This window comes from Shewanella subflava (genome assembly GCF_025971955.1).
GTDB classification, from domain to species: domain Bacteria; phylum Pseudomonadota; class Gammaproteobacteria; order Enterobacterales; family Shewanellaceae; genus Shewanella; species Shewanella subflava.
In genome coordinates, this window is sequence record NZ_JAPDMX010000033.1 from 438,135 (window position 1) to 495,805 (window position 57,671).

Consider the following 57,671-nt stretch of genomic DNA (forward strand, 5'->3'; position numbering starts at 1 on the left):
GGTCGCTTAGCTCAGCTGGGAGAGCACCTCCCTTACAAGGAGGGGGTCACTGGTTCGAGCCCAGTAGCGACCACCATAATTTCTACATGCCTTCAAACATTTTCACCCAGTTGTGATTAATTTATTTGCTTTTCATTCTCTGTTATCAACAAAAATATCTACTTGCGCCCTTTTTTCGATGTATAGCCCCCATTTTTGAATATTTATTACAAAAATTGCCATGCATTACCGCAAATGGTTAATGTTATGATCAAATGTTATCAATGTGTGAACTTCCACCCTTAACGCCTTTGCCGCTGTTTCTCTTCTGACCCAACTATCCAACCATTCATACTAAATGAAATAATTTTAATGAATTAAAACAGATAGATAAAACAAACTTATTAGATTGGCACTGACCTTGCTATCTAAGTTGTAACGCCTCTAGGGACCCTGGCTGTATCCCTAATGCATTGTTCAAGTGCAAATAGAGGTAAAACAACAATGAATAAACCAGAAAGGAAGCCTAAATATGTGCCCAGCAATGACAATTAAACCAGTGTGGAAATCAATCAAAGCAACCGCAAAACTCACCGCTATTGCTTCAATGCTAGTTTCAAGCTTTAGTGTGTTTGCTGAACCTGTTGAAATTAAGTTTTCACATGTGGTGGCTGAAAATACCCCAAAAGGACAAATGGCGTTAAAGTTTAAAGAATTAGTGGAACAACGTTTACCCGGCGAGTACACAGTGAGTGTGTTCCCAAGTTCACAATTATTTGGGGACAATAATGAGCTTGCGGCATTACTTTTGAATGATGTACAAATTGTTGCGCCCTCTTTATCGAAGTTCGAACGTTACACCAAAAAACTTCAAGTGTTCGATCTCCCCTTCTTATTTGAAGACATGGCCGCGGTTGATCGTTTTCAACAATCGGAAGAAGGCCAAAAACTCTTAAACTCAATGAACCGCAAAGGCATTGTAGGTTTAGGTTATTTACATAATGGTATGAAGCAATTTTCAGCCCATGCACCACTTTCTACACCTGCGGATGCCAGCGGTAAAAAATTCCGTATCATGGCGTCTGATGTGATTGCGGCACAATTTGATGCAGTAAAAGCGATCCCAGTTAAAAAACCTTTCTCAGAAGTGTTTACCCTTTTACAAACTCGCGCCATTGATGGTCAAGAAAATACTTGGTCAAATATTTATTCAATGAAGTTTTATGAAGTACAAAGCCATATTACTGAAAGTAATCACGGTGTATTAGATTACATGCTAGTCACTTCAAACACTTTTTGGAAAAGCCTACCCAAAGACAAACGTGACATCATTAAAAAATCACTCGATGAAGCTGTGGTATTAGGCAATGAGATTGCAGCGGCTAAAGAAGGTGAAGATAAACAGGCTATTTTAGATTCAAAACGTTCTGAGTTGGTTTCATTAACTGCAGAAGAACGCCAACAATGGGTTAATGCTATGAAGCCAGTGTGGACCAAATTTGAATCTCAAATTGGTAAAGACGTAATTGACGCCGCACAGGCCGCAAACAAGCAATAAGTTCTCTTGGGTTGTTATCAAAAGTAAGTACAGGATAACAACCCTCTTTTCATTAAAATTTAGGAGAACAAAGTGATTTCAAATCTGCTCAATAAATTCGAAGAAGGGTTTTTAAACCTATTGATCTCACTGATGACCTTATTGGTATTTGGCGAAGTTATCGCGCGCTTTTTCTTTAATACTGGTTTTCTGTGGATACAAGAGCTAACCCTAACCCTGTGTGGTTGGTTTGTACTATTTGGCATGTCTTATGGCGTCAAGGTCGGGGCGCACATTGGTGTTGATGCCTTTGTCAGTAAACTTGCACCAGCGCCTAAAAAGTGGGTTGCACTTTTAGCCTGTTCATTATGCGTAATCTATTGCGGTTTATTCCTTAAAGGTAGCTGGGATTATTTAAGCCAAATGTACCAAATTGGACTGCCGATGGAAGATATCGACTTTCCAGCGTTTTTGGTACATCAACTCGATCCTGATTTTGCCTGGGAGGTGCTAAAAATTGATGTTGAAGACGAAGGTGCAGTACCTGTTTGGATGTCTCAAAGCATTTTAATCATCGGTTTTTCGATGTTGACTTGGCGCTTTGTTCAGCTGTTTATCGCAATTTTAACCGGTAAAGCGGATGGCTTTGCCTTGGCTGACGAAGCCAAAGACAGTATGCATTTAATTGATGAAGCAGCACTAGCAAGTGCAATTAATACAACATCAACAGAAAAAGATAAGGACGAAAAATAATGACTATCGCGACCTTATTTATCACACTTCTTGTGTGTATGTTAATTGGTATGCCTATCGCTATTGCGTTAGGGTTTTCAAGTGTGCTAACGATTTTATTGTTTTCGAATGACTCTCTTGCCTCAATTGCATTAAAGCTTTATGAATCCACTTCTGAACATTACACCTTACTGGCGATCCCGTTTTTCATATTATCATCGGCATTTTTGTCAACGGGTGGTGTAGCACGAAGAATTATTGATTTCGCAATGGACAGTGTCGGCCATATTCGCGGTGGTTTAGCCATGGCATCGGTAATGGCCTGTATGCTATTTGCGGCAGTATCTGGCTCGTCACCTGCCACAGTGGCTGCTATTGGCTCAATAGTGATCGTGGGGATGGTGCGCGCCGGTTATCCTGAAAAGTTTGCTGCAGGCGTGATTACCACATCCGGCACCTTAGGCATTTTAATTCCGCCCTCGATTGTGATGCTGGTTTATGCTGCAGCGACCGAAGTTTCGGCGGCTAGAATGTTTATGGCAGGTTTAATTCCAGGCTTAATGATGGGCTGTATTTTGATGCTGGCAATTTACATAGTTGCCAGAATTAAAAACTTACCATCACGTCCCTTCCCCGGAGTTAAAGCCTTATCCATTTCAAGTGCCAAAGCATTAGGGGGTCTTGCTTTAATTATTATCGTGCTGGGTTCGATTTATGGCGGCGTAGCAAGTCCCACTGAAGCGGCAGCTGTCGCTTGTGTGTATGCTTATTTTATTGCGGTATTTGGTTATCGTGATATTGGACCATTGAAACATGTCGCCTGGCGTAATCAGCAGGAATCTATTATTGCTGCTGGCGTGCGTAATATTGTGCAAATGTTATTGGCTGTAATAAAAACGCCTACTGATAAAGAAATTCGCCATGTGGTTCGCGATGGCGCCAAAGTTAGTATTATGCTGTTATTTATTATTGCCAATGCCATGCTGTTTGCCCATGTACTGACTACTGAACGTATTCCACATATCATTGCGGAAACGATTGTCGGTTTTGGTTTACCAGCTTGGGGTTTCTTAATCATAGTTAACTTGTTGTTGCTTGCAGCAGGGAACTTTATGGAGCCCTCAGCGATTTTATTGATTATGGCACCTATTTTGTTTCCTATTGCGACACAATTAGGCATCGACCCAATTCATTTAGGGATAATCATGGTGGTCAACATGGAGATCGGTATGCTAACGCCGCCAGTGGGGCTCAATTTATTTGTTACCGCAGGCATTACAGGCAAAAGTATGGGCTGGGTCATCCAATCTTGTTTACCTTGGTTAGTGTTGTTACTTGGTTTCTTAATGTTAATTACTTATATTCCACAAATATCACTGTTTTTACCTGAATACATTGATAAATTGAATGGTTATTAACTTGATTTATTGAACAAAATAAACGAGCCTTAAATCTGAATATCCGTTGTTAATCGAGTTAACAGCGGATTTTTCTCCTTTGCTTTGTCCCTTTTTTAACGCCCGATTAAGAGTTAATATGGTTATTGCCACCACCAAAATACACTACAAAATTTTATTCAGTATTATCCTTATCGCTGGGCTGCTTCTTACCCTATTTACCAGTCAATGGTATTGGCTTAATAAGGGTAAAAATGCCATATCGACTCAATCTGAAAAACAGATCAACGAACTGGTGTTATTTATTGATCAACAACTGGCTCAATTCGAAATCATTCCAGAAGTAATTGCCAGCAACCCCATTTTACAAGAGGGTTTATTATCCCAAAAAGATCCTCAAAAAATTGCCCAATTAAATGCCTATTTATCTGAACTACAACAAGTAACGGAATCATCAGATATCTATTTGACCGATGCCCTTGGTGTTGCCATTGCAGCCAGTAATTGGCAACAACCTAATACGTTTATCAATCAAGATTATTCATTTCGTCCGTATTTTATTGAGGCTTTATCAGGTCGTGCAGGACGCTACTATGCCGTTGGGACATCATCAGACAAGCGCGGCTTCTATTTTTCTAACCCCGTATTTCACAATGGTATTGTACTAGGTGTCATTGTTGTCAAAGTGGATATTGGCGTAATTGAGCAGCAAAGCACAGGCATTGCCATAGCTGGGCAGTATGAGTTCATGATTAGCGATCCCGATGATATTATCTTTTTATCTAGCATTAGCCATTGGCGTTTTCGTTCTTTGGCGCCCCTGTCACAGGCGAAGCGCTTTGCGTTGAATACATCCAAGCGCTATGCCACGCGCCCGATCAGCGAGTTGGCCATAAAACCACCATATAATCCGTTAGCTAAAGAGGATTTACACACCTATCAAATTACCTCCGCTAACGGCAGTGAGACCTTTCTCGAGAAAAATCAATTGATGCCCAAAGCTAATTGGACACTGCATGTATTAGCACCAATGAAGCCGCTGTATAAGTCGTTACCCACCATTATGTTATTGGCTGCGAGTTTATATCTGTTGCTGGTATTATTTATTCTTTATGCCATTGAACGCCGTAAAAACTTACGCCGAATGCTGCATGCCCATAATCAACTAGAGCAACGAGTTAAAGAGCGCACCCTTGAGCTTGAAAAAGCCAACACGCAGCTAAAAGATACTCAGGATGAATTGATACAAGCCGCGAAGTTAACCGTTATCGGTAGTTTATCTGCCAGTATTAATCATGAGCTGAATCAGCCGTTAGCGGCACTCAGAAGCTATGCACAAAATACCCAGACATTTCTGGGCAGAGATATGTTTGATGATGCCAAAAACAACTTAAAAATCATGATCGAACTCACCGATAGATTGGCAGACATTATTGGTCAATTCAAAAGCTTTACCCGCAAATCACAAGGTAAAGACAATGCAATCGAGATCTATCAAGCTATCGACCAAGCTTTGACCATAGTGCAACCTGAAATAGATAAGCAAGGGGTGAAACTCAGTAAAACATTGCTTAAAGGTCAGTGCCAGATTTGGGGCGACACCGTTAGATTCCAGCAAGTATTGGTTAATATTATCAGTAATGCCATTGTCGCAATGCAACAAAGTCCAGTGAAAAAGCTAAAGATTACAGCAAGCAAAGCCACCAAGAGCAATAAGCTGATCATTAGCATTCAAGATACTGGTCCTGGGGTCAGAGATGGCCAAATGAATAAAATATTTGAACCCTACTTTACTACCAATGAACGACAGGGATTAGGCTTGGGCTTATCTATTTCCCAACGCATTATTGAGTCAATGCAAGGTAAAATAACCGTTGAAAATGACGAACAGGGTGGTGCTATTTTTAAAATTTATTTGCCCATTTATTTATATGAGGATGCCTAAATTTGAGTCCATTAGGTGATATAAACCAACTTCAAGTCATCATTGTTGATGATGAACCCCATATAGGCAGTGTGCTTAGCCAATTATTTAAACTTGAAGGCATAGCCGCTGCATCAACCACGCAGGCTACACAGGTCGCGGAACAAATTCACCGTGATTGGCCTGGCGTGGTATTTTCCGATGTGAATATGCCCCAACTAGATGGACTGTGCCTATTACAGCAATTAATGCAAAAAGATCCTGATTTACCAGTGGTATTGATCACCGGCTTTGGTGATATTGCCATGGCTGTCGAGGCAGTCAAAAAAGGCGCTTACGATTTTCTTGAAAAGCCATTCAACAATGAACATGTGGTTGATGTGGCAAAACGCGCTTTAGAAAAGCGCCAATTAACATTAGAAAACCGCAAATTAAAACAAGAATTAGAATCACATATTGCACCTGGGCCAAGAATATTGGGGCACAGTCCTGGCATAGTAAAAATGCGTAATATCCTCAACCAGGTAATAAACGCCCCTGCCGATATTATGATTGAAGGTGAAACAGGTGCAGGTAAAGAGTTAGTTGCCCGATACCTTCATGATCATAGTCATCGAAGTAAACACAATTTTGTAGCCATTAACTGTGGCGCCATTCCTGAAAACCTTATCGAAAGTGAGCTATTTGGTGCGCAAGCTGGCGCCTATACAGGTAACGATAAAACCCGAATTGGCAAATTTGAATATGCCAACAAGGGAACGTTATTTTTAGATGAAATAGAAAGCACCCCACTCAGTTTGCAAATCAAATTATTAAGGGTATTAGAAGACCGCAAAGTGGAACGTTTAGGCTCCAATCAATCCATTGATCTTGATATTCGCGTTATTGCGGCCACAAAAGTCAATTTACAACAGCTTTGTGAAACCGGTGAATTTCGTCAAGATTTACTCTATCGGCTGAATCTGGTTACAGTGCCTATCCCAGCCTTAAGAGAACGCAGAGAAGATATCCCCTTACTCTTTCTTCATTTTGCTAGGATCGCCTCAACTCGCTATCACAAGGCGCTTATTGCATTGACTCCTGAGCAGCAAGCAATGTTGACATCCCATGATTGGCCGGGAAATGTGCGTGAGTTACGAAATTTGGCCGAACGCTACGTGCTATTAGGTGCTGAAGCGGCTTTTGCAGCGGGTAATATGGACAACCACCCTACCATGCACTCCAACATGTCATTACAACAACGGGTCGACTTTTTTGAACGCTTACTTATCGAAGAGTCATTAAGTTATAACAAAGGCAGTATCAAGCTCACCATGGAGCAACTTGAACTGCCACGTAAAACCTTATACGACAAAATGAAAAAATTCGAAATAGACCGCAAGCAATTTACCGACAATTAACCTCAAATCAAATGGCAATCTTGCTTAGGCCGGCTTTTCTAGCGGCCCTCGGCTCAATAATAAGATGGCTAATGCCAGCATAGCTAACAAGGTTAATGAACCTACCACCACACCTTGCCACAATGAATGCTGCCAAAAAACCATTAAATAAGGACCACCTAACGCCGCGCCTAAGTAATAACAACACAGGTACAACGACGTTGCTTTGGCCCTATGATTCACCGCCCTTATAGCCACAAACGAGTTACAACAGCTGTGGGTCAAGAAAAAACCACTCGCGGTGATCAAAAAACCCAATACAATTGCCCATAAGGTATCAACCAAAGTTAACAATGTTCCAAATACCATCAACAAAAAAGCTGCTTTAAATAGGATTATCGATCCAAAACGTACAATCCACTTAGCCGACAAATATGAGGCAAAAGTACCGCTGAGATAACACAAAAAGATTAACGTGGCATTGAATCGGCTCAGCTCATACGGCAATGCCATTAAATGCAGCTGGATAAAACTAAATTGATTCACCATCATCATAAAAGCCAAACCGCCAATGATGAAGACTAAACTCATTTTACGGTCGGTAATGTGTCCCCAAAAGCCTTGAATGTCTTGTTGTAGCCTTACCAACTTTGCAGGTTTAGCAGATGAGTGCGCCAACTGTGGCTTAATCTCACGACGAGGCAATAGAAAATTCACTATTGCGACCCCAATTAAGGTCACAATGAACACCAATCCCATCGATTGTTGCCACGATAAATGCTGTGACATTAAGCCACCAAATAATCGGCCAAAAATCCCTCCTAAACTGTTCGCAGTAATATAGGTTGCAGCTGCTTTGAGCATAAATTCAGGGGCAAGTTGTTCTTTAAAATAGGCCATAGCAATGGCAGGTACCGCTGCCAATAAGACTCCTTGCAGGAGTCTTACCCATACCAGTGAGTCAAAGTCAGTTGCAAAAATCAGCAATAAATTCGAGCAAGCTAACAACCATAAGCTAATCACAATGGGCTTTAAACGGCCAACTCGGTCAGAAATCACTGCATAAAACAGCAATGAAAAAGCCAAGGTAAAACTGGTCACGGATAACACGAGCGTAGAATGAGCACCCGTAACATCAAAGTGCTCCGCAATCAGTGGCAACATGCCCTGAACCGTATAAAGATTAATGTAAACAACCACAGAGGCAAGACAAAGCGCCCAAATTAATCGGCTTTGTTTGCCTTGTTTAGGAGACAGTCTTTGATGGTCTGATGTTTGCCCGAAATGGTTTTTTGATGCGTCTTTGTGGATCACAAGATAGCCAAAGAATAATGATGACAAAAAAACATTACCATTCGCCATTAAGATAAATCAATGGCGAACTCAGCGGAATGTGAACTGGGTGACTTAATTGGCTTTTTACAAGATTACTTTACTTGTTTCATCAAGACTTCTGTGGTGAATTTATCATTATTAATCACCTCGAATTTATCATAGGTTTGAAAAATCACCTGTTCTTGATAAGTAATCATCGCCACCACACCGTAATCCACATTTTTGTCAATTGCCTCTGCGGGAAAAATAAACTTAAACGGCACAGGCACTCGCGCGATATCAAACGACTTTTGCGAAATGATTGCACCTGGTGTGTTGATGTCGATCACCGCAATGTAAATTTTACTGCCCTGGGGTAAGGCCACTTTTTCCAGGTATCCAGCATATCCGTTCACCACAACCGGCGCATCAGGCACAACCGTCACGCAGCCTGTAAGCAAAATTAATCCTGCCAACATACTGACCCATATACTGTTAAATTTCCTCATACTGCTCAACCTATTCATCCCTTACTGGTAAAAACGTGCAACAACGAAACGGCAAACTAAGGCTTAGTCATTCGTAGCAAGCCTTCTTGGGTTGCCGAAGCCACTAAACGGCCTTGTTGATCAAAAAATTGTCCCTTAACAAAACCCCGTCCGCCACCAGCATTTGGACTCTCGATACTGTATAAAAGCCATTGGCTCATATCAAAACTGCGATGAAACCACATGGAATGGTCGATAGTCGCCATGCGTATACCTGGAGTTAAAAATGATACGCCATGGGGCTGAGCTGCTGTCACTAAAAAGTTAAAATCTGACGCATACGCCAACAGATACTCTTGAATACTATGATCATGCGGAATATCACCATTGGCCCTTATCCACACATGGCGAACCGGCTCTCTGGTCGATGGTGCTAATGGATTAAAAGGGTCTACCAAACGCATTTCAATCGGTGCATCTGCCATGAATTTTTCAAGCATTCTGGCAGGCACTTTATCACGCATGGTCATGGCAAGCTCTTGCTGGTTCATCAAACCTTCAGGTCCAGGAACAACGGGCATTGTTGCTTGATGTTCATAACCTTCTTCATGGGTCTGAAATGAACAGGTCATATAAAAAATTGGCCGACCTTTTTGAATCGCTTTTACCCTTCTGGCACTAAAACTGCCGCCATCACGCATAGTCTCTACATCATAAACAATCGGTAATTTCTCATCACCAGCCCGTAAGAAATAAGAATGCAAGGAGTGCGCGTGGCGATCTTCACTCACGGTTTGTTTTGCTGCGCTTAAAGCCTGCCCCATCACCTGACCACCAAATACATGACCAAAGCCGAGATCTTGGCTCTGCCCTCTAAATAATCCGAGTTCAATTTGCTCTAAGGACAATAATGATAATAAATCGTTTAATACCTGACTCATTTAACACTCTCAGAAACCACATAATGACCATTAAGCCTACCCTAAAATCTTCAGCAAGGGCTAGTGTCTTTTTATCAGGGTTAGTTGTTTAACCCCGTTTTGAATACAAAATTGCTAAATTAGTGATTTGCAGCAAACAATATCAACAGCAGTAGTGAGCATCTTTTGATAAACTATCAAAATGACTAATCTTGTTATTTTGGTGTTTATGCAATCTTGGATTTTGGCGATACGCCCAAGAACACTGCCAGCAGCAATTGGCCCTTTACTTATCGGCAATATGTTGGCAATCGAACTTATGCAATTCAGCTGGTTAATTGCTGTTATTTCAATGCTGTGTGCAATATTACTGCAAATATCGGTTAATCTAGCCAATGACTATTTTGACTATAAAAATGGCATAGATACCGAAGAAAGATTGGGACCTGTTCGTGTTACCCAAAGTGGTATGATTGCCCCCACCTCAGTGCGTAATGCGATGATACTGTGCTTGTTGGCCGCATTGGTGGTTGGCTCATACCTTATTTGGCACGGAGGCTGGCCTATTGCAGTATTAGCTGCCGCTTCAATTTTAGGGGCAATTTGCTACAGTGGCGGCCCTTATCCTCTGGCATCGCATGGATTAGGTGAAGTTGCCGCATTCGTCTTTTTTGGTTTAGTTGCCGTAGTCGGCAGCTATTACTTACAAGCAGGCGACACAACATTAACCGCTTGGTTATTAGGCTGTGCAATTGGTTTTTTCAACGCTGCTATTATGTTGGTGAACAATACACGCGACATCAGCACTGATATCAAAGCAGGCAAAAACACCCTTGCGGTTAGAATTGGTGAACCGCAAGCCAAAGTTCTATACCAAAGCTTTTTATACTTGCCTTTTGGGATCATTATTGCGGGATTTTTATTAGGAGCGCTTGAGGGATGGCCAGTGTTATTAGCCGGTATATCCTTAGTGTTAGCCAGAAAGCTTAGCAGAGATTTTAGGGACAACTCAGGTGAGGCCTTAAACCCAATTCTAGGGAAAACCGCCAAACTGACAATGATATTCAGTGTGTTATTTAGTGCAGGTTTAATCATTAACCTAAATCAGCTGTAAGAAGGCAGGTTTTACGATAAGTCGTTATTCTACAATAGAGAACCTAACGCCGTGACACTGTATTTTAACAAGCTAGAATAAGTAGTGACTGATTACGATTGATATTGACTTTAAACCATAAAAAAGGCTTCGAATAAGAAGCCTTTTTTAATCATCACCCTAAACTACATTTTAACTAAAGTACGTACCTTGGCACTCCAATCTAAATGATACTTCTCACCGGCGGGCATATCTGTACGTTCAAAAGTATGCGCGCCGAAAAAGTCACGCTGACCTTGCAACAGATTTGCAGGTAATGTTTCGCAGCGATAACTATCGTAATAAGCTACGGCAGAACCAATACAGGGAGCCGGTATACCTTGCATCACGGATGCGGCAACCGTTTTACGCCAATTTAATTGTTTCGCCGCCAGCGCACTGCTGAAGCTTTCTGCCATAAGCAAATTAGCCAATTGCGGATTTTCGACGTAGGCTTGAGTAATCGATTGCAAGAACGTGGCGCGAATGATACAACCAGCACGCCAAATTTTGGCGATTTCAGCAAAGTTTAACGTCCAGTTTTGCTCTTTGGCTTCCATCGCCATCAATTGGAACCCCTGGGCATAACAGCACACTTTTGCACAATAAAGCGCATCTTCTAATGAGTTGATAAAGTCTACTTTTTCAGCTTCTGTCAAAGTGGCTTTTTTGGGGCCAGCTAGCGTATTGCTCAGACTGACCCTCAATGACTTTTGTGTACTGACAGCACGTGCATAAACCGCTTCGGCGATAGTGGGGGCTGGACAACCAATCTGTAAACTACTCACAGCAGTCCATAAACCAGTGCCCTTTTGGCCTGCTTTATCTAAAATCATTTCCACTAACGGTTTATCGGTTAATGGATCTTTTTGTTGTAACACTTCTGCGCTGATCCCCATTAAGTAACTGTTTAAGCTACCTTGGTTCCAACCTTTGAAAATATCACCAATTTCATAGGTTGACAGACCCACGCCCTCATGCAGCAATTGATAAGCTTCGCAAATCAGCTGCATGTCGGCATATTCAATACCATTGTGAACCATTTTGACATAATGACCAGATCCTGCCGGACCAATATAAGTGGTACAGGGCTCCCCTTCAGTAACTGGATTTCCGGGTTCAAAGCGCTCAATCGGCAAACCGGTTTTACTGTCCACTTTGGCGGCAATAGCGTTCCAAATCGGCGCAACATATTGCCAAGCTGACTCATCGCCACTTGGCATCAAAGATGGCCCAAAACGTGCTCCGACTTCCCCACCAGAAACGGCAGAACTGAAAAATTTAAACTTACCTTGATAGTGAGCTTCACGTTCTACCGTATCCGTCCACAGGCTATTACCAGTATCGATAACGATATCTTCACTGTTGATACCATTTTCAATCAAGGTGTTACAAATGCCGTCAACGATACTTCCTGCTGGTACAGATAACACAATCACCTTAGGTGATACCAGTTTAGCCAGCATTTCTGAAAGATTATTACAGGCTTGCATTCGGGGGGCTAAGCCAGTTTTACGTTCTTGTTGCTCCTGCGCAAGCGCCGCATTCACTTTCGCGGCATCAAGATCAAAAACAGCAACGTGGTAACCGTTATCAGCAATATTTAAAGCGAGATTTTTGCCCATAACACCAAGGCCAATAACGCCGATGTTTGACAAGTTTGTGTGGTGAGTCATTAGATTTATATTCCACAAGGTCACAGAGATTTATCGCGATTCGCGAACCCATATGGACAAATATTATAGCGATTTTTGTAACTAAATTACCAGTTAAAACCTAGATTCTAGAGTGTATGATACTCAAAATGTGTTTTTATCATTTTCGTATCGCAGGGTTTGAAGGGATATTTTAATAAAAACGTCAATGTTATCAGGTACAAAATTTGTTAGTAGAACTAACATTGACGTTAACATGCATCCAAAAATTTACTCACCTAAGGCTTTAGTTAATGCGTTGGCATAGCCCATTCGAGTTAATGTATTGCGAACAATGTCTAAGGTTTGTGGATCTTCTATGGTTGCGGGTACGGTATATTCTTGGTTGTCAGCAATTTTACGCATCGTCGCCCGTAAAATTTTACCCGAACGCGTTTTAGGTAATTTAGGCACTGCACTCACTAATCTAAATGATGCCACCGGCCCAATTTCTTGCCTGACTAACGCCAGTAGTTGGCGATGCAGCTCTTCATCAGCTAATTCTACGCCGTTTTTAAGCACGACCATACCTAAGGGAACTTGTCCTTTTAGCTTATCCTGAACCCCGATCACAGCGGCTTCTGCCACCGCAGGATGTTGACACAACACCTCTTCAAAGCGTCCGGTTGATAAACGATGCCCCGCGACATTAATAATGTCGTCAATTCGGCTCATGATATACAAATACCCATCTTCATCGATGTAGCCTGCGTCACCCGTGAGGTAATATCCAGGATACATGGATAAATAACTGTCAACATAACGGTCATCATTTTGCCACAAAGTTGTTAAGGTGCCTGGTGGTAAGGGTTGCTTAATCACCACATTGCCGCTTTCATTTGCTGCAACATGCTCTCCCATGGCATCCAACACTTCCACTTGATAACCTGGAACGGGCCTTGCTGGCGATCCTGGCTTAATGGCTATGGGTTCCACCCCCATTAAATTCGATGCTACAGGCCAACCCGTTTCAGTTTGCCACCAATGGTCAATAACCGGTTTACCCAGCATGGTCTGACTCCAATTTAAGGTGTCAGGATCGCAGCGCTCACCGGCTAGAAACATTTGCTTTAAACAAGACAGGTCAAAATCTTTGATTAACTTGCCCTCAGGGTCTTCACGCTTAATGGCACGAATCGCGGTAGGGGCGGTAAAAAAACTTTTGACATTATTGTTAGCAATAATTCGCCAAAACGCAGCGGCATCTGGGGTACCTATGGGTTTACCCTCATACATGATGGTAGTGGAACCCACCAGTAATGGACCATAAACAATATAGGAGTGACCCACCACCCAACCCACATCGGATGCAGCCCAAAAAACATCATCACTGTCGATGCCATAAATATTTTTCATCGACCAGCAAAGGGCCACCGCATGCCCACCATTATCTCGCACAACCCCTTTAGGTTTGCCTGTGGTGCCTGAGGTATAAAGCACATAAAGCGGATCGGTGGCATTCAGTGATACACACTCAGCACTTTGCGCATTTTGCAGTGCCTGTTGCCAATCAATATCCCTTGGCAGGGTTAAATCGGCTTGATATTGGTGTCTTGCTAAAATTAAGCAATGCTCAACCCTGTGAGTGGCTTGATTAAGTGCATCATCTAAAAGTGGCTTATAAGGCACAACACCTGATGGCTCTATGCCACACGAAGCAGACAAGATAAGCTTGGGTTTAGCATCGTTAATGCGGGTTGCCAATTCATTCGCCGCAAAGCCGCCAAATACCACCGAGTGGATAGCGCCTATACGAGCACAAGCTAGCATTGCAAAGGCGGTTTCAGGGATCATTGGCATATAAATAACCACCCGGTCACCTTTTTCAACACCAATTGATTGCATATATCCCGCCAAACGACTCACTTGAGCAAGCAACTCGTTATAGGTAATTTGATACTGATTTTGTGTCACTGGGCTAATATAATTGATGGCGATTCGCTCGCCTCTGCCCGCAGCCACGTGTCGGTCAACAGCGTTATAGCAAGTATTCATCTTGCCGTCGGCAAACCACTGGTAAAATGGCTTATTGGTATCATCTAAGATGTTCTCAGGCTCTTTGTCCCAAGTAATCATCTTTGCTGCATTTGCCCAAAAGGTCGTTGGATCTGCAATTGATTGGTCGTGTAATGACTTTCCTACACCCGTCATGTTATTTCTCCTTTAGCTCTCCCAAGCTGATTATGAGCAGAATTCATTCAATGTCCCTATTAGACAAACGGATAAGCATCTATACTGCCAGCATGTTAAATTGATTCTTCACGATAAGAAGAAACAATAAAGACTAGAAATAAAACCAATAACTATCATATAGATAAACAATTTCAACTCACTCATTGGCAACTCAAATTAACAGTCACCAAAGAGATTTTTATCTGCAAACTTTACCTTTACGTAAACTTCATATATCTTGCAACAAAAGAAACCTATTTGGTGAGATGATGAACGCTACAGTCAGCACCCAATCTACATATTCCATCAGTGATTTATCAAAAGAATTTGATATCACTACCCGCAGCATTCGTTTTTACGAGGATCAGGGCTTAATTAAACCTAAGCGTCGTGGTCAAACTCGCATATACAGCTTAAAGGATCGTGTCAGACTCAAACTGATACTTAGAGGCAAACGCTTAGGATTTTCATTAGCTGAAACTCGTCGGTTATTCGAACTGTACGATGCGGACAAATCAAGCACATCACAATTAAATACCATGCTTGAATTAGTAAGCGATAAGAAGGCGGCGCTTCAGCAACAAATGGATGACATTAAAGTGGTGTTAATGGAGCTCAACTCCGCAGAGCAGCAATGCAAAGCGGCGTTAGAAATGAATAAGGCGTAAACAGGATAGATTGACTCTCATCTCAGGAAATCTTGGTAATTTGGATAACCCGTAAGCACAGCAAAAAGAACCGAATAATCGGACAAGGTGCTTACATCACTGCATTCAAGCAGCATTTAAAGACAAGCAAACGACTCCCAAACGCAACATAGCGTGGAGTCTAAAAATAATAATTCAACAGGACACAAGCCATGAGCGATTTATACAGCAGCCTTAATTTCGGTTTAGGCGAAGATATTGATATGTTACGCGACGCAGTGCGCAGTTTTGCCAGCAACGAAATAGCCCCTATTGCCGCCCAAGTTGACCACGATAATGAGTTTCCTAACCATATGTGGACTCAATTAGGTGAAATGGGATTACTTGGCGTCACCGTCCCTGAAGAGTTTGGCGGTGCAAACATGGGCTATTTGGCCCATGTTGTTGCAATGGAAGAAGTTTCCCGCGCGTCGGCATCCATTGGCCTTAGCTATGGTGCCCATTCAAATCTGTGTGTCAATCAAATCAACCGTAACGGCAATGATGCTCAACGTGCTAAATACTTACCAAAGCTGGTTAGCGGTGAGCATATTGGCGCATTAGCCATGAGTGAACCCAATGCTGGCTCAGATGTAGTATCAATGAAACTGCATGCGCGTAAAGACGGCGACCGCTATATTCTTAACGGTAATAAAATGTGGATCACCAATGGTCCAGATGCGCACACCTATGTGATTTATGCCAAAACAGATTTAAACAAAGGTGCCCACGGGATCACCGCTTTTATCGTAGAACGTGGCTTTAAAGGCTTTAGTCAGGCTCAGAAGCTTGACAAGCTAGGCATGCGCGGCTCAAACACCTGTGAGCTCGTTTTCGAAGATTGTGAAGTTCCTGAAGAAAACATCTTAGGCGGCCTCAATAATGGCGTGAAAGTGTTAATGAGCGGTCTAGACTACGAGCGCGTCGTGTTATCTGGTGGCCCGCTCGGTATTATGGCTGCCTGTATGGACATAGTTGTTCCTTATGTACATGAACGTGTTCAATTTGGAAAATCCATCGGCGAGTTCCAACTTATTCAGGGCAAAATTGCCGACATGTATACCGGAATGAATGCCGCAAGATCCTATGTTTACAACGTAGCAAAATCTTGCGACCGCGGCGAAACCACCCGTAAAGATGCTGCGGGTGCGATTCTGTATAGTGCAGAACTTGCGACCAAAATGGCATTAGATGCGATTCAGTTATTAGGCGGAAACGGCTATGTTAATGAATACGCCACCGGCAGATTATTACGTGATGCCAAGCTATATGAAATTGGTGCTGGCACCTCAGAAATTCGCCGTATGCTTATTGGCCGCGAACTCTTTAACGAATCAAAATAATCGCAATAACACTTGTCTTTTGCTGAATATCATTCGCATAAGACAAGTGAGTTTCTGTTGAGGGGTTCGCTTAATCGGCCTCAGTGCCCTGCCCCTTGATACTCTAATTTGTGCTCAATAAAGGATATTGACATGACGCACCTGAGCAGCAAGATAAATCCTCGTAGCGATGAATTTAAAGCCAAATTTGATGATATGGCTTTGTTAGTCGATGACCTTCAAAAAAAGCTCATAAAAATAGAACAAGGCGGTGGCCCCGTGGCGTGTGAGCGTCATTTATCCCGTGGCAAGTTATTACCCCGCCAGCGAGTAGAAAAACTGCTCGATCCAGGTTCTCCTTTTTTAGAAATCGCTCAATTTGCCGCCTATGAAGTTTATGACGAAGATGTTCCTGCTGCGGGCGTGATTGCCGGTATCGGTCGAGTCAGCGGGGTTGAGTGTATGATCATTGCTAACGATGCGACCGTAAAAGGCGGAACCTACTACCCCATTACTGTCAAAAAGCATCTACGCGCTCAAGACATCGCCAAACGTTGTCATTTACCTTGTATTTACCTGGTCGACTCCGGCGGAGCAAACTTACCCCGTCAGGATGAAGTATTTCCAGACCGCGACCATTTCGGGCGTATCTTCTATAACCAAGCACAAATGTCAGCATTAGGCATTCCGCAAATCGCCGTTGTGATGGGGTTATGTACCGCGGGTGGCGCTTATGTTCCTGCCATGGCGGACGAGTCGATCATAGTTAAAGAACAAGGCACCATCTTTTTAGCTGGGCCGCCGTTAGTGAAAGCCGCAACAGGTGAAGAAGTGTCTGCTGAAGAACTTGGTGGCGCAGAAGTACATACAAAAATTTCCGGCGTTGCTGATCATTTAGCTCAAAATGATGATCATGCTCTTGAGCTTGCTCGACGCGCGGTATCACGTCTCAACCATCAAAAAACCATCGCCAGCGTACTCAGTCCGGTAAAGCCACCTAAATATGATATTCACGAGCTTTACGGCATTGTCGGCACTGACCTTAAAAAACCATTTGATGTAAAAGAAGTGATTGGTCGTATTGTCGACGATTCTGATTTTGATGAATTTAAAGCCAATTATGGCGCCACATTAGTCTGTGGATTTGCCCGTATCCATGGATACCCAGTCGGTATTGTGGCTAATAATGGCATTTTGTTTTCAGAATCAGCCCAAAAAGGGGCACATTTTATTGAGCTGTGCTGCCAACGAAAAATTCCTTTACTGTTTTTGCAAAACATTACCGGCTTTATGGTGGGTAAAAAATACGAACACGAAGGTATTGCCAAGCACGGTGCCAAAATGGTGACCGCAGTATCTTGTGCCACTGTCCCTAAGTTTACTGTCATTATTGGCGGAAGCTACGGCGCAGGTAACTACGGCATGTGTGGCCGGGCATTTGAACCGACCATGATGTGGATGTGGCCCAACGCACGTATTTCAGTGATGGGCGGCGAACAAGCCGCAGGCGTGTTAGCCACAGTACGTCGCGATGGTTTGGCCCGTAAAGGCGTAGAATGGACAGCAGAAGAAGAACAAGCCTTTAGAAAACCGATTGTTGAGCAGTACGATAAAGAAGGTCATCCATACCATGCCAGTGCGCGCTTATGGGACGATGGCATTATTGACCCAGCACAAACTCGTGATGTGGTTGGCCTTGCCTTATCCGCGGCATTAAATGCCCCTATTGAAGACACCAAATTCGGTGTGTTCCGCATGTAATTGCGTTTAATCAATAGGAGCAATAAAAATGATTAAAACTGATTTTCAACACATTCAATGTCAGCTTAATGAGGGCGTGGGTGAGTTAATATTAAATCGTGCAGAAAAGCACAATGCATTTGATGAAGTCATGATCAGTGAAATGATTTGTGCAATCGAAGGGTTTGGAGAATCAGCCGAATGCCAAATGCTTATTCTGCGGGCCAAGGGTAAAAACTTCAGTGCTGGAGCCGACCTTAATTGGATGCGCAAACAAGCCCAAATGGATTTCGAGCAAAATCTCACCGATGCCCATGAACTCGCTAAACTGATGCATGTACTGGATAAATTCCCCAAACCCACCATCGCGCTGGTAAATGGCGCCGCTTTCGGTGGGGCATTAGGGTTAATTTGCTGCTGCGATATTGCCATTGCCAATGAGGCAGCCAGCTTTTGTTTAAGCGAAGTCAAACTTGGCTTAATTCCAGCGGTGATTAGTCCGTATGTTGTTCGCGCAATGGGAAATCGTCAAGCCAGGCGTTACATGTTAACCGCTGAGCGTTTTAGTGCTGAAGCCGCCCTGAAACAGCAGGTTATCCATGTGATTAATAACGATCTAGACGCCGCAGCAGCGCCTTTTATAACCGCCTTTAAAGCCAATAGCCCACAGGGCATGAGATGGGTTAAAACTTTAATATCTAAGCTAGAAGACGGCGTAATTGATGATGCCACACTGGACTATACCAGTGAACAAATTGCGCGCATTCGAGTGTCTGATGAGGGCCAAGAAGGCCTAAATGCCTTTTTCGAAAAACGCTCTCCGGCTTGGCAAGATGCCACGGATCCTAAAGGAGCCAAATAATGATTACCAAATTACTGATTGCCAACCGCGGTGAAATTGCCTGCCGCATTATTAAAACCGCTCAAGCCATGGGCGTACGTACCATAGCGTTATATTCTGATGCGGATAAAGACGCCCGCCATGTCGCAATGGCGGATGAGTCTTTTCACTTAGGTGGCAGTGCACCCGCTGATTCATATTTAAAAGCCGATTTGATCATAGATATCGCCAAACGTTCTGGTGCAGAAGCCATCCACCCTGGATACGGTTTCTTATCGGAAAATGCCGAATTTGCCCGTAAATGTGAACAAAATGGCATTGCATTTGTTGGCCCTGGCAGTGAGGCAATCGATGCCATGGGCAGCAAAAGTGCTGCTAAAGAGATCATGGGCAAAGCCAACGTGCCTTTAGTACCCGGTTATCACGGTGACGATCAAACCGATGCCAACCTTGTAGCGCAAGCTAAACAAGTGGGCTTCCCTTTACTGATAAAAGCCGCATATGGCGGAGGTGGTAAAGGGATGCGCATCGTTGAAAATGACGGTGAGATTTTAGAGGCCATTCGCTCCGCAAGGCGTGAAGCCACTTCATCATTTGGTAATGATAAACTACTCATGGAGCGCTATTTACGTCAACCGCGCCATGTTGAAGTCCAAGTCTTTGCTGACAGCCATGGTAATGCGATTTATCTCTCCGATCGTGATTGTTCTATTCAACGTCGTCATCAAAAAGTGGTTGAAGAAGCGCCAGCTCCTGGTTTATCCGATGAATTACGTATACAAATGGGTGAAGCCGCGGTTGCGGCAGCAAAGGCCATTGATTATGTGGGTGCCGGCACCGTAGAGTTTTTGTTAGATACTGACAACAGTTTCTACTTCATGGAAATGAATACCCGTTTACAAGTAGAACACCCCGTTACCGAAATGGTGACTGGTCAAGACCTGGTCAAATGGCAACTTGTTGTAGCCAGTGGCGGCGAATTACCGTTAAAGCAGGATGAAGTGCGCATTCATGGCCATTCATTTGAAGTTCGCATTTACGCAGAAGACCCACAAAATGAATTTTTACCTGCCAGCGGTAAACTGAACTTTTTACGTGAACCAGAACAAAATCGTCATGTTCGAATTGATTCTGGTATTCGTGAAAATGATGTGATCAGTAATTTTTACGACCCGATGATCGCTAAACTAATTGTTTGGGATGAAACGCGTCCGCGCGCCCTTCAACGCTTAGTGCATGCACTAGAGTCATACCTAATTAGCGGCTTAAAACATAACATTGAATTTTTAGCCAACATTGCCGAACACCCCGCATTTGCTAAAGCCGATTTCTGTACTGACTTTATCGAACGCTATGGCAACACTCTGATAGGTGATGCCAGCAGCGAATCGGACACCGCCATCGCGCTAGCTGGTTTATATCAGGTGTTATTGCGCCAACAACAGGCGCAAGCTAATGCTGTAAACAGCCATGACCCTTATTCTCCTTGGGGCCAAGTCAGTGGGTTTAGACTTAACAGTGCCAGTATTCATCATGTTGCCCTGTTGGATGAAAAGCACGAGTTACAAAACCTATTGATGACCGATCTAGGTGGCGCTTTGCATTTAGGCTTAAACGGTCAAGCATTAAAGCTGGCAGGGCAAATTAAAGATGATGTGTTGTTTGCTGAAATTAATGGTCACAAGAGTAAAGTACCAGTTAGCCGAGATGTTGACGACTTTACCTTATTCTTACCGAGCGGCAGTTATCACTTTACCGCGGTATTAGCGCAAGTCGCTGAAGAAACCGTTAACAGCGCTGACAAATTAAAAGCACCAATGAACGGCACTGTGGTCACCCATTTAGTTGAAGTGGGCGCCCATGTGAAAGCAGGCCAAGGTTTGCTGGTGATGGAAGCGATGAAAATGGAATACACCATAGAAGCACCATTTGACGGGGTCGTAACCGAGTTTTACTTTCAAAGCGGTGAGTTGGTCACCGATGGCGTTCAGCTATTGCATGTGGAAGAAACCTCAGCAGAAGCTGAAAAGGAAGCTAGCGCATGATGCCTAAAAAAGTCAGCATTTTTGAAGTCGGCGCTCGTGACGGCTTACAAAATGAAGTAGCCGTAACAACCCTGGCCAAACTGCAGTTAATTGCTGATTTGGCCGCATCTGGATTAACGCGTATTGAAGCGGGTAGCTTTGTGTCCCCCAAATGGGTGCCGCAAATGGCCGACTCTGCCGATATTTTTACCCAAATGCCTCGCGTCAAAGGGGTAACCTACAGTGCGTTAACCCCAAATCTGAAAGGGTTTGAACTGGCGTTAGCTTCGGGGGCAGATGAAGTGGCAATATTTGGCGCCGCATCAGAAAGCTTCAGTCAAAAAAATATTAACTGCTCAATCGATGAATCTATTGAACGCTTTATCCCATTGATGCAACTAGCAAAACAGCACAATATTCCGGTCAGAGGATATGTATCCTGTGTCCTTGGCTGTCCTTATGAAGGTCATATTGAGGTCAGTGAAGTCGCTCGTGTGTCTGAAATTCTTTACAAAATGGGCTGTTATGAGATTTCACTCGGAGACACCATAGGTGTTGGCACCCCAGTAAATGCCCGTAGAATGGTTGAAGCAGTGGCAAAAGTTGTGCCCGTAGAAAAGCTTGCACTACACTTTCACGACACCTACGGACAAGCATTAGCCAATATTTTTGCTTGCTTAGATATGGGCATTGCCACATTTGATGCCTCTGTTGCGGGATTGGGTGGCTGCCCTTATGCCAAAGGTGCATCAGGTAATTTAGCCACTGAAGATTTAGTTTACATGCTGCATGGCATCGGCATTGAAACTGGGATTGACCTCAATAAGCTGGCGATAGCAGGCAATCATATTAGCCAAATTATCGGCCGCAAAAGTGCCTCAAAAGTGGCTAATGCATTAGGCTGATTTAGGCTGGCAACAAACTGATTTTAAGCTGCTGACTCAAAATGCAATCAGCATCTATTAAACATAAAAACGAGAAAAGGACAGCACAATGGCAGGTTTTAATAAAGTCGTTCACAGCTATGATGAAGCGCTGGCTGGACTAACAGATAACATGACCTTGATGGTCGGTGGTTTCGGTTTATGTGGTATTCCTGAAGGCCTAATCAACCATATGGTTAAATTAGGTGTCACTGGTTTAACCGCTATTTCAAATAACGCTGGGGTGGATGATTTTGGATTGGGCTTATTACTTAAGCAACGTCAAATCTCTACCATGATTGCCTCTTATGTCGGTGAAAACGCGACATTTGAACAACAAATGTTATCTGGCGAATTAAATGTCGTTTTAACCCCCCAAGGCACCTTGGCTGAAAAAATTCGCGCAGGTGGCGCCGGCATTCCGGCTTTCTTTACAGCAACAGGTTATGGCACACCGATCGCCGATGGCAAAGAAACCCGCGAAATCAAAGGCCGTCATTATGTGTTAGAAGAATCACTCACCGCAGACTTTGCCTTAGTGCGAGCCTGGAAAGCTGACACTATGGGCAATTTAGTGTTTCGTAAAACCGCAGCAAACTTTAATCCTATGATGGCAACTGCCGGTAAAATTACCGTGGTAGAAGCCGAAGAAATTGTTCAGCCAGGGGAATTAGACCCAAACCATATTCACACCCCAGGTATTTACGTTGATCGCGTTATCCAAGCAAGCTTTGAAAAGCGCATCGAACAACGCACCGTAAAAGCGGCTAAATAAGGAGAGCAAGCACATGGCTTTATCAAGAGAACAACTTGCTCAACGCGTAGCAAAAGAAATGCAAGACGGCTTTTATGTCAACCTAGGTATTGGTATCCCAACGTTAGTGGCCAACTATATTCCTGAAGGTATGCAGGTCATGCTGCAATCTGAAAATGGTTTGTTGGGTATGGGTGAATTCCCTACAGAAGATGCTATCGACGCTGATTTAATCAATGCTGGCAAACAAACCGTTACCGCCGTTGCCGGTGCATCATTTTTCTCATCGGCAGAAAGCTTTGCCATGATCCGAGGTGGTCATGTTGATTTAACGGTATTGGGTGCCTTTGAAGTTGATGTCAATGGATCAATTGCCTCTTGGATGATCCCTGGCAAACTAATTAAAGGCATGGGCGGTGCAATGGACTTAGTGGCTGGCGCAGATAACATCATTGTCACTATGATGCATGCAGATAAACATGGTAACTCAAAGTTATTACCCTTATGCGAGCTTCCATTAACCGGTTATGGTTGCATCAAAAGAGTGATGACCGACCTCGCCTTTATTGAAATTAAAGACGGCGCATTCCATTTACTTGAGCGCGCCCCTGGTGTCACGGTAGAGGAAATTATCGCTAAAACTGCGGGTAAATTAATTGTACCTGAGCATGTCCCTGAGATGGTTTTTTAATCTCAAATAACAATGCATCACACTGAACTGCGCACTTACCCAAGTGCGCTTTTTATTTGTATCCACAATGGAATGCATTTTTAAGACATCGTATCGATATGATATTTAGTATTACCAAGTATTTAATTTCAACAAAATTAGCATTGTTATATCAAAGAATTGGGTAATGAAGAACGGCATCCTTTCGTGTTAGTTTTTGACTATCAAGATTTAGATGCATATTTAGCGAAGATCTAATGAAGATCTAAAAGGTTGAGCGGGTAACAGATTTGATGTAACTGCAATTAAGTTAATGCAGCCAAATTACGCTTCGACTGCATTTATTACACCCGCGATGACTAGAGCTCTTTTGCTGCATTATCATTAACACTGGTCACCGGAGACGAAATATTTTGTCTATTTTGTGTCAATGCAATTAATTGCTCGGTCAACAAGCTCATACAATAGCCAAGCGCGGCCCCCATAACTAATGGAGGTACAATCGCAGCGATATCTGCATTCATGGCAAAAGTGATACAACACCCTATAAAGGCACCGGGAATAAACGCAAGCCGTTTATGACTAGCTTGCAGGCACATAATTGAGGTCACAATACCTGTTAACGCATAGCTGATAATCGGTGAACCGAAAAAAGTACTGCCGGCAATAATTAACCACCCCCAAAATACACCAGATAAGTTTGTGGTCATGGCCATCAACATGCCTTTAACACCACTTTTGGTTTGGGCGAAAAATGTACTACAGCCTAGAAAACCAATCCAGGTGACTAACTGAAATACATCAGCAACGCCAGCCCATAATGCGGCTAGAAGACCTGCTGAGATGGCAATTTGAAATCGATGCTGCATAAACACCTCTAGATTGATTTATTTTTTAAAACTGATAGTTCTTAATTTAACACGATCAATAAAAAAAATAGGATGTTTAACAGTAAAAAGCGATCTTGCTCGCAAAACTATCCGTAAACTAAAACATAATGGTCTAACAGAAGAGCTTTAGTATCGAGTAGAACCAAAAGAACAAGTGATCATTGTTGTTCAAATGTTCTAAAATCTATTTTGACTTTGCCCAAACAGGAATGAAGCTAAAAAGGAAGCTATGCTTATTATCCCTTCAAATGATGCTTGCTCTCAAACATGGCCGACGCCATGGCACCAAAGTGGTTTCTTCCATCAATATCAACATGATGGTATGAGTCGTCAGATATTCATTAACCATGTCGAAAATAACAAACCTTGCTTGTTATTAATTCACGGATTCCCAACAAGTAGCTACGACTGGAAACCCATGTGGCTGACGTTAGCTAAGCATTTTCATTTAATTACTCTTGATTTACTTGGTTACGGGTTATCTGATAAACCCAGCAATACACGTTACACTTTTAGTTTACAAGCCGACATCATTGAAGATGTATTGAAGCATCAGGGAATTAATGAATTTCATATTCTGGCACATGATTACGGTGATACAGTCGCTCAGGAGCTTTTAGCTCGTCATGGCCAAGCTGACAATAATGGCGACTTTAAAATCAAAAGTACCATTTTGCTCAATGGTGGTTTATTTCCTGAAACCACCCGCCCTATCTTCACCCAAAAAATACTCCTTAGTCCGATTGGATTTTTAGTGGCCAAGCTTTTCTCATTTAAAAAATTTATCGCTAATTTTAATTACATTTGTTATCAAAAAATACCCGTCGCTGATCTTGCGATTCATTGGCAACTTATCCAGCATAATAAGGGCGTAGATGTCATTCACAAAGTCATTCAATATATCCGCGAACGTCAAATAAATCGTCAACGCTGGGTTAATGCATTACAGCAATATTCACAGCCATTGAGATTAATTAATGGTATTTGTGATCCCGTATCAGGCCAAGACACACTCATGAGATTTGAACAGCTTATTGAACAAGCAGACACAATCGCATTACTTGAAACAGGTCATTACCCTCAAATAGAAAACCCACACGCCGTTTTAGTGCATTGCATGAATTTTTGGCGACAACATAAGATGATCAAACCCGTCGATGAATAACAATAAAACGACCTAAAGTAACTTTGGATTTGTTTAGGAAAATATCGGGTTAAATGTTGAATTTTAACCCGTAAAAAAATACTGAGTTTTTACTCAAATTACGTTAATGTAGAAAAGATAACCATAATGTTCAATGAATCGTGTTCCTCGTCACTAAGATGAAAAATACTGCGCGATAAATTGTTCAATAACAAGCATCAACAAGGAACGACCTCTTATGCCTATTTATCAAGCTCCTATTCGTGATTATCAATTCATTCTTTCTGAACTTCTGAACATATACCAGTATCAAGAATTAGCCGGATTTGATGAAGTTGACCCGGAACTCGTTGATGCCATTTTACAAGGCGTAGCCGATTTCACGACCGATATTATGCTGCCCTTAAATGCTGTTGGGGATCATCAGGGCTGTCAATTAGTCGATGGCAAAGTTATTACCCCTGATGGCTTTAAAGACGCTTATAAACAATATGTTGAAAATGGTTGGGCAACACTCACTTGTGATCCTGAATATGGCGGACAAGGCTTACCTGAAGTGGTTGGTACCTTTGCCACTGAGATGAAAACAGCCACAAATATGGCATTTGCGATGTACCCTGGGCTAACACACGGGGCTTATTCAGCAATCCACGTTCATGGTAGTGATGCACTGAAGCAAAAATATCTGGCTAAACTGGTCAGTGGTGAGTGGACTGGCACCATGAACCTAACAGAATCGCATGCCGGTACCGATTTAGCCCTTTTACGCACAAAAGCTAAGCCTTTAGCTAATGATACCTTTGCAATTAGTGGTGAAAAAATCTTTATCTCATCTGGCGACCATGACTTAGCAGAAAACATCATTCACCTTGTACTCGCTCGCCTACCTGATGCCCCTGAAGGCGTAAAAGGCATTTCACTGTTCGCGGTACCTAAGTATTTAGTCAATGCTGATGGTACTCTGGGCGCAGCGAATTCCTTAGCAGCAACAGGTCTTGAGCATAAAATGGGGATTCACGGTAACTCTACCTGTGTGATGTTATTTGACAATGCTGTCGGTGAACTTGTCGGCGCGCCACACCAAGGGTTACGCGCAATGTTCACTATGATGAATCAGGCTCGTTTAGGCGTGGGAATTCAAGGTTTAGGGGTATCTGATATCGCCTATCAAAATGCCTTATTTTATGCCAAAGATCGTGTTCAAGGTCGTGCACTGAGTGGTGTAAAAGAAGCCGATAAAGCCGCAGATCCCATTTTGGTACACGGTGATGTTCGCCGCATGTTACTGTCGCAAAAATCATTTAATGAAGGCACTCGAGCATTAATGGGGCAGCAAGCCTTGTGGCTAGATCAAGCTGAGCGTGAAGCCGACCCAGTTAAAGCAAAACAGGCTTCAGCATTAGCCGCCTTATTCACCCCTATTGTAAAAGGATTTGTCACAGACCAAGGCTTTAAAGCCTGTGTGGATGCGCAACAAGTATACGGCGGCCATGGTTATATCAATGAGTGGGGGATGGAGCAATTTGTTCGAGATATTCGTATTGCCATGATTTATGAAGGCACTAACGGTGTACAAGCACTGGATTTAGTGGGTCGTAAATTACTGGCCGATAAAGGTGCAACCTTACAAGTATGGTCTGAGATGGTGAAGCAATTTATTGGCCTGCACTCAACTAATGAGCAAATGAAACCTTTTATTGCAGGTTTGATGGATGCTGCAGGCGATCTTGAACGCGCAACAGGCTACATAGCCAAACACGCCGCCAACAATCCTGATTTAGTCGGCGCAGCTTCAATGGCTTATATGCAATTATTTGGTATCAGTGCATTAGCCTGGATGTGGGCACGAATTGCAGCCACCGCATTAACGGCGCTAGAAAAAGGCACTGATGAAGCCAGCTTCTATCAAGCAAAACTCAAAACAGCTACATTTTATATGAGTTATTGGGTTAGCCAAACCCGCAGTTTACGCAAACAAATTGAAACCAGTAGTGAGCATATTGTTGCATTTGATGAAGCTGATTTTTAAGCCTTATCACAGTTACAGTTACAGTTACAGTCAATCAGCTTGCAAAAACAGCTTAGGGTAAATACTTGATAAAAAGTAGATTTTAACGATAAGCCTTATTTCACTATCGAAAAATCTACCACAATTATCGAGTATTTTAGCAAGCTAGAATGCACTGTTACTGATTAAGATGGAACTAGGGAGAGTTTACTGGCTAAAGGTTTATAAAAGTCAAGAATCCACCTTCTGAAGAAGGTGGCTTTGATATCACGCCCTAAAAGGGCGCTTTCCTACCGTGCGTTAACAAGACGCCGTAAATATATCCCTATAGGCTCCACTAAATCATCCCTGATTTAGAAGCTTGTACTGCACCATTAGCAAAGCTCTCGTATCACTTGAGTTAATCAGCTATTGAACATACTTTAGGCAAAGCCTAATTGATGATAACCACCTACTGAAGTAGGTGGTTTATGGGCTGAAAACAAAAATGCCGCTGAATTCAGCGGCATTTTTAGCTGACAAACAAAATTAAGCGTATTCGGCCATAAAATCGTCTAGGCTGTCATTCACAATCTCAATTTCATCACCCTCAAATTGAGCAATATGAAATAATGCCTCACCTTCATTAGTAACAGGAATATTACTATTACCAATAATAATGCCGTCTGTTGGCGCGCGCAGTGCAATGCTTTCACCGCCGTGTGGGTTAACAATATAGGCCAAAATATTACCTTTATTAACCCTTTCACCTAGCTTAAGTTTAATGTTTATTAAACCATCAGCTTCGCTGCGAACCCAATAACTTCGGCTAGCGTTGACACTATTACCTTTAATGCGAATACGACCTTTGACCATTTCTAAATGGCGCATCACATTCATCACACCATTGAGACCAGACTTTATCGACATTTCACTAAAACGTAATGCTTCACCAGCTTCATACAAAATACACGGAATACCTTTACTGTTGGCATAACCGCGCATTGAACCACTGACGTTTTTCGATGTCATGATAACCGGCGCACCAAACGCATTTGCCATACCAAACATCACTTCATCATCGGTATCACAACGGATTTGAGGCAAATTATCACGATGAATCGCACCGGTATGTAAATCGATAATATGAGTTGCACGGTCAACCAGCTGATGCGAAACCAGATGGGCTAAACGGCTTGCCAAAGCCCCTTTTGAAGAACCAGGAAAACAACGATTTAAATCACGACGGTCAGGTAAATAACGGGATTGCTGAATAAATCCAAATACGTTAATAATTGGCACAACTAATAGCGTACCAACTAAAGACTTTGCGTTTATTTTACTTAATAAACGTCGACAAATTTCAATGCCATTTAGCTCATCGCCATGAATGGCAGCACACACCAACAAGGTGGGGCCCGCTTTTGTGCCATGGAAAACTTCAACATGAAGCTCCATCGGCGTGTCGTTATAAAGTCTTGCAGCAGGAAGCTTAACGCTTTGTTGCGTGCCAGCTTTAACGCTCACTTCACCTATGGCGAAAGATTCGCGCTTTTTAGCCATTAACCATTACCTTTCGTCTTAGAGCTGTTCTTTTTAAGGTTTTTCTCAATAAATTGAATGATCTTATCCGCAACGTCAATACCCGTTGCTTTTTCAATCCCTTCGAGACCGGGTGATGAGTTAACTTCCATCACTAAAGGACCGTGTTTTGAGCGCAGAATATCAACACCAGCAACGTTCAAACCCATGGTTTTAGCTGCACGAATAGCGGTTGAACGCTCTTCAGGTGTTAACTTCACCACAGATGCGGTGCCGCCACGATGAAGATTAGAACGGAACTCACCTGCAAGCGCTTGGCGCTTCATGGCTGCAATCACTTTGTCACCAATTACAAAGCAACGAATATCTGCACCGCCAGCTTCAGCGATATACTCCTGCACCATGATGTTGGCTTTTAAGCCCATAAAAGCTTCAATAACGGATTCAGCCGCTTTACGGGTTTCAGCTAAAACAACACCAATACCTTGAGTCCCTTCAAGTAACTTGATAACGCAAGGTGCACCACCGACCATGTCTAGCAAGTCAGGCACATCTGCAGGTTTATTTGCAAAACCAGTAACAGGTAAACCAATGTTTTTACGTGACAATAATTGTAATGAACGTAATTTATCGCGTGAGCGAGTGATCGCCACAGATTCATTTAATGGATGCGTCCCCATCATTTCAAATTGACGCAATACGGCTGTGCCGTAAAATGTCACAGAGGCACCAATACGTGGAATAACGGCATCAAATGCTGGTAACTCAGCACCACGAGCATGAATGCTTGGGGCGTTCATGTTGATATTCATGTAACACTTTAATGGATCAATAATTTTAACTGAATGACCACGGGCTTCGGCGGCTTCTTTTAAACGGTTGGTAGAATAAAGGTTCTTATTCCGTGACATAATTGCAATCTGCATTTTACTCTCCAGTGATATAAGATGCTGCTGAATCCACTAAAAATCGCCCTTCCAGTGCTCTACGACCTAACAACATACGAAATTTCATGTTATCTCTATTGGTTAAGGTCAGTTCAATATCGAACTGCTTTCCCCCAATAATAATTGGGGTTTTAATTACATATCTTTTCGTGACATGTCCACCAGAATCGCTGACATTTCGGCGATCAAAAATGGGAAATTCGCAAACAACTTCACGATCAGAATCTTGCTCTGGATGCAACCATACTCGCACCCACTTTTGTTTTTCTTTTTGGAACGGTTTTATTTTAAAAGCATGTAAACAGGACGTTTTTGCTCCTGTATCCACCTTAATTTTGACTTTTTCATTGCCAATTTCAGGAAACGTGCCCCATTCTCTCCAGCCCACTATTTCGAGGGTTTGTTGTGTCATGGTCAGTCCTTAACGTTAATAGGAAATAAAGTCTTACCTTTTTATTCATATAAGCTAATTGCCTAAATTAACAAAATACCTGAGCAATAGCTCAATGGTTAATAATAGCTTGTATTCGCTAATTTCGGCGCAATATACACTGCATTTTCAATAAAATATATTTTTTTAAAATCTATTTTTGCGTTAAGGTATCTTAGACAAATTGTTAACAAATTAACACTTACCACCCTACTACTAACCAGCTAATATTAAAAGAATTAAATACAAGGTTATCTTGATGTTCAGTCCAAAAACTTTTGAATTTTTAACAGAACTCTCTCAAAATAATAACCGCGATTGGTTTAAACAAAACCAACCCCGTTATGAAGCGCTAGTCCGAGGCCCTGCTCTACAGTTTATTGAGGCAATGCAAGGGCCTGTATTGGCCCTTTCACCCCGCTTTACTGCTGTAGCAAAAAAAGTCGGTGGCAGCTTAATGCGCCCCCAACGAGATAGCCGATTTAGTCATAATAAAACGCCCTATAAGACGAATGTAGGTATTCAATTTAGGCACTTTCAGGGCAAAGATGTTCACGCGCCAGGCTTTTATATTCATCTTGCTAACGATGAATGTTTTATCGCTGCGGGTATATGGCATCCAGAATCAAAAAGTCTCAATGCAATCAGACAATGCATTGATGAAAACCCTAACGGCTATCAAAAGGCCGTTCAAATATTAACTCAAGCCGGTTTTAACATGGAGGGAGGCAAACTCATTCGACCGCCAAGGGGATTTGATAAAGATCATCATTTAGTTGAAGAACTAAAACGCAAAGATTTTATCGCTATTAAACCCATTTCTCAGCAGCAAGTTTGCCAGGCTGATTTTGTAGAATATTGTCAAAATGAATTACAACACACCGTGGCTCTGATGGCCTATTTATGTTTTGCCCTTGAATTAGATTACTAAAAGCAACCCTAAGGCAGTCATGCGCATGACTTACCTTGGCCTTTCATCTAGGCTGCATTTGCCCGCATACCATGGGGAACGGGTAAGCCATTAGCATTGATGTTAACAAACACCATTTTATCGATACTGGCGATGGGAGATTGAGTGACTTTGTTACGAACCTTACAACGAATCGTCACTGAACTTTGGCCTAAACTGACACATTCAAAACCAAACTCAAGCATATCGCCAGCTAAGGCTGGAGTCATAAAATTGATTTCAGAAATGAGTTTGGCGACATGACACTGACTTTTCATCTGACAACTGGCAAAAATTGTTGCTTGTTCATTAATCCAAGTCAAAAGCTGTCCACAGCAAAGCGCCTGACTGTTATTTAAATGGATGGGTAAAATAAGATGACGGCTAAGATATTTCATAAAAACCCCTTTAGTTGTTAACAATAAATACTTGTATCACTAAAGGGGTAGCAATGATTGAGCCAATTTTAGTTGCATTATTAATCAATCACTTAATGAGTTGATTATTAAAATTTGCCCCATTAAGGGATTTTGCTTGCACCATTTAACGCCATTGAAAACAAATGATGTCATGAATGGTATTTTTTATCATGGCAGATTATGAGTAAAAACAACCTCTAAAGATCTACCGTCTCTAATAAAACCTGTTTTAAAGATGCTATAAAGGTCGCTATGTCTTGGGAGCTAATATCAGCATGGGTTACTATGCGCAGTTGCTGACTAGGGCTAATCTTAATACCTTTTTGCAATAATGCCTGCGATAAGCGATTAGCATCGATGTGGCTAGCCAATCTCGCAAACACCATATTGGTTTGTACCGCGTTAACATCAACGTCAAATTCGTCCAATTGACATAAGGCTTGTGCAAGCAGTTTGGCATGATGATGATCTTCAGCTAAACGCTCCACCTGTTCCGTTAATGCTAATTTAGCGGCTGCAGCAATAATACCAGCTTGGCGCATACCACCACCTAACATTTTGCGCCACCGAGTAGCCTTAGCAATTAATCGTTCGTCCCCCAATAAAATAGATCCTATTGGTGCACATAAGCCTTTAGATAAGCATATCGACACTGAATCAAAATACTGAGTAATATCTGCAATGGCGATATTTTGAGCCACTGCAGCATTGGCAACGCGGGCACCATCTAAATGTATTTTTAAGCCACGATTAAATGCTAAAGCTTGTGCTTGTGACAAATACGCTTGAGATAACACTTTCCCACCAATGGTATTTTCAAGGCTGAGTAAACGCGTCTGAGCAAAATGTATATCGTCAGGTTTAATGGCCGCTTCAATGTCAGTTAATAAAATACTTCCATCGAGCTGATTATTCAGTGGCTGAGGTTGAATGCTTCCTAACACCGCAGCCCCGCCGCCTTCAAACTTATAATTGTGTGCCTGTTGACCACATAAATACTCGTTACCCCGATCACAATGTGACATTAGCGCTAATAAGTTCGCTTGAGTGCCTGAGCTAACAAACAAGGCGCTATCAAAACCGAACATTTCAGCAGCCATATCCTGCAAATGATTCACCGTAGGATCATCACCATAAACATCATCACCAACGGGCGCATCAGCCATCGCGCGTCGCATTGCCGCCGTTGGTTGAGTAACAGTATCGCTTCTAAAATCAATCATCATTTTTATTATCTAAACAATCTTAATCCATAATCGACAGTGTAACGGATTAAGATTTTACTGCAGCAATTTTTGTTAAAGCCGAGAGCGCCGCATCGTAGTTAGGATGTTGACTCACCTCTTTAACTAATTCTTGGTACTGCAATTGACCATTGGCATCGATGATAAAAATCGCCCGAGCTAACAAACCACGATCCTCAATTAATAAGCCATATTGATCAGCAAAATTCCGCCACACAGAATCTGATAACACTTTTATTTTATCGACACTTTCTGTTTGGCAAAAACGCTTTTGTGCAAAAGGCAGATCGGTACTAATGGTCAGCATCACCACATCAGCACTAAAATTAGCAAACTCAGTATTAAAACGTTTGGTTTGCAGCGCACAAACACCCGTATCTAGACTGGGCACTGCGCTGATTAAAACGGTTTTACCTTTAAAGTCGCTAAGGTACACGGGATTAAATTTATCATCGACTACTTTAAAGTCTGGCGCGGTGGCATTATTGAGCGGTAAGTTACCTTTTAGGGCCACTGCATGCCCCCCCATGGTCACTTCTGCACTCATCGCAGACGACATAAATACGGGTGAAGTCATTAATACTATCGAAAAACCTAGGTTAAACAGTGCGTTTTTAAATGTCATGCTAAGCTCCTAATTTTCTTAAAAATTCAATAAAAAACCAGCCGCAGGCTGGTTTATTGATACGTACTCAATCAATAAATTGATTACTTAGTTGCAGCTAATTCTTTCACATGCAAATCCATTTGTGGGAATGGAATTTCAATCTCAGCGGCATCAAGGGCATTTTTGATTTGCTCTAACACTTCAAAGCGTGCAGGCCAGTAATCACCTGTGCTAACCCATGGACGAACCACAAAGTTAATAGATGAATCCGCTAATTCAGCTAGACCAATGGTATATCCTGGATCTTTTAATACAAAGGCATTGTTATCTAACACGTCTGCAATCACTTTCTTAGTTTTAGCAATATCTGACGCATAACTCACACCTATCACTAAATCGATACGACGCTTTTCAAGCGCTGAATAATTCGTGATAGTGCCATTCATAATCGCTGAGTTAGGTGCAATGATAAGCTTGTTATCACCAGTACGAAGTTTGGTTGAGAAAATAGTAATTTCATCAACAACACCAGCAACACCAGCCGCTTCAACAAAATCGCCTACACGACATGGACGGAATAACACCATCAACACACCTGAAGCGAAGTTAGATAATGAGCCTTGTAAGGCTAAACCAACTGCAAGACCTGCGGCACCAATTACAGCAACAAGCGATGCTGTTTGAACGCCAATTTGGCCCAATGTTGCAATAATAGTGAAGACAAACACAATTGCCCACGCTAAGTTAGCAACAAATGACACTACGGTTTGATCAACTTTACGACTGCTTAATACTTTATCAGTGAGGCGTTTTGCAACACCGGCAAAATATTTACCAATGATAAAAATTACCAAAGCCGCTAATGCTTTAAGACCATAAGCCATAATAAACTCGGGTGCTTGTTGCATTAACCCTTCTAAACCTTCAAGGTTTTCCATTGTTTTACTCCCTTAAATGGCAGATTATTCTGCCGAAATGATAAATTCTACTCGCCTATTGCGTTGACGCCCTTCTGTTGTAGCGTTGTCTGCCGCGGGCTGTTTGTTGCTCATTCCTTTTACAGAAATGTTGTTAGGATTAAAATGATAATCGGTCACTAAAATCTGTTTTACGCTGTTTGCTCGAGCAAGAGATAATTTTTGATTCAATTGATCAGAACCCAAAGAGTCAGCATGGCCAACTAACATCAACTGAACATTATCGCTTTTCTCAGTTAGCCGAAGAATACTGTCTAAAAATGGTCGCTGCGATAACAGTACATCCGCTTTAGCAAATTCAAAATACACAGGTTGAATGGCTTGTTGTAAACATTGCGAGACGCCATTGATGCTTGTTTGCTGCTCACACACATTAACCAATTCTTGTGGGGTTAATGGCAGTTCTTCAATCGCCGATATCTCAACCGGGCTATCGAGTTCAACCTCTTGAACGTCTTCTTCAATTTCAATATCGCTGGGATCTTGGCACCCATTAGCCATGACAACAATGCCTTTGGGGGTGCCAGCACACGCATCTTTTTTATCTGGCACGCCATCCATATCAGTATCGATCCAGCCCAAAGCTGGAGTACTGAGCAAAATAACAGGTAGCAATATTGTATTTAATAAAAAGCGCATATTGTCCTCAATCATGTTGTCTTGATGCGGTTAGGCAACATATTCTGGATAATCATTATTTTGCAGCACTGTCATTACTACACATTTTAACTTTTAGTTACATTTTTGCAATCACGGAACACTTAATTGCTGTCAACAAGTTAAAAGCCAGCGAGTAGTTGCTTAAAATAACGTCATCCAAATTCTATTTATAAAGCCACTCTTTATCGACCAAGTGTGGTTAAACTTGATAATAGCGCAATCATAGTTGTCACAGAGAATACCCTAAGTGGATTTTAAAAGGCACTTTAGCTGAATGTAAAAAGCAGAGCGCTGTTTACATTTTTGTAGCAACCTATGTGTGCCCCATACCCGCACAAACATTGACTTTAGCAGTCTTAAAAGGGTATATAAGGTGGGTTTTTTGATGTTTTAAACAAATAACGCATCGAATAGACACTATTTATTATAAAAATGAACAATAAATAAGCCAAGATTGCCTGGTTAAGTAGCAATTCATTTTTTGAATGGCGCTTTATTTACGATACTCAGGTTAACTTTGCAAATAACTATTCTGTGATGCAACTTGCGTCACAGCCAATCACAAGCTTTAAGGTGGAAAACTTAATGAGTGAAGTAAAAGCACCAGGAACGATGCTTGGGCATCCAAAGGGATTGTTCCTACTGTTTACAACTGAATTATGGGAACGATTCAGTTACTACGCAATGCGCGCTATTTTAGTACTTTATTTGGTTGATAAAGTACAATCTGAAGGGGGCAGTGGTTTAGGTTGGACACAAGCCGATGCGCTTTCTTTATACGGTACGTTTACCGGTCTTGTTTATTTAACACCGCTTATCGGTGGTTGGCTGGCTGATACATACTTAGGACAGCGTAAAGCCATTTACATCGGTGGCGCATTAATGGCCATTGGACAATTTACCCTTGCGGCACCACATAGCTGGTTCCCAGGTTTAGAGACCACCTTATTCTATATTGGTTTAGGGACACTAATTTTTGGTAACGGTTTATTCAAACCCAACATTTCGACCATGGTTGGTGACTTATACGAAGAAGGCGATCACCGTCGTGATGGTGCATTCACAATTTTCTATATGGGTATCAACGTGGGTGCGGCTTTATCGGGCTTCATTGTTGCTTGGGCTTATACCTCTTTTGGTCACAGCACAGTCATTGAGGGTCAAGAAGTATTTGTAAACAACTGGCAGGCCGGTTTCTTCTGTGCTGGTGTTGGTATGGTTGCCTCGTTAATCATTCAGTTTATCTTTGCTCAAAGATTATTGGGTGATATTGGTACCGTTCCGGCGGCAAAGCTTGAAAAAGATAGAAATGCACTTAAGGGTCAAGTTCGAAGTGAGCCTCTAACTAAAATTGAACGTGATCGTATCAAAGTGATCATGGTAATGGGTTTATTTACCATCATTTTCTGGGCTGGTTTCGAGCAAGCCGGCGGTCTAATGAACCTATTCACAAATAACTTTACCGACCGCATGATTGGCGATTGGGAAGTTCCAACGACTTACTTCCAATCTTTGAACGCGATTTTTATTGTTGTTTTTGCTCCGGTAATTGCCTCAGTTTGGATTCGTTTAGGTAAAAATGAACCTAACTCACCGGTTAAATTCGCTTTAGGCCTTGTATTACTGGGTATTGGTTTCCTATTCATGATAGGTGCTGTATTAGAAATGGGCGGCGACGCTTCTGCTAAATCAAGCATGTGGTGGTTAGTTGGAGCCTATTTCTTCCATACTATGGGTGAGCTTTGTTTATCGCCAATTGGTTTATCTATGGTCACTAAGCTTGCTCCACTGCGTATCGCATCGTTAATGATGGGTGCATGGTTCCTGTTTATTGCGATTGCTAATAAAGTAGGTGGTTTAGTGGGTTCATTGATAGGTCATGGCGGCAGTGTTGAAGATCAACTTGCAAATGCAATGTCAATCTTCGCAGGTATTGCCATTACTGCAGCAATCTCTGGTGTTATCTTATACTTCATGGCTGACAAGCTTGTCGATTGGATGCACGGTGCTGAAGGACACAATGACACAGAAGAAGCGGCTTTGACGGAAGAAATTGGCGTAACTGGCGAACATGAAGCCATTAAGCGTTAAGAGTATGCTGTAAGTCTTTAGCCTTATGTTTTAGGCAAATAAAAAACCTCAGAGATTCTCTGAGGTTTTTTTATTGCTTGCTTTATAACTTACTCGTTTTGGCTATCATGAAGTTATAGTCATCACAGTAAATTAGTGTTCAGAAATAGCCTAGGAAAATGCAGCATATCAAGTCAGATTTTTTGATACGACATTACTCTACAATCAAAAAATCTAACGCTGTGATCAGTTAGTTATTACGATTGGTATTCACGATTAACCTATCGTATTTATAGTGAGTAACTTATCTAATTGCACCTGCAATGAAGGATGGTAGCTTGACCTAGCTTGCTGGTAAATCTGTTGTACCTCTTGATGATATCCAGCAACTTGTAACTCTATATACAAAGGTTTAACGAACTTAGCGCGTCCAACTGACATAAGAAAGCCTGATAACGCTTCTAGCACAGGATCAAAATGATTTCGAATGGCAACTCTAAACCAATCACATGCAATCTCTGAATTTTGGCTTAGGGTAAAATTAAAGGTGTCGTCTAAATCCAGTAACTGTTCTTGTGTAATAACTTGCGGCAATTGATTTAAAAAATACTGCCAATGATGTACTCGCCACCCTTTTACATTTAATGAACTTGCTGATTTATGAAGCTCAAAATCAGCTAATGCAAGGTGAACTTTATCTAAACTGTTAGATGTCGGAGGAACAAACCATTCCGGTAACCCTTGGCCGTATACCCACTCATTAAGCTCATTGAGCGACAATTTATCTGCAGACATTGGTAAAACATGTTGTTGCATATAACTCATGAATGTCTCTGTCGTAATCGCTTTAAAAGCAAAATAACTGACATATTCAAACAGGAAGGCATCAAATGCCACACGCCCAAAACGCAATTCTAGTTCATGAACAAACATAGAGGCTTTATCATAAGTAAAGCGATTAAAAGCTAAATTGGGATCTCGCCGTTGCACATTGGCCGGCAATGTTTGCTCAGCCAACTCAGATGAATTCATCTCAGACTCTAACCGAGTGAATTCATTAACCCACTCTAAATCAGCTTGCTCCTTACCATATACCGCTTCAACTATTCGATTAGTAAAATAAGTAGTAAATCCTTCATTGAGCCACAAATCACGCCAGGTCGCGTTACTGACTAAATTACCCGTCCAAGAATGAGCAAGTTCATGGGCAACCGTTGAAACTAAACTTTTATCCCCTGCGATCAATGTAGGTGTCATGAATGCCAACATAGGATTTTCCATGCCCCCAAATGGAAAGCTGGGCGGCAACACTATCATGTCGTAACGCCCCCATGCATAAGGGCCTAATAAAGACTCTGCCACCTTTATCATGGCTTCAGTATCTTCAAACTCTTTAACCGCGCTGGCTAACATTCCTGGCTCAGTATAAATACCACTTCTAGGCCCAGTTGCTTCAAACGCTAAATCACCAACCGCTAATGCGAGTAAATGCGTTGGTATAGGTTTATCCATCGCGAATGTAAACACTCCATTTTCAGGCATTTGCGGATTATTCAATGCACTCATCACTGCCCGCAAGCCGTTATTAATATGAATAACTGCATCAAATGTCACTCGGGCTTTTGGGGTATCTTGCAGTGGGATCCAACTGCGGGCATTAATGGGTTGAGATTGGCTAAACAAATACGGTTTTAATTTACCCAGTGTTTGCTCTGGCGCTAACCACTGCAAACCTTGTGCTTGGGGTGATGTCGCATAATAAACCACAACTTCTCGCATTGATTGATGGATGTTAATAACCAGCTTTTGCCCCAATATCTCATCGACCTCGCTCAGTTTAAACTCAAGCGCGCCCCCGTGTTTATCAGTTACCTTGAAAATGGTTAAATCACGGCAATCTAAGACAAGCTGCTGCACATTTGCATGATTCTTGTTTGAGTCAAATTGAAGTTGTACATGACCGATTAACTGCTTGACGGCAAAATCGACTCTGAGCTCGAGCGTTAAATGAGTCACTTTCAATGAATCAGCATTCGCACTGGAATGGTAATCATGCTGATGATCCCACTGATTATCTACTGTTTTGGTCACGTTAATATCCTTTCGCTAAGCTCAAATTTTATAAAAAGCACATCTGACTATTTGTGATTAAAGATAGCATTTTGAGGGTGATGTTTGTAAGGGAATAGCCGTTTCAATTTGCATAAAATAACTCGGGGGTGTTTATCTGTGTTGATTAATGATGCAGTAGGCTATTTTATGTCAGGCAATCACAAATGAATGCCGTTTAGCCCGCTAAATAAGTGAATTTGCAGGCATGACTGGAGAATAGCCACTGCCCTTCAGATTGAGGCTAAAATGCATTTATCGAACACAATACAATCAACAAACTACATATAAGCCAAGTTACTTAAAATAATTTTAAAACTGGTGAACTTTTACAAAGGCCATCAGTCCTAATATATGAACCGAATTTTTAAGCTAGTTTTTTGAAAGTTTATGTTCATCATCATCCTCCCTTCGATAGTGTTTATACCTATCAAATGAATTGCATATTGCAGTGATAGCAACCTTAACTCGGTTGCTTTTTTTTGCCTGTTATTTGGCTACTTTTAAGGCTAATGAAAAAATATCGATATTTTTGATTTTTTTTACTGCGCAACGGAACTTATGAGAATAAACCGACTCTGACTATATGAACCGAATTTTTAAAGCTACTTTGTTGAAATGTTTTGTTCATCATCATCTCCCCTTCGATAGTGTTTATGCCTATCAAATGAATTGCATATTGCAGTGATAGCAACCTTAACTCGGTTGCTTTTTTTTGCCTGTTATTTGACAGCCTTGAAGGCTCATGAATAAATATCAATTTTTTTAAATTTTTTTACTGCGCAACGGAACTAATTAGCATAAACCGACTCTGACTATATGAACCGAATTTTTAAAGCTACTTTGTTGAAATGTTTTGTTCATCATCATCTCCCTTTCGATAGTGTTTATGCCTATCAAATGAATTGCATATTGCAGTGATAGCAACCTTAACCAGGTTGCTTTTTTTTGCCCGTTATTTGGCCGTTTTTAAGGCTAATGAAAAAATATCGATATTTTTGATTTTTTTACTTCAGTGCGGAACTTATTAATACACACAGACTCTGACTATATGAACCGAATTTTTTAAGCTACTTTGTTGAAATGTTTTGTTCATCATCATTCCCCCAATTCGATAGTGTTTACCCTATCAACATATTGCATATTGCAGTAAGCGCAACCTCAAGTAGGTTGCTTTTTTTTACCCAAATTCGCCCATAAAAAAAGACCTCATTGAGAGGTCTTTTCTGTATCATTCAATTTAGCTTAAAGGCGAATGCCGGCTTTTTCTAAATCTTTTGCAATTACTGAGCTAGGTAATGGTACATAACCATCTTTTTCAACAATTTGCTGACCTTGCTTAGAAAGTATGTAACGAATGAACTCGCGATCCATTGGTGATAAATCTTTATTTGGATGCTTGTTGATATACACATACAGGTAACGAGAAAGTGGGTACGTTCCATTTGCTGCATTTGCAGCAGTGGCTTCAATAAACTTGTCACCTTTCTTCGACACGGCTACCGCTTTAACACCAGCAGTTTTATAACCGATACCAGAGTATCCAATAGCGTTTAAACCTTGTGAAACTGACTGAACGACTGACGCTGAACCTGGTTGTTCGTTTACGTTAGCACGGAAATCACCTTTACAAAGGGCTTTCTCTTTAAAGTATCCGTAAGTACCTGATACTGAGTTACGACCGTATAATTGAACGTCTTTTGCTGCCCAGTTACCGTCTAGGCCTAAATCGCCCCAACGCTCAACTTGTTTGCCACCACATTTATTAGTCGAAGAGAAAATACCATCGATTTGTTCAATGCTTAACCCTTTAATTGGGTTATCTTTATGTACAAATACTGCTAAAGCATCAATGGCTACGCGAATCGCAGTTGGCTGGTAACCGAAGTGTTTTTCAAATGATTCAACTTCGTTTGGCTTCATTTTACGACTCATTGGGCCAAACTGTGAAGTTCCTTCAGTTAATGCTGGAGGCGCTGTTGAAGAGCCTGCTGCTTGAATTTGGATATTTACGTTAGGATAGATATGCTTAAATTCTTCAGCCCATAACGTCATCATATTCGCTAACGTGTCAGAACCAACAGAAGACAAGTTACCAGAAACACCACTTGTTTTTTCATAGACAGGTAACGTTTGATCAATTGCAGCCATTGATGCTGCCGAGAACACACCAGCGGCTGTTAAGGTAATTGCGCCGACAAGTTTTTTCAGTTTCATTGTATTGCTCCAAATTAAGCGTACTAAGTTTTTAAAACGCAGTCAGTATCAACTTCAATGATGACAAGTCTATGACTCTAATGTGACAGTTCGGTGACAGTGGAAGTATTTTTGCTATGTTTCTGACATATTTTTGCCATAGAAACAAAAATGCCGTCAGCAGACGGCATTAGGAGCAATTAAATTTTTCGTTCAAGTAAATGGGTTGGAATAATAAAACTAAAGGTACTGCCTTTACCAAGCTCACTAACGACAGTTAAATCACTGTGATGATGGCTTAAGGCGTGCTTTACAATCGCTAAGCCTAAACCACTGCCTCCGGTTTTACTTGAACGCGCATTATCCACACGATAAAAACGTTCAGTTAAGCGATTAATGTGTTGGGGTGCTATTCCTACACCAGTATCTGTAACCGAAAACTTGGCGCCACTTGCTACACTTTGCCATTTAATGGTGACCTTTCCACCTGGAGAGGTATAGCGAATAGCATTGGAAATTAAATTCGAACACGCACTTCTGAGCTGCAATTCATCACCATGGATATTTAATTCTGACTCACAGAAAAACTCTAGAGTATATTGCTCTGCAGCTAGCGCATGTGCCTCCACTTTTAACTGGCTAAACATATTATGCATATCGATTGTCTTAGATAGATCGACATTCGCCCCTGCTTCAATGCGTGACAAAGCCAGTAATTGTTCCACCATCGACTGCATACGACTGGTTTGTTGCTGCATTAAGTTCAATGGTTTTTGATTGGGTGAGGCTTCATCTTCCATACTCTGCATGATCTCTAAGTAACCTTGCAATACCGTGAGCGGCGTTTTTAGCTCGTGGGAGACATTAGCAACAAAGTCTTTGCGCATGCTTTCTAGTTGATGAATTCGTGTAATATCGCGCGCAATTAATAATAATTGTCTATCGCCATAAGGCATTAAACGAATTTCTAACAAACGTCTTTCAGATACTGGGGAAGGAATTTCTAAGGGCTCAAAATATTTATTTTTACGTAAATAAGCAGAAAAATCTGGATGGCGAATTAAATTATCAATCCTTTGACCATTATCTTGCGGCCATACAAACCCTAGGATCAGCTGGGCAAGTTTATTACACCACAGGATATTATGTTCCGAATCTAACACCACTGCAGCATCAGGCAATGCTTCAGCACCTTGCCTAAACCGCCCAAGTAAAGCGGCTAACTGGCCTACGCGTCGGCGATTTTTACCTTGCAGCCGATAGATGCCATTAAAGATACTTTCCCAACTCCCTCTACCTTGTGGTGGTGTCAGTTTTTTATCTTTCCACAACCAATAGTTGAGTCGAGCAAGTTGACGGTAATGCCAAAACAGTAATCCAGCCAAACCGAGCGACACGGTTAATGCGATTTGGTCGACTATCCAGCCCACCAGCACCAATAACAATACCATCACCCCAAGGCGAAAAAGCAGGCGATAACCTGAATAAGAGTTCAATATATGTTACCTAAATGGCTGCATGACAATCATTAAGACAGTCTTTAGAATGCTTAATACTGCCACACAGTGTGACTTCACAGTTGAGTGGCTAGATTACCATTAATTAACACGGCAAACATCTCGATATTAATCATTGGCAATCAATTCACTACATGCGAGTTGAAAATCTGTAACCCGCGCCACGAACCGTTTGAATAAGCTTATCGTATCCACCTTGCTCCACCGCTTTGCGTAAGCGGCGAATGTGCACATCGACGGTACGGTCTTCAACATAAACGTTAGTGCCCCAAACATTATCTAATAACTGTTCACGGCTATAAACACGTTCAGGATGTGTCATAAAGAAGTGTAATAGTCTAAATTCTGTTGGTCCCATGTCCAAAACTGTCTCACCCACTGAAACACGATGGCTGACAGGATCTAGCTGCAACCCCTGCACATCAATAGTCTCTTCTAAGCGTGTCGGTGCACTGCGGCGCAATACCGCTTTGATACGTGCTACCAGCTCTTTAGGAGAAAAAGGTTTAGTCATGTAATCATCGGCACCGACCTCTAGCCCTTTGACTTTATCTTCTTCCTCGCCACGAGCGGTGAGCATGATAATCGGGATCTGTCGGGTAAACTCGTCTTGCTTTAGCCTTTTAGCTAATTGAATGCCGCTCCCACCTGGGAACATCCAATCTAACAAAATTAAGTCAGGATAAGGTTCCGCTAATAATTCGATTGCAGAATCAAAATCTTCAGCTGCAGCGGTTGTAAACCCGTGTTGATCCATCACAAATGTCAGCATCTCGCGGATGGCTGATTCATCTTCTACAATTAATATCCTTGCTGTCATATTCGCTTCTATCAGTAATTTGCCACGATGACTATTATTGGTCAGTTTTATTACAGAATTATGATCTTGAAGATATTTAACCACATTAATCGATAAACTACTTCAATTGATTGGCCAAATAACATGCATAAACTGCGTGATGTTTAAAAACACACAATAACCTATTAAATATTTTCACCCAAAAGTAAAGAATCCAGCTTCTGAAGAAGGTGGCTTTGATATCACGCCCTAAAAGGGCACTTTCCTACCATGCGTGACAAAACGCCGTAAATATATCCCTAAAGGCTTTACTAAATCATCCCTGATTTAGAAGTTTGTATCGCACCATTAGCAAAGCTCACGTATCAGTTGAGTTAATCCGCTATTGAACGTACTTCAGGCAGAGCATCATTGATGATAACCACCTACTGAAGTAGGAGGTGGTTTCAGGGCTGAAAACAAAAAAGGAGCCTATGCTCCTTTTTTATTCACCAGTGAAGTTTAAAACTTGTGTTCTAAACCTAAACCTACGTATGAATCATCCACATCACCTGAGTCATACCAAGTATTGGTTGTGTAGAAGGCAAACAGTTTTGTTGGCTTAGCTAACTTGTAATCAGCGCCGATGGACCATGAATCACCTTTGTTATCCATATCCTGATATTGGCCTTTTAATGTTATGTCGTTAATATCGTATGCTGCACTTAATAAATAACCGTTATCAGTAATACCAGAATCTACTTTTTCTTGCTGCTGGTACATACCACCTAAAACAATACCAACAACCTTACCTTGTACTGTTGCACGACCAGTGTCATAGCCTTTTACTTTTGAATCATAGGCAATGGCTGCATATATCGGAGACTGTTTTAAATCAGCATCACCATAGGTGGCTGCCATACTCACACCGTTGTCAGTATTTTGTTCAGAGTCACCATCGGCAACATAAGTTACCCCAACTTGAAAATCACCAAACATTGGTGTCATATAAGTTGCGGTTTGTGCCATACGGTTTTCACCTTTAAACACGTTTTTCACATCGCCCGCTAAATCATTGAACTGATCAACTTTACCTTGAGAAATTTTTAACATTGTGTCGTTACGTCCCACAGAGACTAGACCAAAGTTACCTTTCAAACCCACAAATTGATTACGCGCTTTAAAGTTGTCTTTTGCATCATCGCCAGTATCAACTTCATATTCGATGGTATAGAAAGCTTGAAGATCGTTACCTAGGTCAAAATCACCCTTTACGCCAAAACGAGATGCATTACTTTGAATTGTCGTTTCTGTCTCATCAGCGACATCATTATATTGTGCAGATACATTTAACTTACCATAAACCTGTAATGGATCTGCTGCGTAAGCAGTTGAAATCGTTGCAGCTGATACAGCACAAGCCAGTAAAGTTTTAGCAAATAAGTTCATCATTTCATCCTTTTGACGTTTTATGTCGTCATGTGTTTGTTGTTTGGAACGGGGCGCAGTTTGCCTTGGAAATGTTTCAGAAATATTGCAGTAAATAAGCAAAACCTTAATAAGACATGTATAAACCGTTATCAGAAAAAATTAACCATTGAAAAATAACAACAAATGCACCAAACAACCGAAATATGACATTTTTATTAAACCTTATTCTTGCAATGCAAGCACAACAAAAAACCGCTGTTTACCCAACCATAAAGATGCCGTAAACTGCTTGGCCAACTAATTTATTTATTAATGAGTGTCTTTTTATGTGGTTTAAAAATCTCACCTTGTATCGTTTCAATAAACCGTTTTCAACCGACACTGAAACGCTTGAACAAGCTTTAGCCGACTTCACCTTTTCTCCTTGTACCAGCCAAGACATTAGCAAATTTGGCTTCTCCAATGCTTTAGGTAAAAAAGGCCAATCTTTAGTACACAGTGCTGAAAACCGTCACTTAATTTGTGTCACTAAAGAAGAGAAAATCTTACCTGGTCAGGTTATAAAAGAAGCATTAGATGAAAAAGTGGCTGAAATCGAAGCGCAAGAAAACCGTAAAGTCACCAAGAAAGAAAAAGATGCCATAAAAGATGACATCACCACGACATTACTTCCACGGGCTTTTTCTCGTCGCAGTCAAACACGTGCATTAATTTTGCCTGAGCTAGAGATGATCTTAGTCGACAGCTCAAGTGCAACAAAAGCCGAAGAGTTGTTAGCATTATTACGAAAAGCTCTGGGCAGTTTACCTGTGATCCCATTAAGTTATGCTAAGCCAATCGAACACACGTTAACTGAGTGGCTTCAAGCTGGTGCAGCGGCATTACCGTTTGAAATGCAAGATGAAGCAGAGCTAAAGTCTGATTCTGACGAAGGTGGCATCGTTCGCTTTAAACAACAGGTTTTGCAAGAAGACGAAGTACTTGCGCATTTAGCAACCGGCAAACAAGTGCATAAACTGGCACTGCACTTTGCTCAGTCAATCGCATTTGTTATGCAATCTGATGCCAGCGTAAAACGAATTAAATTCTCCGAAGAATTCAGAGCCGGTAACGATGATGTTGGCAATGATGATCCTATGGCGCGTTTAGATGCGGATTTCGCCTTAATGGGCAGTGAACTTATCGCGTTCATTCAAGCATTGCATGGCGCTTTTGGACCTATGGAACAAAGTATTTAGGCTTGAGAAAACAATCATATAAATAGCAGGAGGTCAGAATGAAACTTTATGGTAGCTATACTTCACCTTTTGTTCGCCATTGCCGAATGGCTTTGATGAGCACGGGCCAAGCGTTTGAGTTTATCGAAACCGATCAAGCTAGCAGTGCGATACATTCACCAACAAAGCGAGTGCCATTTTTACAGGACAATGACATTTTCTTGACCGACTCAAGCGCGATTTTATTCTATATTCGTCAACAAGCGGGCCAGGATTATTTAGCATCACCGGCAGAACTGGATACCTTTTGTATGGTTAATACTGCACTTGATAGTACGGTAAATCTGTTCTTTTTAGAAAAAGATGGCGTTGATATTCATGCCGTGCCATATACCCAGAGACAAGCTGCTCGAATAGCGTCAAGTATTGCACAATTTGAACAGCTGACGTTAAGTGATGCGGCGCCCTATAGCGATGCCGAATTACGATTAGCCTGCTATCTAGATTGGGGATTGTTTCGTCAACGCATTAATATAGATAATTGCCCTAACTTGCAGCGCTTTTTAGCAGGAATAGCCACTTATCCGCCTTTTGCCGAGACTAAACCTCCGCAATAATTGGCCGTCAACAACATTGACGGTGTTAATTAACGCTACCAAACAAAATGCCCATTAAATTAATGGGCATTTATATTTTCAATCTCAATAAAGTTAACCTGTCACTTTATTAACAATCTGTCAGTCCATTTTGAGTTGGATTACTTTGCAAGTTTGATGAATTTCCCATCATTGTCAAACGGCCAGTCAATGCCTATCCACGCTTTTAAAAAGGCTTTATGTTCAGGGGTTACTGACTCAACAGGGGAAATTTTTTGCTTGCCTTTGGGTTGATCGGCTAAGGTAATAATGCGTTTGGCCAGCTGATCATTATTGAACAAGGTCAATTCAACTTTATCTCCCGCTTTAAAATCAGCTAAACGTTTATCCCAGCCCGAAGCGGTCACTTTTAGTCCGTTAACCGCAATAATCTCATCACCCGCATTCACTCCCGCTTGCCAAGCAGGGCCTTCCCGTTGGACATTGGCAATGGTTAAATCATTATGTGAACCTGTCAATGTTAAACCGGCATCAACTATATTTTGCTGGTCTTTGTCATAGCCGATTTGCAACCCCGCCAACAAAAGCATGGCATCAAAATCTAATGTGACAGGAGAACTCACATGTTGTTGCCACCATGCTTGATAATCTTTACCCGTTAATCCTTTCAAAATATTCTTCACATCGTCAACGTTATATCCCATAGGCACTTTAAAATCTTGATAAAGCTTTTTATGCACATCACGATAGGAATGATTTAGTTGAGTTTGTGAAAGCAAATCAAAGTCTAACGCTAAAGAGGTCATGTAGCCTTCAGAATAGATATTCACGCTATGGTTAACCGCATAATCGCCCCAAGTACTGCTCCACTGGCCTAAACTGGCTTCGGCAATGGATTGAATTTCACGCCCGGGATTATGCTGATTGCTGGTGATACGCTTACTTAAATCATCAAAAAACTCTTCGGCACTAATAATGCCTGCACGCAGTAGAAGCTGATGCTGAAAATAGCTAGTTGAACCTTCTGCTATCCACAATAACTCTGTCATGTTTTCACTTTGGTAATCATAAGGCACTAAGCCTTGCGGACGATAGGCTTTAACATTCCAGGTGTGGATAAACTCATGTGATGCGGTGCTGATAAAACGTAAATAATCTTCACGCTCACGAAAGTTAAAACGTGGTAGCTGGATAACCGTGGAATTTAAGTGTTCGGTTGCGCCGCGAGCACCACTGGTCGCGTGCACCATATAAACATAACGTTCAAAAGGATACCCCTCCCAAATAGCGGATGCTTGGTGACTGATTTTTTCTAAATCGGCGACAATTTCAGTGGTGTCGTAATTGCCTTCCCCCCAAAAAACCACTTCATAGTCGCGACCATCGGCTTTAAAAGCAAAATGCTGGTTAATTCCGGTTTCAATCGGGGAGTCAACTAACACATCATAATTATCGGCAATAAATGAATGTGCCTGCGGGCCTGGTTTCATCCCCGAATAACTTTTCCATGCTTTAGGGACGGATAAATTAACCTTAACCTCATCATGTCTAAATGACGGGCTATACATAAATATGCCACTGGCATCAAGGTAGGCATGGGTTCGGTCGATGTGACGTAAACGGTCACCTAATTGGTTAGCGTAAACCTGATAGTTTATGGTAACGCTGGACGGCTTAAGTAAGCTGACTTGCCATTCTCCACTTGCTGTTCTTTGCCAGTCTAATTGATTGCCCTGGCTGTCTGTCGCTGTAAATAATCTTACCCCATCGGCAATGGGTAACACTTCATAACGTCCGGTTCGCCACACAGGCATGTTAATCGTTAACGTTTTAGCGTCTGTCTTTGGAAACGTGACTGCCACTTTTGCGATATGGTGCTCAGGCTGAGTGAGATCTATTTGGTAATGAACATCGGCTAAGGCTTTTGGTGTCCAAGCGGCAACAAAAACGGCACTACTGAGCATGATTGCTAAAGAGATAGGTTTCACTATGGCTTCCTTCTGATATGATTCTATTTATTATTTTTATAAAAATGAATTTATTGAGATTATTTTGCTTTCTGAAAAAAATTATAACAATCTATTGCCCCAGTCTCAGCAATAAACAACATTAGTTTACAATTTACTACTCATTTCAAATTCCGCCCGTTGTCGGCGTATCAAGGAAGAAGGTCTACAATCTATGCGACATTTTATCGTTTCATGTTTGCTGTTTTTACTCTTAACTCCTATTGGTGCAAACGCGGATGAACTGGAAGAACAAGAGATCCGTTTCAGAGAAAGCCCACAAACGGTATTTCAACAGCTCAATGAAAACATTCAATTCCCTCTGTCATTTTCAAATAGCGTCGAATTTGATCAAATTGCCAATAAACTCAATATGGCACCTGAGCTTTTAGTTCAAAAAATGATTCTTCTTGCAAGGCTCAATCTAGAATCTAACGTGAATTCAGCAACGAAATATGATGACGCACAAACCCTTATCAACCAGATTGAAATGGTGCTAAACAGGCCCCTTGACCAAGCGGTGTTAATCATGCTGAAAGCGCGCCTAAAAGCCAGAAAGTCGCAGGATTATATGTTTGCCATTGACCAGTACAATGAAGCACTGAATAAGGTGAGCTCCGATTTGTCTGAAGAAGCCATTCTGTTTAAATTTACCTTGCATGAGCATTTAAGCGGGCTCTATCAAATGGTATTGCAACCGGCTGCACAACTCAGCCATTTAAACCGTTATCGGGAAATAGCCTATCAAATGCGAAATGATTATTTCATTGCATTATCGGAATTAGAATTAGGCCGCTATTACAATCGCAGAAATGAACATGCTAAATCATTGCAATATTACAGTGAGGCTTTCCGTGTAGGGAACCGTATCAACTATCCAGGTATCAAAGCCCATGCACAAATGAACTTAGCCCGCACTTATCGTGATTTAGAACAGTGGGATGAAGCTTTGAAACATGCTCACGATGCGGCAACTAGTTTTCAAGCTCTTGGGCAGGATTCATTTACATCGGAAGCCTTAACCGTGATTGCAATGGTATATGCAGAGCAAAAGCAATGGAACCAAGCCATCGTACAATACCTCAATGCACTGCAAGTTAACGAGCGCTTAGGCAATGAAATTGGTCAGGGATTAAACCATCACAACCTCGCCGAGGCATATTTCAATCTTGATAATGGTCCTGCTGCGTTAACATCCATAGCCAAAGCCAACGCAATTTTTACTGCGAAAAAGGTCAAACATTATTTGGTATTTAACGAAGCGTTATATGCACAAATTTTAATGAAACAATCGATGTGGATTGAAGCAATAGAACATGCCAATAAAGCGCTAACACTGGCTAAAGAGAAAAACTTAAAAGAGCAAGAATTAGAAGCGCTTAAATATTTATCGACCGCTTATCGACAGCTGGGAGACTTAGCTTCAGCCATCAATATTGTTGACTCAATTATCGCCTTAACCAACGTAAAAGAAGAACAACAAAGCACACCGTCAGCAACGTCTGAATTGACCGAACAAAAGTTAAAATTTGATTTGAATTTATTACAAAACAAAATAAAGGAGCAGGCAACTGAAATTAATCACAAACATTTCTTGATTATCAGTCTCGCCAGTTTGTTAATTTTTATCGCCATCATATTATTGGTAGCCTTGAGTCGCTCAAACAAAATAATTAGCGCACAGCGTGAATATAAAAAACAATATTTATTAGAGCCCATTACCCAGTTAAACGGTTTACGAGCTTGTTTACAAAGATTAACCCCTGACAAAATAGCTGACATTTCAACTTTCGCACTCGTTAAAATTGAAGCACTCACCCACAGCGATACCCAAATGGGGCTGACCGAAGCGGCCAAAGTTATCCATCACTTTATTAATGATCTCAGTCAGATACTTACAGCTGACATTTATGTGATTAAACCAGGACAATTTGCATGTTGTTTTCATCACACTATCGGCGCAGATGAACTGCAGACGGCAATAGATAACTACCTTGCAAAAGCAGTGTTAGATAATCCAGCAATTCCTTGCTTTAATCGAAACATGGCACAATCAAATATTTATATCGGACATTTATCGCTACCGCTATTAGCAAATCCTGATGTCAATATTTCTGCTGAACTGCATTTTGAAACGGCGCAATATGCTTTAGCAACCGCGATGACTCAATCACAAAGCAGTTATGTGTCCCTTAAAACGCTTAATTTTGCTCCTGCGACGATTTTCAGTGCACCTTTATACTTAAATCTCACCCAAGCATTAAAAAGAGGCATAATGAAAGCAGAAAGCAATCAAGCTATTACTGAAAAGTCATGGCCGAAATAATAATTGTTCAATTAACCAGCAAAAACCCATAATCAGCATTGATTATGTGGATTTTTAGATATCGGTCGCGCATGCTTTGTTATAACATTGCTATTATTCATGTATTAAGCTTTGTTAATAGAAAATAGCTGTCGCTATTTAGTTTTCGGTGAAGTTGACGATATATGACCATCACGCATTTTTTGGGTTTAATGTTTATCATAAGCAACAAGGCATTTTATGAAAGATTCTGAAATAGCGATATCGCAAATAACGCTAATGAAACAAAAACTTCATGCTGCTCGTTCGGCTTTAGATGACATCAATAAAGACAGAAATGATAAACTAAAAACCTTGATCCAATTTATTGGCCATTTAAGTTTGGCCTGTAAAGGTCAAAATTTAGAACTCGACAATAAGTTAGCTAAACTACGACATCATCTGCATGATTTTGATCAAATCGATGAAGCTTTGCCTGAACTTGTTGATATTGAAAGAATTTTAAAAGGCCAATATAACCATACGATGACTCAACTTGAAGAGAGCCGAATGGGCCTTTCAAGAGTGATCAGACAAATTCAGCGGGTTAATTCTGCACCCGACAAAGTTAAAAAAGAAATCAATTACTTCAAGCAAGATCTTGCAAAACCATTCCATACTGTGTGGGAATATATCCCCAAAGTGGAAAAGTTAATTGGTTTTTATGAGGAAATTTTACAACAGCAATTTACCTCAAACGATGACTACGACATCCTGCCACAACATATTCAACTGGCACGTGAATTAGCCGTAAAAATATCTGAAATTGAATTTCGCAAAGATCAGCGCGATCAAATTTTAGTCATGAAAGAAGTGTTGTTAGGTGAGATTTCCTTAAATACTTTGCTTGAATCCTATCAAACAATTTTAAGTTTATTGCTGGATAACATTGCCAGAGAGAAATCCGCTTCACAAGATTTCCTGTATGCCCTCAATGATGCCTTAACCGTTGTACGTGATGTGGTGAATAGCTCACATAACAATAATGAGCGTAGCCAGCAACTTAAACTACAATTAAACAAAGAAATCAATTTAAGGGTAGATAACGCTGGTGGTATTATCACCGATGTTGAAGATATATTAGATTTAAAGACTCAACTGACGGTTCAACTTTCATCGCTTCGAGATGCATTATCACGCAAAGAAGCATTAGAAAGTCGCGAACAAACCATTTTACGTAAATCGATTGAGTCTATGCGTAAAGAGCTAAATAGCATTACCCAAGAAGCCAATAGCTATAAAGAGAAACTGTTCGAGCACCAAAAATTAAACCTACTTGATCCACTCACTCAACTGGCTAATCGCACCGCATTAGAAGATAGGATGGATCAAGAATATCGTAATCATATCCGTTTCAAAACACCGTTATGGGTTGCTGTTACGGATATTGACCATTTTAAATCGGTTAATGATAACTTTGGCCACAGTACCGGCGATAAAACATTGCAAGTTATTGCTATGGCACTGAAAAATTCGCTACGTGACAGTGAGTTTGTGGCGCGTTACGGTGGTGAAGAATTCGTGTTGTTATTACCTGATATCACTCAAGAACATATTTCCACTTTGCTAAATCGAGTCAGAGAAAAAGTAAAAAATATTCCATTTAAATTTAAAAATCAGAGAATTACAGTTACATTATCTATAGGGGCAGCACAAGTGATGGACAATGAAACCATCGAAGAAGCATTTGAACGCGCTGACGCTGCACTCTACAAAGCAAAAAATAATGGCAGAGACCGAGTCGTTATAGACATGTAAGCAGCACAAGCGCTTAAGTGTCTTAACGCTTAAGTCTAAAGGAGTTGCTTATGATTATACGGATTAGTCCCAGAGGCAGTTTAGATCAACTATCACAACTTGAAGTTGATCGCCTCAAACAAGGTGCAAAAAGTGAGCTTTATCAGCTATATCGCAGTTGTTCTTTAGCGGTATTGTCATCAGGCCTTATTAGCGATAATGCCGAAGCCTTATTCGAAAAATTTGCAAGCTTCGATATCAATGTATTGCAGCGAGAACGCGGCATAAAACTTGAGCTGATCAATCCCCCAGAAAAAGCCTTCGTAGACGGTAAAATTATTGTCGGCATTCAAGAGCATTTGTTTGCCGTATTGCGTGACATCATTTATATCACCAATAAATACGACAATCTCAAACACATCAATCTGACCAATGCTAGCCACATTACCAACGTCGTATTCGATATTTTAAGAAATGCTCGGGCGATATCCCCAATGAAAGATCCAAATGTCATTGTCTGTTGGGGTGGCCACAGCATTAATGCGATCGAGTATCAATATACCCGTGAAGTAGGTTATCAATTAGGTTTGCGCGAGTTAGATATCTGCACGGGTTGTGGTCCTGGCGCTATGGAAGGCCCAATGAAAGGGGCTGCTATTGGTCATGCCAAACAGAGAGTTAAAAATGCCCGTTACATTGGCCTAACAGAGCCCAGCATCATTGCCGCCGAGCCCCCAAACCAAATCGTGAATGAGTTGGTAATTTTACCGGATATTGAAAAGCGTTTAGAAGCCTTTGTCCGCTTAGGACACGGTATTGTTATTTTTCCTGGTGGTGCTGGTACTGCAGAAGAATTGTTGTATTTTTTAGGTATTTTATTAAATAAAGAAAATGCTAACACCCCTTTCCCTTTGGTATTAACTGGCCCAAAAGAAAGTGCTCAATACTTTGAAGAAATCGACAAATTTATTGGTGCAACCTTAGGTGAAGAAGCACAAAGTAAGTATCAAATTATCATTGATAACCCCGTAAAAGTGGGGCAAATAATGAAACAAGGAATGGAAGAGGTTAAAGCCTATCGCAAAGAAACAGGCGATGCATACCAATACCAATGGTCATTGAAAATCGAACCTGAATTCCAATTACCTTTTGACCCTAGCCATGAAGTTATGGCAAATTTAAACTTATATTTTCAAAATAATAAAGCCGAGCTAGCCGCCAACTTGCGTAAGGCATTTTCAGGTATTGTGGCAGGTAATGTAAAAGGTGAAACCATTAAGCGCATCAAAGAGCATGGGAAGTTCCATATTAAAGGCGATCCCAAGTTAATGAGTATGATGGATAACTTACTTAGCGCATTTGTAACACAACAACGAATGAAACTGCCAGGTAGCGCCTACGAACCTTGCTACAAAATAATAAAATAACTTAATGAATAAATTACTGATTATTGATGGACTCAATCTGGTTCGCCGCATTCATGCGGTGTTACCAGATGAAAATGATATTGACAGCGTAAAAGTGAGATCGTTAGCGGCTTGCCATAAAATGCTACAGCATCATAAACCAACCCATGTGATAGTGGTATGGGACGGTGAGCAAGAGTCATGGCGTAAAAAGCTCTACCCCGACTACAAAAAAGGGCGTAAGCCTATGCCTGCTCCGTTACAAAAAGGGATTAAAGATATTAAAGTGGCCTTAGCTGCAGAACATATTCACTCACTTGATGCACTTGCTGAAGCGGATGACGTAATTGCCACTTTGGCACTTAAAATCACCCAAAATCAGGGTCAGGCTATTATCGCATCAACAGATAAAGGTTTTAGCCAATTGCCACAAAATGGGTTAATAATTTGGGATCACTTTAATCAACAAGTATTTGATTTAGTTGAGCATGAACGTAAACTGGGTGTAGTACATAGCCAATTTTTAGATTTTATTGCACTTGCAGGTGACAGTGGTAACAAAATCCCAGGTATAGCGGGCATTGGCCCTAAGTCTGCTGCAGATTTGCTGAATAAATTTCGTACATTAGCAAACTTATATCGCTCTCTGGAAAATCTTGGCCCGAAACAAGCTCAGAAGCTTGCTGAGGGTAAAGAGTTAGCACGTATTAGCTATAAACTGGCTCAATTACAATGTGATATGCCACTTAATATCAATTTGAAACAATTTCGCTATCAAGCGGATTTAGTCCCAAATACATAGTTTGTGCACTTACTAAATGAATGTTATTCGAAAACCGCTATTGTGGAGCTATAAATGAAGGCCAGTGCTACTTTTATTATCGGTGGGATATTTATCGCTTATCTCATTTTTGTTGCAGTGGTGATGTTTGTTTACGAGCCGCTACCTGAAGACCGCGCCTGGGAAGATAGACAAGCTTACAATAGTCAAAAAATAACTGAAATTACCTTTGGGCAATCGTTAGAAGCAATCAAAAAAACATTTGGCCGAGCCGACTTTGTTGAAGCCAAAACAGGGGTTGATGGCCAATACCAATTGCTGTTTTATCGCACCCATCACGTTACATCCGACGGCATTACCACTCGAGACGAATGTACCCCTTTACTGTTTAAAAATAATGTCCTTATTGCGTGGGGCATAGAAACCTACCAACAGTATCTAGACAGTAAAATATTACTTGATCCACTAAAGCCTGCTCCAACACATTAATTCACATTTTATATAGCGACGAAAATTATCTTGAGTCGCTATCCCCCAAGGTTTTTACCTGAGTCACAAATCAATTTCCTCAAAAAATTCCCGCAAAGCTAGAGATTTAGCACTATCCTAATAAGACAATGTCACAAGATGTAACCTAAATTTGAATGTTCAAAATACTTATAGCGTGCAGTGATGAACAATCAGCAAAGCTGCAAAGCTGCAATAAAGTTACAGATTAAATTCAATGAATCACTGATTTTACAACGGCAGTCAACATCACTTGACTTAACGAGTACTTTTAGAGATTAATTAATAGCCATAACCATCAATAAATGAACAAAAATAGCGTAGAAAAAACGGATAATAACAAGCAAGTTTTTACGGTAAATTATTGACTAAAATAAATAATCAAACGCAATCAGTGAGTACCTTAACAAGCTAGCATGAACCGTGATTACGATTGTTATTAGCCGCTACATGCTTAAAAAGATAGCAAAAAAGCATTATAAAGGATGAAAAAACATCGACCACAAACAATAGGAATAACGTACATTAACACATGAAACCAGCTAAAAATATTGCGACTAAGTTAGCCAGAGCTCATATTGAAGCGATTGTTTTAATATGTTTAGCTATTTTTTTATCATTTGCTTCAATACATTTCGATGCTTTTGAAGAGATAATGGCTTTCATTGCAAAATATGAAGAATATGAGATAGATGAAATCCTCACTTTGGTTATTTTCATGAGCATCGGTTTTGCTATATTTGCATTTCGCAGATTCAATGATCTAAAAGACGAAGTTGAAGTGAGTGAAAAAATGCAGCAACAATTGCTGCATGCATCAATGCACGATGCATTAACCACGCTTCCTAATCGACGCCATTTTGATCAGGATTTAACCACGAAATTTGGCCACTATAAAACGCAACCGCATTTACTTGCCATCGTAATAATTGATTTAAATCGCTTTAAATTTATTAATGACTGCTATGGTCATCAGTATGGAGATGAAGTACTAAAAACAGTGGCCAAAAGATTATTAGAAACCCTTTCTAATGCACACTTAGCCTATCGTCTTGGTGGCGATGAATTTGCAATCATTATTGATGATCATGCTAACAATGAGCGACATTTATATCGAATATGTCATCAAATTAGTTTTGAAATCGAAAAACCTATGCTCATTCAAGGCATAGAAATTGTCTGTGGCTCCAGCATTGGTGTATCCATCGCTAATGAGCATTGTGCCAATATAGATGATTTAATGCAGCAAGCGGATAATGCCATGTACTATACAAAATCTAACCAACTATCACATGTAAGCTTTTATGATAGCCAAATGGATGAGCAAAGGGTCTTTAACCGGCAAATCGAAGTATCACTTAAACAAGCCATTACAGAGCAACAATTATCTCTTCGTTATCAACCACAATTTAATCGGTCAAATCAAATAGTCAGTTTGGAAGCCACTGTATTTTGGAACCACCCTGCTTTAGGCGTGCTGCCAGCAAACAAATTTCTTAGTGTTGCTGAAAGTAATGGTCAAATTAATTTAATCGATTACTGGTGTCTTGAA

General features: G+C 41.3%; 46 protein-coding genes and 1 tRNA gene (1 of these 47 only partly in view). 27 read left to right on the plus strand and 20 right to left on the minus strand.

Features of this window, described 5'->3' with window-relative positions; all coding sequences use genetic code 11:
- From OHT75_RS17635 to OHT75_RS17660, 6 genes are all read left to right on the plus strand, one after another.
- Positions 1–76, plus strand: a tRNA-Val gene (locus tag OHT75_RS17635).
- 510 nt (positions 77–586) lie between these two features.
- Positions 587–1,537, plus strand: a complete 951-nt coding sequence (locus OHT75_RS17640; protein WP_264729092.1) for a TRAP transporter substrate-binding protein — start codon at positions 587–589, stop codon at positions 1,535–1,537.
- A 72-nt stretch (positions 1,538–1,609) separates the two neighbouring features.
- Entirely contained in the window at positions 1,610–2,269 is a 660-nt protein-coding gene (locus OHT75_RS17645) for a TRAP transporter small permease (protein ID WP_406682049.1), read from the plus strand.
- Positions 2,269–3,666 (plus strand): TRAP transporter large permease, encoded by a 1,398-nt coding sequence (locus tag OHT75_RS17650; RefSeq protein ID WP_264728971.1) that lies wholly within the window; start codon positions 2,269–2,271, stop codon positions 3,664–3,666. The genes OHT75_RS17645 and OHT75_RS17650 overlap by 1 nt, the downstream gene beginning before the upstream one ends.
- A 118-nt stretch (positions 3,667–3,784) precedes the next feature.
- Positions 3,785–5,590: a sensor histidine kinase gene (locus tag OHT75_RS17655; RefSeq protein WP_264728973.1), complete on the plus strand. Its 1,806-nt coding sequence runs from the start codon at positions 3,785–3,787 to the stop codon at positions 5,588–5,590.
- A 2-nt stretch (positions 5,591–5,592) separates the two neighbouring features.
- Positions 5,593–6,969: a sigma-54-dependent transcriptional regulator gene (locus OHT75_RS17660; RefSeq protein WP_264728975.1), complete on the plus strand. Its 1,377-nt coding sequence runs from the start codon at positions 5,593–5,595 to the stop codon at positions 6,967–6,969.
- Between the two features lie 24 nt (positions 6,970–6,993).
- Here OHT75_RS17660 and OHT75_RS17665 read toward each other — a convergent pair whose 3' ends face one another.
- The 3 genes from OHT75_RS17665 to tesB form a co-directional block, all read right to left on the minus strand.
- A complete protein-coding gene (locus OHT75_RS17665; protein WP_264728976.1) occupies positions 6,994–8,310 on the minus strand; it encodes an MFS transporter in 1,317 nt (438 codons plus the stop codon).
- A gap of 65 nt (positions 8,311–8,375) precedes the next feature.
- Positions 8,376–8,771 (minus strand): YbaY family lipoprotein, encoded by a 396-nt coding sequence (locus tag OHT75_RS17670; protein ID WP_264728978.1) that lies wholly within the window; start codon positions 8,769–8,771, stop codon positions 8,376–8,378.
- A gap of 56 nt (positions 8,772–8,827) precedes the next feature.
- Positions 8,828–9,691: an acyl-CoA thioesterase II gene (tesB, locus tag OHT75_RS17675; RefSeq protein WP_264728979.1), complete on the minus strand. Its 864-nt coding sequence runs from the start codon at positions 9,689–9,691 to the stop codon at positions 8,828–8,830.
- Positions 9,692–9,899: 208 nt separating this feature from the next.
- Here tesB and OHT75_RS17680 point away from each other — a divergent pair, with 208 nt between their 5' ends.
- Positions 9,900–10,784, plus strand: a complete 885-nt coding sequence (locus OHT75_RS17680; RefSeq protein WP_264728981.1) for a 1,4-dihydroxy-2-naphthoate polyprenyltransferase — start codon at positions 9,900–9,902, stop codon at positions 10,782–10,784.
- Positions 10,785–10,948: 164 nt separating this feature from the next.
- Here OHT75_RS17680 and gndA read toward each other — a convergent pair whose 3' ends face one another.
- Positions 10,949–12,478, minus strand: a complete 1,530-nt coding sequence (gene gndA, locus OHT75_RS17685) for an NADP-dependent phosphogluconate dehydrogenase (protein ID WP_264728983.1) — start codon at positions 12,476–12,478, stop codon at positions 10,949–10,951.
- Positions 12,479–12,727: 249 nt separating this feature from the next.
- Positions 12,728–14,647 carry a propionyl-CoA synthetase gene (locus OHT75_RS17690; protein WP_264728985.1) on the minus strand — a complete coding sequence of 640 codons (1,920 nt, stop codon included), beginning with the start codon at positions 14,645–14,647 and terminating at the stop codon, positions 12,728–12,730.
- A gap of 290 nt (positions 14,648–14,937) precedes the next feature.
- Here OHT75_RS17690 and OHT75_RS17695 point away from each other — a divergent pair, with 290 nt between their 5' ends.
- From OHT75_RS17695 to OHT75_RS17730, 8 genes are all read left to right on the plus strand, one after another.
- On the plus strand, positions 14,938–15,336 hold the full coding sequence (locus OHT75_RS17695) for a MerR family transcriptional regulator (protein ID WP_264729096.1): 399 nt from the start codon (positions 14,938–14,940) through the stop codon (positions 15,334–15,336).
- Between the two features lie 191 nt (positions 15,337–15,527).
- Positions 15,528–16,697 (plus strand): isovaleryl-CoA dehydrogenase, encoded by a 1,170-nt coding sequence (locus OHT75_RS17700; RefSeq protein WP_264728987.1) that lies wholly within the window; start codon positions 15,528–15,530, stop codon positions 16,695–16,697.
- A 132-nt stretch (positions 16,698–16,829) separates the two neighbouring features.
- Entirely contained in the window at positions 16,830–18,437 is a 1,608-nt protein-coding gene (locus tag OHT75_RS17705) for a carboxyl transferase domain-containing protein (RefSeq protein WP_264728989.1), read from the plus strand.
- A gap of 28 nt (positions 18,438–18,465) precedes the next feature.
- The gene (locus OHT75_RS17710) at positions 18,466–19,278 is read left to right on the plus strand and encodes an enoyl-CoA hydratase-related protein (protein ID WP_264728990.1); all 813 of its coding nucleotides are present in this window, start codon (positions 18,466–18,468) and stop codon (positions 19,276–19,278) included.
- Positions 19,278–21,302: an acetyl/propionyl/methylcrotonyl-CoA carboxylase subunit alpha gene (locus tag OHT75_RS17715; RefSeq protein WP_264728992.1), complete on the plus strand. Its 2,025-nt coding sequence runs from the start codon at positions 19,278–19,280 to the stop codon at positions 21,300–21,302. Before OHT75_RS17710 ends, OHT75_RS17715 begins: the two co-directional genes overlap by 1 nt.
- Positions 21,299–22,186 (plus strand): hydroxymethylglutaryl-CoA lyase, encoded by an 888-nt coding sequence (locus tag OHT75_RS17720; protein WP_264728995.1) that lies wholly within the window; start codon positions 21,299–21,301, stop codon positions 22,184–22,186. Before OHT75_RS17715 ends, OHT75_RS17720 begins: the two co-directional genes overlap by 4 nt.
- Positions 22,187–22,274: 88 nt before the next feature.
- Complete coding sequence (locus OHT75_RS17725; RefSeq protein ID WP_188841187.1) at positions 22,275–22,979, plus strand: CoA transferase subunit A; 705 nt, start codon at positions 22,275–22,277, stop codon at positions 22,977–22,979.
- A gap of 13 nt (positions 22,980–22,992) precedes the next feature.
- Positions 22,993–23,649: a 3-oxoacid CoA-transferase subunit B gene (locus OHT75_RS17730; RefSeq protein WP_264729001.1), complete on the plus strand. Its 657-nt coding sequence runs from the start codon at positions 22,993–22,995 to the stop codon at positions 23,647–23,649.
- A 338-nt stretch (positions 23,650–23,987) separates the two neighbouring features.
- On the opposite strand, the gene OHT75_RS17735 is transcribed toward OHT75_RS17730, so the two are convergent.
- Positions 23,988–24,497: a DUF1097 domain-containing protein gene (locus OHT75_RS17735; protein WP_264729002.1), complete on the minus strand. Its 510-nt coding sequence runs from the start codon at positions 24,495–24,497 to the stop codon at positions 23,988–23,990.
- Positions 24,498–24,747: 250 nt separating this feature from the next.
- Between OHT75_RS17735 and OHT75_RS17740 the strand changes: the two genes are divergently transcribed.
- Positions 24,748–25,683, plus strand: coding sequence for an alpha/beta fold hydrolase (locus tag OHT75_RS17740; protein ID WP_264729004.1), 936 nt, complete (start codon positions 24,748–24,750; stop codon positions 25,681–25,683).
- 217 nt (positions 25,684–25,900) lie between these two features.
- Entirely contained in the window at positions 25,901–27,691 is a 1,791-nt protein-coding gene (locus OHT75_RS17745; protein ID WP_264729006.1) for an acyl-CoA dehydrogenase C-terminal domain-containing protein, read from the plus strand.
- Between the two features lie 507 nt (positions 27,692–28,198).
- Here OHT75_RS17745 and OHT75_RS17750 read toward each other — a convergent pair.
- The 3 genes from OHT75_RS17750 to OHT75_RS17760 are packed head-to-tail and all read right to left on the minus strand — an operon-like array spanning position 28,199 to position 30,550.
- The gene (locus tag OHT75_RS17750; protein ID WP_188841180.1) at positions 28,199–29,212 is read right to left on the minus strand and encodes a succinylglutamate desuccinylase/aspartoacylase family protein; all 1,014 of its coding nucleotides are present in this window, start codon (positions 29,210–29,212) and stop codon (positions 28,199–28,201) included.
- Positions 29,212–30,117: a 30S ribosomal protein S6--L-glutamate ligase gene (rimK, locus tag OHT75_RS17755; RefSeq protein WP_264729008.1), complete on the minus strand. Its 906-nt coding sequence runs from the start codon at positions 30,115–30,117 to the stop codon at positions 29,212–29,214. The genes OHT75_RS17750 and rimK overlap by 1 nt, the downstream gene beginning before the upstream one ends.
- 1 nt (position 30,118) lies before the next feature.
- Entirely contained in the window at positions 30,119–30,550 is a 432-nt protein-coding gene (locus OHT75_RS17760; RefSeq protein WP_264729010.1) for an ATP-dependent zinc protease family protein, read from the minus strand.
- Positions 30,551–30,827: 277 nt separating this feature from the next.
- Here OHT75_RS17760 and OHT75_RS17765 point away from each other — a divergent pair, with 277 nt between their 5' ends.
- Entirely contained in the window at positions 30,828–31,499 is a 672-nt protein-coding gene (locus tag OHT75_RS17765; protein WP_264729012.1) for a DUF2461 domain-containing protein, read from the plus strand.
- Between the two features lie 47 nt (positions 31,500–31,546).
- Here the strand turns inward: OHT75_RS17765 and OHT75_RS17770 are convergent, their stop codons facing one another.
- The 5 genes from OHT75_RS17770 to OHT75_RS17790 all read right to left on the minus strand — a co-directional run bounded on the left by OHT75_RS17770 (position 31,547) and on the right by OHT75_RS17790 (position 35,403).
- Positions 31,547–31,915, minus strand: coding sequence for an acyl-CoA thioesterase (locus OHT75_RS17770; protein WP_264729015.1), 369 nt, complete (start codon positions 31,913–31,915; stop codon positions 31,547–31,549).
- Positions 31,916–32,133: 218 nt separating this feature from the next.
- Complete coding sequence (ltaE, locus tag OHT75_RS17775; RefSeq protein ID WP_264729097.1) at positions 32,134–33,159, minus strand: low-specificity L-threonine aldolase; 1,026 nt, start codon at positions 33,157–33,159, stop codon at positions 32,134–32,136.
- Positions 33,160–33,208: 49 nt separating this feature from the next.
- Positions 33,209–33,805, minus strand: a complete 597-nt coding sequence (gene tpx, locus OHT75_RS17780) for a thiol peroxidase (RefSeq protein WP_406682050.1) — start codon at positions 33,803–33,805, stop codon at positions 33,209–33,211.
- 83 nt (positions 33,806–33,888) lie between these two features.
- Positions 33,889–34,725, minus strand: coding sequence for a mechanosensitive ion channel family protein (locus tag OHT75_RS17785; protein ID WP_264729017.1), 837 nt, complete (start codon positions 34,723–34,725; stop codon positions 33,889–33,891).
- 24 nt (positions 34,726–34,749) lie between these two features.
- On the minus strand, positions 34,750–35,403 hold the full coding sequence (locus tag OHT75_RS17790; RefSeq protein ID WP_264729019.1) for an OmpA family protein: 654 nt from the start codon (positions 35,401–35,403) through the stop codon (positions 34,750–34,752).
- A 606-nt stretch (positions 35,404–36,009) separates the two neighbouring features.
- Here OHT75_RS17790 and OHT75_RS17795 point away from each other — a divergent pair.
- The gene (locus OHT75_RS17795) at positions 36,010–37,515 is read left to right on the plus strand and encodes a peptide MFS transporter (RefSeq protein ID WP_264729021.1); all 1,506 of its coding nucleotides are present in this window, start codon (positions 36,010–36,012) and stop codon (positions 37,513–37,515) included.
- A 255-nt stretch (positions 37,516–37,770) separates the two neighbouring features.
- Here the strand turns inward: OHT75_RS17795 and OHT75_RS17800 are convergent, their stop codons facing one another.
- From OHT75_RS17800 to OHT75_RS17820, 5 genes are all read right to left on the minus strand, one after another.
- On the minus strand, positions 37,771–39,585 hold the full coding sequence (locus OHT75_RS17800; protein ID WP_264729023.1) for a M1 family metallopeptidase: 1,815 nt from the start codon (positions 39,583–39,585) through the stop codon (positions 37,771–37,773).
- 1,263 nt (positions 39,586–40,848) lie between these two features.
- Positions 40,849–41,820, minus strand: a complete 972-nt coding sequence (locus OHT75_RS17805) for a PstS family phosphate ABC transporter substrate-binding protein (protein WP_264729025.1) — start codon at positions 41,818–41,820, stop codon at positions 40,849–40,851.
- Positions 41,821–41,999: 179 nt separating this feature from the next.
- Complete coding sequence (gene phoR / locus OHT75_RS17810; protein ID WP_264729102.1) at positions 42,000–43,298, minus strand: phosphate regulon sensor histidine kinase PhoR; 1,299 nt, start codon at positions 43,296–43,298, stop codon at positions 42,000–42,002.
- Positions 43,299–43,446: 148 nt separating this feature from the next.
- Positions 43,447–44,136: a phosphate regulon transcriptional regulator PhoB gene (gene phoB, locus OHT75_RS17815; protein ID WP_264729026.1), complete on the minus strand. Its 690-nt coding sequence runs from the start codon at positions 44,134–44,136 to the stop codon at positions 43,447–43,449.
- A gap of 480 nt (positions 44,137–44,616) precedes the next feature.
- A complete protein-coding gene (locus OHT75_RS17820; protein ID WP_264729028.1) occupies positions 44,617–45,546 on the minus strand; it encodes a porin in 930 nt (309 codons plus the stop codon).
- 305 nt (positions 45,547–45,851) lie between these two features.
- Here OHT75_RS17820 and rdgC point away from each other — a divergent pair, with 305 nt between their 5' ends.
- Positions 45,852–46,763 carry a recombination-associated protein RdgC gene (gene rdgC / locus OHT75_RS17825; protein ID WP_264729030.1) on the plus strand — a complete coding sequence of 304 codons (912 nt, stop codon included), beginning with the start codon at positions 45,852–45,854 and terminating at the stop codon, positions 46,761–46,763.
- A 38-nt stretch (positions 46,764–46,801) separates the two neighbouring features.
- The gene (locus OHT75_RS17830) at positions 46,802–47,359 is read left to right on the plus strand and encodes a glutathione S-transferase family protein (RefSeq protein WP_264729032.1); all 558 of its coding nucleotides are present in this window, start codon (positions 46,802–46,804) and stop codon (positions 47,357–47,359) included.
- A gap of 140 nt (positions 47,360–47,499) precedes the next feature.
- Here the strand turns inward: OHT75_RS17830 and OHT75_RS17835 are convergent, their stop codons facing one another.
- Positions 47,500–49,326 (minus strand): M61 family metallopeptidase, encoded by a 1,827-nt coding sequence (locus tag OHT75_RS17835; RefSeq protein WP_264729033.1) that lies wholly within the window; start codon positions 49,324–49,326, stop codon positions 47,500–47,502.
- A gap of 193 nt (positions 49,327–49,519) precedes the next feature.
- Here OHT75_RS17835 and OHT75_RS17840 point away from each other — a divergent pair, with 193 nt between their 5' ends.
- The 6 genes from OHT75_RS17840 to OHT75_RS17865 all read left to right on the plus strand — a co-directional run.
- On the plus strand, positions 49,520–51,670 hold the full coding sequence (locus tag OHT75_RS17840) for a tetratricopeptide repeat protein (protein ID WP_264729035.1): 2,151 nt from the start codon (positions 49,520–49,522) through the stop codon (positions 51,668–51,670).
- A gap of 219 nt (positions 51,671–51,889) precedes the next feature.
- Complete coding sequence (locus OHT75_RS17845; protein ID WP_264729037.1) at positions 51,890–53,446, plus strand: GGDEF domain-containing protein; 1,557 nt, start codon at positions 51,890–51,892, stop codon at positions 53,444–53,446.
- A gap of 50 nt (positions 53,447–53,496) precedes the next feature.
- A complete protein-coding gene (gene ppnN / locus OHT75_RS17850) occupies positions 53,497–54,852 on the plus strand; it encodes a nucleotide 5'-monophosphate nucleosidase PpnN (RefSeq protein ID WP_264729040.1) in 1,356 nt (451 codons plus the stop codon).
- Positions 54,853–54,856: 4 nt separating this feature from the next.
- A complete protein-coding gene (xni, locus tag OHT75_RS17855) occupies positions 54,857–55,633 on the plus strand; it encodes a flap endonuclease Xni (RefSeq protein WP_264729042.1) in 777 nt (258 codons plus the stop codon).
- Positions 55,634–55,687: 54 nt separating this feature from the next.
- Complete coding sequence (locus OHT75_RS17860) at positions 55,688–56,101, plus strand: DUF3192 domain-containing protein (RefSeq protein ID WP_264729044.1); 414 nt, start codon at positions 55,688–55,690, stop codon at positions 56,099–56,101.
- A gap of 550 nt (positions 56,102–56,651) precedes the next feature.
- Positions 56,652–57,671, plus strand: the 5' portion of a protein-coding gene (locus tag OHT75_RS17865; RefSeq protein ID WP_264729045.1) for a putative bifunctional diguanylate cyclase/phosphodiesterase. It continues 576 nt past the right edge of the window; the window shows 1,020 of its 1,596 coding nt (coding positions 1–1,020); it begins with the start codon at positions 56,652–56,654; its stop codon lies beyond the right edge, outside the window.

What these genes read in the sequence shown, in the direction of transcription:
- tpx (WP_406682050.1), bottom strand. Translation starts at nt 33,805, where the DNA reads ATGACATTTAAAAACGCACTGTTTAACCTAGGTTTTTCGATAGTATTA.
- tesB (WP_264728979.1), bottom strand. Translation starts at nt 9,691, where the DNA reads ATGAGTCAGGTATTAAACGATTTATTATCATTATTGTCCTTAGAGCAA.
- OHT75_RS17725 (WP_188841187.1), top strand. Translation starts at nt 22,275, where the DNA reads ATGGCAGGTTTTAATAAAGTCGTTCACAGCTATGATGAAGCGCTGGCT.
- OHT75_RS17740 (WP_264729004.1), top strand. Translation starts at nt 24,748, where the DNA reads ATGCTTATTATCCCTTCAAATGATGCTTGCTCTCAAACATGGCCGACG.
- ppnN (WP_264729040.1), top strand. Translation starts at nt 53,497, where the DNA reads ATGATTATACGGATTAGTCCCAGAGGCAGTTTAGATCAACTATCACAA.
- gndA (WP_264728983.1), bottom strand. Translation starts at nt 12,478, where the DNA reads ATGACTCACCACACAAACTTGTCAAACATCGGCGTTATTGGCCTTGGT.
- OHT75_RS17705 (WP_264728989.1), top strand. Translation starts at nt 16,830, where the DNA reads ATGACGCACCTGAGCAGCAAGATAAATCCTCGTAGCGATGAATTTAAA.
- OHT75_RS17720 (WP_264728995.1), top strand. Translation starts at nt 21,299, where the DNA reads ATGATGCCTAAAAAAGTCAGCATTTTTGAAGTCGGCGCTCGTGACGGC.
- OHT75_RS17845 (WP_264729037.1), top strand. Translation starts at nt 51,890, where the DNA reads ATGAAAGATTCTGAAATAGCGATATCGCAAATAACGCTAATGAAACAA.
- OHT75_RS17795 (WP_264729021.1), top strand. Translation starts at nt 36,010, where the DNA reads ATGAGTGAAGTAAAAGCACCAGGAACGATGCTTGGGCATCCAAAGGGA.
- OHT75_RS17790 (WP_264729019.1), bottom strand. Translation starts at nt 35,403, where the DNA reads ATGCGCTTTTTATTAAATACAATATTGCTACCTGTTATTTTGCTCAGT.
- OHT75_RS17640 (WP_264729092.1), top strand. Translation starts at nt 587, where the DNA reads ATGCTAGTTTCAAGCTTTAGTGTGTTTGCTGAACCTGTTGAAATTAAG.
- OHT75_RS17785 (WP_264729017.1), bottom strand. Translation starts at nt 34,725, where the DNA reads ATGGAAAACCTTGAAGGTTTAGAAGGGTTAATGCAACAAGCACCCGAG.
- OHT75_RS17735 (WP_264729002.1), bottom strand. Translation starts at nt 24,497, where the DNA reads ATGCAGCATCGATTTCAAATTGCCATCTCAGCAGGTCTTCTAGCCGCA.
- OHT75_RS17730 (WP_264729001.1), top strand. Translation starts at nt 22,993, where the DNA reads ATGGCTTTATCAAGAGAACAACTTGCTCAACGCGTAGCAAAAGAAATG.
- OHT75_RS17760 (WP_264729010.1), bottom strand. Translation starts at nt 30,550, where the DNA reads ATGACACAACAAACCCTCGAAATAGTGGGCTGGAGAGAATGGGGCACG.
- rimK (WP_264729008.1), bottom strand. Translation starts at nt 30,117, where the DNA reads ATGCAGATTGCAATTATGTCACGGAATAAGAACCTTTATTCTACCAAC.
- OHT75_RS17715 (WP_264728992.1), top strand. Translation starts at nt 19,278, where the DNA reads ATGATTACCAAATTACTGATTGCCAACCGCGGTGAAATTGCCTGCCGC.
- OHT75_RS17830 (WP_264729032.1), top strand. Translation starts at nt 46,802, where the DNA reads ATGAAACTTTATGGTAGCTATACTTCACCTTTTGTTCGCCATTGCCGA.
- OHT75_RS17690 (WP_264728985.1), bottom strand. Translation starts at nt 14,647, where the DNA reads ATGACGGGTGTAGGAAAGTCATTACACGACCAATCAATTGCAGATCCA.
- OHT75_RS17860 (WP_264729044.1), top strand. Translation starts at nt 55,688, where the DNA reads ATGAAGGCCAGTGCTACTTTTATTATCGGTGGGATATTTATCGCTTAT.
- OHT75_RS17670 (WP_264728978.1), bottom strand. Translation starts at nt 8,771, where the DNA reads ATGAGGAAATTTAACAGTATATGGGTCAGTATGTTGGCAGGATTAATT.
- OHT75_RS17820 (WP_264729028.1), bottom strand. Translation starts at nt 45,546, where the DNA reads ATGATGAACTTATTTGCTAAAACTTTACTGGCTTGTGCTGTATCAGCT.
- OHT75_RS17765 (WP_264729012.1), top strand. Translation starts at nt 30,828, where the DNA reads ATGTTCAGTCCAAAAACTTTTGAATTTTTAACAGAACTCTCTCAAAAT.
- OHT75_RS17750 (WP_188841180.1), bottom strand. Translation starts at nt 29,212, where the DNA reads ATGGCTAAAAAGCGCGAATCTTTCGCCATAGGTGAAGTGAGCGTTAAA.
- OHT75_RS17805 (WP_264729025.1), bottom strand. Translation starts at nt 41,820, where the DNA reads ATGAAACTGAAAAAACTTGTCGGCGCAATTACCTTAACAGCCGCTGGT.
- OHT75_RS17655 (WP_264728973.1), top strand. Translation starts at nt 3,785, where the DNA reads ATGGTTATTGCCACCACCAAAATACACTACAAAATTTTATTCAGTATT.
- OHT75_RS17745 (WP_264729006.1), top strand. Translation starts at nt 25,901, where the DNA reads ATGCCTATTTATCAAGCTCCTATTCGTGATTATCAATTCATTCTTTCT.
- OHT75_RS17840 (WP_264729035.1), top strand. Translation starts at nt 49,520, where the DNA reads ATGCGACATTTTATCGTTTCATGTTTGCTGTTTTTACTCTTAACTCCT.
- OHT75_RS17650 (WP_264728971.1), top strand. Translation starts at nt 2,269, where the DNA reads ATGACTATCGCGACCTTATTTATCACACTTCTTGTGTGTATGTTAATT.
- rdgC (WP_264729030.1), top strand. Translation starts at nt 45,852, where the DNA reads ATGTGGTTTAAAAATCTCACCTTGTATCGTTTCAATAAACCGTTTTCA.
- OHT75_RS17710 (WP_264728990.1), top strand. Translation starts at nt 18,466, where the DNA reads ATGATTAAAACTGATTTTCAACACATTCAATGTCAGCTTAATGAGGGC.
- OHT75_RS17700 (WP_264728987.1), top strand. Translation starts at nt 15,528, where the DNA reads ATGAGCGATTTATACAGCAGCCTTAATTTCGGTTTAGGCGAAGATATT.
- OHT75_RS17770 (WP_264729015.1), bottom strand. Translation starts at nt 31,915, where the DNA reads ATGAAATATCTTAGCCGTCATCTTATTTTACCCATCCATTTAAATAAC.
- phoB (WP_264729026.1), bottom strand. Translation starts at nt 44,136, where the DNA reads ATGACAGCAAGGATATTAATTGTAGAAGATGAATCAGCCATCCGCGAG.
- OHT75_RS17695 (WP_264729096.1), top strand. Translation starts at nt 14,938, where the DNA reads ATGAACGCTACAGTCAGCACCCAATCTACATATTCCATCAGTGATTTA.
- ltaE (WP_264729097.1), bottom strand. Translation starts at nt 33,159, where the DNA reads ATGATTGATTTTAGAAGCGATACTGTTACTCAACCAACGGCGGCAATG.
- OHT75_RS17665 (WP_264728976.1), bottom strand. Translation starts at nt 8,310, where the DNA reads ATGGCGAATGGTAATGTTTTTTTGTCATCATTATTCTTTGGCTATCTT.
- OHT75_RS17680 (WP_264728981.1), top strand. Translation starts at nt 9,900, where the DNA reads ATGCAATCTTGGATTTTGGCGATACGCCCAAGAACACTGCCAGCAGCA.
- xni (WP_264729042.1), top strand. Translation starts at nt 54,857, where the DNA reads ATGAATAAATTACTGATTATTGATGGACTCAATCTGGTTCGCCGCATT.